Raw genomic sequence first — 51,715 nt, forward strand, 5'->3', positions numbered from 1 at the left:
ACCCCATCCCGACAGCGAAGTCCGCGTCCGCTCCGCCTTGCCAGCCGACCACCAGATGCCCACCGACCTACTACCTGGAGTGGTGAACAGCCCCGTCATGACGACATCGAGCCGGATGCTGAGCCCGAGCGAGGAGATCGCTGCCACGGACGTGGTTGCTGCGCGCGGGCTGTGTGCCCGCGAGGAGGCCAACCCGGACCACTGGCTGCCGAACATCGTGGACCGGCCACCAAACCCGGATCGGCTTCGGCGGGCACGGGCGCGCGCCGATCGGCAGTGCCGCGTGGGAGCCGAGAACGGAAAGGCGCAGTGCCCCGCGCGTACGGCGTGCCTGCTCCTGGCGGTCGGTCGCGGCGAGAAGCACGGCATCTGGGGCGGACTGATCCCGGCCGACCTGACCGCTCTGGCCAAGGACCCTGAGCAGCTCGAGGCGTTGCTGAATGATTATCGGGCCGATGACGTCGAGGCGGATGGGTCGGTCGGGCCTCAGGACACCGGCGGGTCCGAGAGGGCCAGCGCATGATCACCGGGACTGGCCAGGCCGTCTACCGGACGGCTTGCAACCAGGATGGTCGCCGCGAATGGCAGCTCATCATCGCCGCGCGTGCGGCGCTCGACGCGCACGCGGTCTTCGAGGCCACCCACGACACCGAACCGCACTCGCTCATCCAGGATCTGGTGTGGACGCGCTGGTATCACGAGGTCCACCTGCCCGCCCACCACACGTGGCAGGCAGCCCTCGACTGCCTTCAGATCCTCCTTGGCGACCAGTTCCCTGGCCGTGATGGCTCGGGCTGGTTCACCCTGTACCTGCAGACCCTGATCGCCGCTGGGCCGCCGACTGCGAGCCGGCAGTTGACCCGGGGGGACCTCTACCAGCCGACACGAAACCTGCCTGCGCTGTACCGGTCTGCGCCCACCGTAACTGCGGCACGTATGCACGTCCGCGCGTCGCGTAGGAGCCCCGGCGCTGGCCGCTGGCCGGGCGCGCTGCACGGCGGTTCTGGCGGCGAGGTCAGCCGCCCCCTGAGCCGGTGTTCCGGCTGTTGTCCGCTGCGCCCAAAGGGGCGGATCGCGGGCCGACAACCGGTCGTTCCTTCGAGCAACCGAGAGGAGGTACCCATGGATGTGAATTTCAACAGCATGCTGACCCAGCCAGGTCTCGCATCGGGCGGCTTCGACCTGGACGTTTCCCTGCTGGAGATCTCTGACACCGCCGGCTTGGTGAACATCACCGACGACAACTGCGGCAGCACCTGCGGCGCGTGTACCACGGGCGTCGCCTAGCGGCGCCCACGCTCTGGGTCGGCCGATGTCGCTGCGGCGAGCTGCAGCGACATCGGCCCGGCCTTCGGTCAGGTTGTCCTACTTCTAGGGAAGGCAAAAGGGTGTCAGCAAACGTCGCTGCGTTCCGATCGGGCAAGACCGCACTGCTACGTGCTGTTGCCCGTCCCGAACTGGATCTGCCGGCCTGGCCTGCCCTGGCCAGCGATACCCCCGATATCGCCGGTGCGGCCGTGCAGCTCAGCTGGTTGGGCCAGGTGTGGCAGCGCACTGAGATCGTCGAGGAGTTGAGCCTCGCCAGCCCGGGCCTAGCACGGAAGGTCCAGGCCCTGACCACGGCTACGAACCCCTCACCACGCGACGTCCGCCGCGCGGGCTTGTCGGTGTGCCGATATCTGCTGCGTGCGCAGCATCGAGCCACACCGTTCGGGCTGTTCGCCGGAGTGGCTGCCGCCAGGTTCGGCTCACACGCTCGAGTTGAGTGGGGGACTGGTCACCAGCCTGTCGTGGCCGCATCCGCAGAGTGGCTCACGGCCGTGATCGCGAAGATCGAGACCTGCCCTGAGGCGCTCGCACACGTTCTTGTGATGACCAACAGCTGCCTGATGGTGCGCGGAGACCGGCTGATCGTGCCCTACCAGTCCCATCACCCCCGGTCGATGGACAAGCGGTCCGCCGCGGCGGAGGTGTCGATGGCCTACACCGCTCCGCTCCGAGCGGCTGTCACGGCGGCGACGGCGCCGATTCGCCTGGGTGATCTGGAAGACCGGATCCGCGCAGACTTTCCCGATGCATCCGAGTCGAGGGTCAGCGGGCTGCTCGCAGAGCTGGTTTCGCGCCGGGTCCTGATCAGTGCGCTTCATGCGCCCGCGACCCAGACCGACTCGCTGGCACATCTGATCGAGCATCTGCCCCCGGACAGCCCCGACAGTCCGCTGCCCGGGTTGGTCGGCAAGTTGCGGTCGATTCACACAGCGATGGCGGAGTGCAGCACGCGCACCGGTGACGAAGCCCGTCAGGCTCGACACGAGCTGGTAGCGAAGATGCACTCTGTGAGCGAGGTCGAGCAACACCCGCTCGCGGTCGACTTGCGACTCGATGCTGACGTCGTCCTCCCCGAAGAGGTCGCGCGGGAGGCCGAGCGCGCCGCGCTTGCGTTGGCCCGTGTGAGTGCGGCGCCCTACGGCGCAGCGGCGTGGAAGTCGTATCACCAGCGGTTCTACGAGCGCTTCGGAATCGGGTCGATGGTCCCGGTCCTCGACGTCGTTGCTGACAGCGGAATCGGCTACCCCGACGGCTATCCCGGGTCGACGGCTCCGCAGCGTCGCGCGCCGTTGTCGAGCCGCGACGAGACCCTGCTGCGGCTCGCGCAGAAAGCCGTCCTCGACGGTCGCCAGGAAGTAGTCCTGGACGAGGAGCTGATCGAGTCGCTGCAGACCGGACCTGACCCGGTCCGGCTTCCACCGCACCTCGAGGTTGGCGTGCGTGTGAACGCCGCCAGTATCGAGGCGCTGCAGCAGGGCAGCTTTGGGCTCGAGATTGTGAGCGTGTCGCGCGGCGCCGGGGTAGGAAGTGGCCGGTTCCAGCGAGTACTGAACCCGACCGACCGCGCCGACATGGCTGCCGAGCTGGCCAATTTGCCGGGAGCGGACGACAACACGGTGACCGCGCAACTGTCGTTCCCGCCGTTACAGCCCAACACCGCACACGTGGCCCGAGCTCCCCAGATGCTTCCTCTGACGATCAGCCTGGAGGAGCACCGTGGCGCTGATGACCGGACGCTGACCCTCGACGATCTGGCGGTGGGCTGCGACGGCCGGCGGATGTATCTGGCCGCACCTCGGCGTGGCCACCGGGTCGAGGCCGTCGCCATGCACGCGCTGAACCTGCGTACCCACACCCCGCCGGTAGCGAGACTCCTCATCGAACTGAGCCGTGCCCAGTGCACGGCGGTGACGATGTTCGACTGGGGAGCAGCCAGGACACTGCCGTTCCTCCCGCGTGTGCGATACGGACGATCGGTCCTTTCACCTGCGCGCTGGCGACTGGAACCGACAGATCTCCCCGGAACGTCGGCGCCGCAGACCGAGTGGGACGACGCACTCGGCCAGTGGCGAGCCAGCCGGCGGACGCCGCAGCACGTGTACCTGACCGAAGGGGATCGCCTGCTGGCTCTGGACCTGGATCAGCCCGGGCATCGAGTGTTGCTCAGGGAGCACCTCAACAACGCGGCGGCCGTGCTGACCGAGGCGTCCGCACAGGCGGGCTGGTGCGAGGGCCGGGCGCACGAAGTCGTGATCCCAATGAGGGCGGTCGAGCCGCCACCGTGGCCGCGGCTTCCGCGACCGACCGCGGCCAGAGTCATTGGTCGCGACCAGGGCCAAGTGCCGGCCACCTCCCGCGTGCTGCTGGCAAGCCTGTACGGCGACATCCGCCGCCAAGACACCCTCCTGGCCCGCCACCTGCCCGACCTCCTCGACGAGCTTGGACAACCACCTTGGTGGTTCGTGCGGTTCCGTGACCCGGACCAGCACCTTCGCGTAAGAATCGCGCTACCCGATCCGGAAGCCTTCGGCGAGGTCGCCGCCACGATCAGCAGATGGTCAAAACAACTGCACCACGCAGGTCTGCTGCGTGAGGTCCGCTACTCCACCTCGTACCCGGAGACCGGCCGGTGGGGCGCAGAACGAGCATGGAACGCGGCCGAGGACGTGTTCGGTGCTGACTCGCGCGCGCTGCTCACACAACTGCGACAGCCCGCGACACCGCATCGACGTGCGCTGGTCGCCGCGCACAGCGTCGCCATTGCGTGCACCTTTGCCGGCAGCGTCACCGCCGGCATGCAATGGCTCATCGACAACATCCCGGCAACGGCACCCGAGCCGCTTCCCCGTGAGCAGTTCAGCCAGGCCGTCCAGGCTGCCAACCCCAACGACAATAGGGCAGCGTTGCGTGCTCTGCCCGGTGGCGCCGCGATCGTGCAGGCGTGGGCCGGCCGCGACGCCGCCCTCGTTCACTACCGCGACCTGCTGCCAGGCGCAGACGAAGGAATCGATCCCGACGACGTCCTGGGATCACTGCTGCACGTCCACTTCGTGCGCGCTGTCGCCGTCGACTTCGCCGAAGAAGCGATCTGCCTCTACCTGGCCCGCGCAGCCGCGCTCGCCTGGACGGCCCGCACCAACGGCAGGCCCGAGTGATGCCGCATCCCGCCGCCCGCCTAGCCGAAGTGATCGCCGACCAGCTGGCACATCCCGACACCGTCCCAGGCAACGCCTCCCGCGCGCCAGGGTGGCGGCAGTCACTGGCCCACGGCATCCCCGGGATCGCCTTGCTGCACGTCGAGCTCGCCGCCACCGGGCGTCGACCCTGGCAGCGTGCCCACGACTGGATCACCGCCTCGGCACGCGGTGGCCTGACCAGCGGCGCCGACAGCCACCCCTTCTACGGGGCTCCGGCCTTCGCGCACGCCGCTGCCAGCGCTGCCGATCAGCTACCGGACTCCTACCAGCGTGCCCATGACAAGGTCGCCGCCAGCGTCGCTGGCGACGTCAGAACCCGGCTGTCGGCTGCTCACCGGCGCATCGACCGCGGACGGCTGGTGACACTGGCCGAGTTCGACGCCCTACGCGGGCTGACCGGCTACGGCACTCACCTGCTGCGGCGCCACCCAGACAGCGAGGAACTCCGCGCGGTACTGGAGTACCTGGTCCGCCTCACCGCACCGATCACCGACGGCTCCGAAGTGCTCCCCGGCTGGTGGACACCCACCGGGCCTTCCGGACGCCCAGACGACCGCTTCCGTGGCGGCCACGCCAACAATGGCATCGCCCACGGCATCACCGGCGTGCTGAGCCTGCTGTCGTCGGCAACCTTGCGAGCCCAGGTAGTCGATGGACAAGTCGACGCCATGAAGACGATCTGCGCATGGCTGGACCGCTGGCGCGCCGGAACCGCTAGCGACCCTGCCTGGCCGTATCTGCTGACCCGGTCCGAGCTTCGCCGCGGCCGTCGGCGCACTTCTCCGCCGCTGCGCCCTTCGTGGTGCTACGGCACCGCCGGAACTGGCAGGGCCCAGCAGCTCGCAGGCCTGGCCCTGGGCGACACGCGCCGCCAGCACGCGGCCGAGACGGCAGTCATCGAGGCTTTGACCGATCCAGCCCAGCTCGCGGCAGTGACCGACCGCTCCCTGTGCCACGGGTACGCGGGCCTTGCGTACGTGGCCACCCGAATGGCCGACGACGCGGGCCCAGCCACCGCTCACCGACTGCGTCAGCTGTTGCCGACCCTGCTCGACGCCGTCGCACCGCCCGATAGTGACCACCAGACCATCACCGCGACCCTCATCGCGGACCCGCAGGCCGGACCCGGACTGCTGGACGGCGCGGCCGGCATTGCCCTGTGCGTCCTGGCCGCCAGCCGCGGCGCCAACCCCAGATCCGGCTGGGACACCTGCCTACTCGTCTGATGACCACCTCGTCCGAGATCACCAAGGAGGACCGATGCCACCCAGCCAGATGCCATCCAGCCAGCTGCCACTCAGCCACTGGAAGCAGGCCACCATCAGCTTCCCCGACAGAGCAACCGCGGATCGCATCATCGCCGACGTCATCGCCCCGGCCCTGATCGCCGCGACCACCGAGGGACATCTCCACGGTTGGTGGTACCTGAACAAGCAGCCCTGGCGCCTTCGCTACCTTGCCGCCACCAACCCCACCACAGACCTCATTGGCGACCTCATTTGCGATCCCACCGGTCTCGACGAACTCCTCGACGGCCTGGCGGCCACCGGACGGATCACAGGCTGGTCCCGCAGCATCTACGAGCCCGAAACCTACGCCTTCGGTGGCGAAGCGGCCATGGCTGCGGCCCACACCCTCTTCCATCACGACAGCCGTCACCTACTCACCTACGACCACGCGCTGGGAGCCAAGGAGACCATGGTGCTGCTCAGCAGCGCCATGATGCGGGCGGCCGGACTGGACACCTACGAACAAGGCGACGTCTGGCACAAGGTCACAGAGCTACGTCCACCGCCAACCGCCGTCTCGACGTGCCGTGCCGCAGACCTGAGCGCAGCGATGCGCCGGCTGATGAGGATCGACGCCCGCGGACTGTGCCGACCCGGCAATCCGCTCGCCGGACACCACGCCTGGGTGACCGCGTTCGAGAAGGCCGGAACAACCCTGGGTGAGCTGGCCAGCAGCGGCCACCTGACCAGAGGCCTCCGGGCCGTCACAGCACATCATCTGATCTTCCACGCCAACCGCGCGGGACTGTCCCTAGCGGATCAAAGCACCATGTCAGCACTAGCGAGAGAAGCAATCATGGGAACCAACCACAGCGACGTGTCCTCGGTCCGAGCAGACAGCGGGACCACTAGCGTCGGCCGGGTGAACAGCGACACGACCAGAGACACGACGAGTGACACGACGAGTGACACGGCCAGTGAGAGCACTGCCGACAGCCTGCGCCAAGCCCTGGTCGACAAGGTGGTAGCCGAGGGCCGTGTTCGCACGCCTGCCATCAAACAAGCCATGCAGACCGTGCCCCGGCACCTGTTCGTACCCGGAGCGTCCCTCGAACAGGCCTACGCCAACTCGACGGTCGACATCAAGCACGCCGACGACGGAGCATCGATCAGCTGCGCCTCACAACCGGGCATCGTCGGCCTGATGCTCGAACAGCTCCAGGTCGAGCCCGGTCACAACGTCCTCGAGCTCGGCGCAGGCACCGGCTACAACGCCGGACTGCTCGCCCACCTGACCGGACCCAGCGGTCACGTCACCACGATCGACGTCGACGACGACCTTGTCACCAACGCCCGCGCACACCTGTCCGCCGCCGGAACCGACAACGTCACCGTCGTGCAGAGCGACGGCGCGCTCGGCTATCCCGATGCCGGCCCGTACGACCGGATCATCGCCACGGTCGGTGCCCACGGTGTCCCGCATGCGTGGCTTGACCAGCTCGCCCCTGGTGGCCGGCTGCTGGTGCCGCAACGCCTTCGTGGCGGCGTGTCCCGCTCGATCAGCTACGAGCACCACAACGGCGCGTGGGTCTCGGTCGGTAGTGAGATGAACACCTTCATGCCACTGCGCGACGGCGTCGCCGACGACCACCGTCACCTGATCCCGCTTGCGGCCAACGGCTCTGTGCACCTGCGCACCCACAGCGAGCAGACAATCGATCCCGATGCCCTCGACGGCGTCGTCGACCAGCCCCGCACCGTGACCTGGGCCGAGGTCTATTACCAGGCCATGGAGTCGCCGGAGTGGATGGAGCTGTGGCTGACGTGCACCCTGCCCGACGGCCTCAACCGGATGCCGTTCAGCAGCGACGCCGTCGGCACGGCCCTGGTCGACCAGCCCTACTCCAGTTCCACCGCAGTGGTCGACAAGGGCGCTCTCACCTACCTCACCCGGCGCCTGTCAGATCGGCGCACTGCCGACGGTGGAAAGCTGTGGGAGTTCGGAGTGGTCGCGCACGGTCCTGGCAGCGACGACCTGGCGCGGCGCGTCACCGAGTCAATGCAGACCTGGGACCGCGACTACCGCGGCCGCGAAGCCCGATTCGAGCTCACCGCGCTCGATACCGCGCCACCCACCCCGGCTGCTGGCCGCTTCAGCTTCGCCACTCCACTGAACCGACTGGTCATCGACTGGCAATAGGCCACCGCACAGGCGAAGCACCACCGGCTCCAATCGCCCGGCCAACACCCGGTGCCGGGAACCGGTGGTGCCGCAAACCCTTGCAGCAGTTTGGCTCCACCGCGAGGAGACACATGGACACCCTCACCTCGGACCCCCTCGGCCCGACAGTTCAACGCTTCCCACTCATTCCACGGTCACGGCCGGCCTGCTTACCTCTCCGACGCCGTGTTGCCGATCTCTCCGACCTCGCGGCATCAGCGCAGCGCGGCGATGTATCCCCGGGAACGGCCTCGAGCGTCTTCAACCAGGCGGCCCTCTTGGCATCCGACCTGGACGTGCCACAGCTTGCGCGGGAATGGTGTCACCGGCACGCGAACCTCTACCTGAGCCCCGGTGAGCCTCTATCCGGCATGGACGCGATCCGAGGCCTTGAACCCTTGGTCAACCTGGCCCGATTGCACATCCGAGCGAACCGCGGCGACCAGGGATACGACATCCTGATCGGCCTCTACGACGCCGTTTCATCCGGCACCCGAGCCACCGTCGACGGCGTCATGGTGCCGGATGACCTGACCGCCACCTCGGTCGACCGTGACGAGGTACGCCAATGGCTCTGGCGGGTCATCCTCGCCGACGGTGCCCGCGCGCTGATCGCCGCCGGCCACTGGTCCAAAGCCCTGGCCCACGTGCAGCGTCACCAAGGAGTCGGCGAACGCATGCTTGACGGCCGACAAGTCACCGTCATCGCCCACGCGATCGCGGGCCGTCACCACTTGGCCCGCCAGATGCTCGACACGACCCAACCTGGCGAGCCGTGGGAGAACGCCGTGACCGCCAGCCTCCACCTACACGTGGCCGACAGCGTCCCAGCCGACCTGGCAACCGCTGCGCTCACCGCCCACCATGCGCTAGGACCCGGCCAGACCGGACTCGCCGTCTTCCGTACGCGGTTGGGTCTCACTCTGATCGACGGCCTCGGCGCCGACAACCCCGACTACGGACAGCTCGTCAAGCATCTGCTCCGCGACGCCGCCAACGACGGCTACGCGGCCCGAGATGTCCTCGCTCACCCCGGATGTCTCGGCCGAGCCACCGCGCAGCAGGTCGACTGCCTCACCGAACTCGTTGCCTCCTGCGGCCTTCGCAGCCGAAGCCTGACCCAAGAACTCCGCGCCACGCTCGACCGTGCACTCGACACCGCCGAGGCAGTGATCACCCAACAGGTCCACACACAACCACAGCAACTGGCATAGCCCAGGCAGGCGAGCCCGCTCACCCGTCGGCCCGGCATGCCGCCTCCACCGTCCCGGCCACCACGCACGAGAGGAACCGATGAACCTGCCGCACCCGCCGATGGCCGACATCGCCAGCGTCGACCGGCCCAAGGTTGGCGCTACGGCTCGCGCCGACACCAGCGCCGACGTACTCCGCGAGCAGATGCTCGAGCAGATCACCGCAGCCGGTTACGTACGGTCCGCCGCAGTCGAGTCGGTCATGCGTTCGGTGCGATGGCATCGGTTCGTACTCGAGGCGAGCGTTGCGAACGCCTAAACCGCCAGTTCCCGGTCATCACCAAGCATGGCGGCGATGGAGCCGCAATGAGCTCAGCGTCGGCGCCCACGATCGTCGCGATGATGCTGGACCAGCGAGGCGATAGGCATGCCGAGGCACTGGAGGACCAGGTTGCCCAGTAATGACGCGCTCGCCGTTCCCACCGACATGCTCACTGCTTTGCGCATCGCGCGGATCGCCGGTCCCGATGCACTGATGACCGCGCACCAGGAGTATGGGCTGCGGTCCCTTGGCGGTGGCCGCAACAACGACGTCCTCGCCTGGGCCAAGGGCGACACATCGATCTGCATCAAGCTGTACAAGAACCACGACCGGCAGCGCGTCGAACGTGAGTGGCTCGGCCTGACGCATGCCGCCGGCTTGCGATGCGCACCGAAACCGCTGTGGCTCGACGAGCACCCGCAACAGCCGGCCCTCGGGATGACGCTTCTGCCAGGTTCTCCGATTCTCGACGCCGTTGACCCAGCCCCGGCCATGAAGTCCCTGGCCGAGACCACCTGCGCTCTGCAAGCCCTACCGCTTACCGCACCGCTGGCCGATCTGGAGCGGGTCGACTCCATCACTCACTACGTCACCCGGCTCACCGAGGTCTGGCCCCGCCAGCTCACCGACGCTGCCGAGGATCCCCAGACGCCGAACATGCTCGCGCTACTGCGCTGCTGGGAGGTCAGCGGCGACGCCGAGCTGCTCGCGGAACCGGCAGAGCCGGTCTTCTCCCGCGGTGACGCGAACTTGCTCAACTGGCTCCACGACGGGTCGAACACCTACGTCACGGACTTCGAGTTCAGCGGATACTCCGACGTAGCTGTCGATGCCGCCGACCACGTCGAGCACATCAGCGCCCGGGCCGTTTCCGACGAAACCTGGAACAGCGCCGAGGCCGTCCTAGGCGTCACCCCAGGCAACCGCGCGCGGTTCGATGCTGCCAGGCGCACCATCGCATTACGCTGGCTCGCCGTCTTATGGAAGCAGCGCACCGCGCGGGTCGAGGAGTTCACCGCCCAGTTCGAGCGGGTTCGAGCCCTCCAGGCGTGAGCCACTAACACCAGGCGGAGGTTGTCGAGACCACATTCCGCCTGTCCTGCCCAGCGTCCGCTTGAGGTTGGACCGTACTGGCCGCCGCCGACATGTCAGCGTGGGTAACCCCACCCTCGGTTCACATGGGCACCGCGTGGCGGGACGGCTTCATGGTGAGATGGGACTGGCGTACGTCGATGCCGGCCGGACGAGAGGACGCAGGGTGAACGAAGACACCTCGGGACGTCGGTGCCCGGCCTGCAATGGTGACGGCTGGGTCAGCGGCGAGATCAAGGCCCCGCCGGGCATCGCCGGCAGCGCCCCGCAGCCGTTCGGCTGCGAGGAATGCGACGGGTCGGGCAGGTTCGCGGACCGGCCGCCGGTATAGCCGACACTCCTGCGTGAGGTCCGTTTTCGTAGGACCTGGTCTCGGCCCCTGCAGGCTCCTGTGGCGGGAGGCCCCGCCTGCGCCAAGCACGGACCACCAGGCAGGTCAGCGCGTAGCGCGGGCACGCGCCATCGGCCCTCACCACACGACCTTCACCTGTCCCTTCGACCAACTGCCACCAAACATTGCTCGCTCGAACCCGCAGCGTGCGAGCGCCTCATCGAGCTGGGCGTCAGTGAGTCGCACTTCGGGATGTTCGCGGTACTGAGCCGATGCGGCCGTGACGACGCCGGCTCGCCGGCGCCTCGGCCCCCGGATCAAGAGCACCTCGACGACTTCGACCGGGCCGACCCCGTCAAGGGCGCCACCGTCAGGGGCTGCGATCACGACCGGGATCTCCATCGAAGCACTGTAGGTCTCGAGATCCTCCGCGATCCGGGTCTGCGCTATGTACCGCACCGCGAAACCCTAACGCTGCCACGCGGTGTCGATGCTCACCGGCGCCATCCCCTACCAACCTGCACCGGTGTCAGATCCCACACCGGCAGACGGCGTCCACTCCCACCGTCCTAGCCGCGGAGCTGACGCTCGGCCTGCTGCTGGAACTCCAGGCCCGCTTCCAGCTGTCGATCGATGACTGCGATGCCTTCCTTGAGGACCTCGGCCTGATCGTCAACGGAGGCCTCCGAGACATACTGAGCGATCAGGTCGTGACTTTCGAGCACGAGGGACCAGTAGCCCCGCATCGTGACCCATCCGGCCGGGGCGTCGTCGCGGGCCGCCTGGATGAACGCCTCGGAGTCGTCCGCAGCGAAGAGGAAGTCGGCAAGACGTACGCCGAGGTCGTCGAAGGCAGCTCGAAGCGTCTTGAGTGTGGCCTCTTGCGTGGCCTGTTGCGCGATGCGGGCCTGGTCGGCGTCGAACGCCGCGCGGCCGGTCTCGGTCTCGAACCACGAGTTCAGAGCAAGGGCAGCCCGCAGCTCCACGCCGGCGGTGCGCATCGCCGCGATGTCGCCGAGCCACTGGCCGTAATCCTCATCCCCGACCCACTTCACTTTGAGCAGCGCCAGGCGCTGCTCGTGGGTGAGGCCGACAACGGGATCCGGCTTGGGGTCCGGCTTCGGCTCAGGCGCCTGCGCCGGTGCCTGCGCCTGCGCCGGTGCCGGTGCGGGTGCGGGTGCGGGTGCGGGTGCGGGTGAGGGTGAGGTAGGAACCGGTTTCGGGGCTGGCGTCGGGGCCGGTGTCGAGGCCGGTGCCGGGGCCGACGCCCAGTGGGACCGCACCGCCACGAGAACCCGCGCTTCCTCGGCGCTCAGGGCGGTGGCTCCGTTGTCGATCTCCTCGCGGGCCTGCGCGATCTGCGCGATCAGGTCTTCGGACATGGCTTCGGAACGCATCACGTCGCGGTCCAGTGCGCCTGCACCGTCGACCACGGCGAGGGTGTAGAGCTCGGCGTCGGTCGCCAGGTCGGTGGTCAGCACGGCCTCAGGGTCGGCGATCTCGCGGTGAGCTCTCCCGATCAGCTCCACGCGAACCGGGTGCCCGGGGGTGGACACCGCGGCGGCGTACTCGGCGGCGGCCGTCTTCTCGACGGCCTGCGCCGCGGCCTCGGTGGCGTCCATCTCGTGGACCGTCGACCGCAGCTCGGTGACGGCCTCGGCCCCGAGCGCCTCGATCGTCCTCGCAGGGCCGCCGACGGATCGCCGGTACGGCTGCCACTCACCCTGTGCGACAAGCTCCAGCTGCTCGCCGAGACCCTGGTCGGAGTACCTCTCGCCGAGCTGCTTGCCCGTCAGCGGCTTCGCGCGGTCCGGCAGCTCGTACGATCGGAGCCGGACGGTGCCATCCTTGCGACGGGCCAGCTTCAGCCTGATCCCGGCCGAAGACCGCACCTGTTCGGCGAGGAGCTCCTTGCGCTCGCTGACCGAAAGCCGTGCCACCTTCGCGGGGTCCTGTGCCAGGTTGTCCAGCCCGGTCTCGACGGCCCACCGCGTGTAGTCCTGGTCGGAGACCTCCCCGCGCTCGCGGGAGTGGTGGTCGTGCTGGGTGTGACGCACGGCCTTGGCTTCGGGGCTCCGCGGTGCCGGGAGCACCTGAGGCCCCAGACCGCGCGCCGCGCCATCGGTGTCGAGGAACAGGTCACTGCGCTCGCGGATCCGGTCGATGTCGGTGAGCGGACCGGCTGTGCGCATGCCCGGCTCGTAGACACGACCCTCCAGCTTCATTGCCGTGTGGATGGTGCAGTTCTCCATCACGTGAACGTGGAACTTCCCGCCCTCACCCTGCTCGATGGCACGCTGGCTTCCTGTGGCGTCGCCATGAGCGACGAACTTCGCCTGCACGCCCGGGCGCTGGTTGGTCCAGTGGGCCACCACCCACTCGAACGCCTTCTGCGTGGCCTCAGGATCGTCGGGTTGCACCTCGTGCAGGCCGAACGAAACGACGATGTGGTTGACCTCGGATCGCTTCACCTGAGCGACCTCGGGCTCGATGCGCACGTGGGTGGCAGCCTCGCCAGCCTTGGCGGCACGCCAGTTCTTGCCGACCTTGATGTGGGTGGGCCCGCCACCGCCGGCCGCTTGCTCGGTACCGCCGGCCCGCGGGTGCCCGGGCTCGACGTAGGTCGCGGGCACGGTCCGCATCGCGTTGTGCTGGCCGTGTTCGACCCGTAACGCCTTGAACTCGGCCTTGGCGGTCTCCGGGCGGCAGCGCTGGCCGTACACGTAGAGAACGCGAGGCAGGCCGCTGCCGGGCTTCTCGCGCCCGAGATAGTCGTCCAGGTTCCTGGCGCTGTCGGACTTGATGATCTTCACGGTCGGCATGCACGCACCACCGCCTCGACGTGCGCGTCCTGCTCGGCGAGCTCGACCAGGTGGTCCAGCCCCGATGCCACACGCCGTTCGACGTGCTGGACCGCCTCGACCGGGATCACGCCCAGACGGCCGAACCTCACCTGCTGATGGCCCAGCTTCACCAGCTCGTTGTTCTGGGTGCCGATGGCCCGCAACTGCTTGGCCATCTCGTTGTACGCGCGCGTCCTGGCGTCGAGCGCAGCCAGCACCGCAGCCACGTCGTCGGGCGAGATCTGACGGCCCGAATCATCTCCGGTAGACCCGCCGGTAGACCCGTCGGCTTCGCCAAGGCGGTCGATGAGCCTCCGGACAGCCGCCGACCTCGTCGGCAGGGCAGGCTCCTCGGCCCGGACTTCGTCCAGCCGATCCGCCTGCTCGGGCGTCAAACGCGCCGCCACGACGGCGCTCTTCGCCGCCCGCACCTGCTCCTTCGCTGCGCTCATCCTCAGAAACACCCGCCTCGGTTCGCCAACATCGATTCACGAGAATCCGCTTCGCGGCCCTCGTTTCATCGGTTGAGAAATAACCGATCGGGTTAGGTCCAAAATACAGCCGTACCCCAAGAAAGAAGCAGGGGTACGGCGAGACAGCAAGCAATCCTCCCCGTAAACATCGCTCGCTCCGCTCGCCCGTCGATGGGGAGGTGCTTGCCAGGGGGCTCCGCCCCCATGGACCCCGGACAAGGCATGAGAGCGTGGACCCCGCGCCGGAGCTCGGCCGGGCGCAGGCGACCCGCGGCCCGGAGCGGATCGCAGGTGTTAATCCACCCGGCGAGAGCGGAGCGAAGACCAGCCAACGCCGTTGTCGGCGCTATCCCGGTCTGGCTGTGGAGCAGGGTGCCGAGCCCGCCGCGTGCCCCGGGCTCGTGTCCAGCGGGGGCGCCGGTGAGCCCCAAGCGCGCCCTCGAAGGGAATCGGGAGAGACGCGGAAGCGCCTTGCGATGGACGCGAGAGAGGCCACACCCGCGTCCCCTTCGTGTCCGAGACACACGTGAGACCAATTTGAACACCTGGAAGGGCTCGTGTGTGTCCATCGCGGGTCGCTTGGGTGCGCCACGAGCGTCTCATTCGCGTCCCACACGTGTGCCCTGCGCTACGTCGTGGCCACGTATCGCTGAGGTGGAGGCCAGATTGGGGCGGATCGAAGTGACGCCCACCCCGGGCCGGCTGCGAGCAGCCGCGTTCTGGTGAGCTGATCGGCGGAGGTGATCGCCGCTTGCACCGGGGCGGCGCCTCAGTTGTCCAGCCCGTCATCGCGAGTCTTAGGTGATTTGCCTGAGCGGTGCTGATCGCTGGCGCCAGGAAAGAAGTGGCGCTGCGCCGCCCCGGTGTCGTGACAGGTCTGGCAGACCCACAGCGCCTTCCTGGCGCTGGTCTTCACGCCGACAAAGATCGTGTTGCCCACCTCGATGCGCCCCTGGCAGCACGCGCACGTCCCGTCGTACCGCGCTGGAATGCCCGCTGAGTACGGGTCCGGTGCCGACGGAGGATCCTCGACGCCGAGGAACCGCCGGGTGGCTGCATCGGCTTCCTCCGGTGAGTAGGCGTTTGGGGGGCGGGTTCCAGGTCCGATCCACTCGATGCTCGACCAACGGGTCAGTGGCCACTCCACCGTCGGTGCGTAGGCGAGGACGGGTCCGAGATGGCTGGCGCAGACGGGGATCGACATGTCTGCGACGCGCGTGATCTCGAACAGCGCGGGAAGGCCGCAGCGCTGGCTTCCGCCGGAGCCATCGCGGAACGCATCGCACGGCCAGTCCTGGTAGTCGGGTTCTGCAAGCGGAGGCGTAACGGTGCCGTCCGACATGATCTCGACCGGCAGGAACAGGTCAAGAAGCCATGCAGGGACTGCTGGTTGCGGGTCCCACGGCTCCAGATCGCCGATCGCCCACACGATTGTGTAGCTCTCGCAGTCAGGGTCTTTGTCCAGGTCCTCGGCAAGGCAGTAGGCCAGTGCCTGGCCGGCATCGACGACTGAAGCCAGCGCGAGACACGTTCGCTGTAGACAGCGAGCGTCCGGCTGCGTCGGCCCAAAATGGACATGCCACTCAATGACCTCGGGCTCCTCCTCAACGCGGACCAGGACCGCATTCCAAGTCCGTCTCCTGGCCGTTAGGTCTTGTGTGCCAGCGGTCGGCGCGAGTGTGGGGGAGTCAGCGCTGGTTGGAGTGCCTGAACCCGCGATGTCGCCGGGCGGGTGCGGGAGGTCAGCCACCGGGTCAGCCACGAGGTCAGCCGCTGGCTTCGGGTGAGTCTCGCCACCGTGTGATCTTGGCGGGCGGCTGCGTCGGATAGGACACCGCTGACCGGCGCAACTCCAGCAGCCGGTGGTTCGCGGTGTGCCGATAGGCGATGATCCATCGCCCAACCAGTGCCATGCTGCCGTCGTTGGTCTCGACGACGTGCCCGCGGACTGAGAATGTGCCGTGGGGTCCTTGCGAGAACGTCGCGTCGACGAGGTCGCCATGCCGGACCTCTGTGGCTTGGACAATTGGGCCGTCGGTTGCCTCGATGGGTTCCTCGGCGAGGACGGTCAACCTGAGAAGGTCCTTGTCCGGCTTCATCTTCGACTCAATGAGCCAGGAGCCCACCATGAAGGAGCCCAGGGTGGCCGACCGCACGACCGATCCGCGGACGCTGAAGACCCCGTACAGGTCGTCGCGTAGCAGCGCCGAGACGCGATCCTTTTCCGCCAGCGACACGAGGGTCTCGGTCATCGCCTTCACGTCACGTCGGGCCGGCGGCTGTAGTTCGCTGTCCATGGTTCACCTCGGGTCGATAGCCGAGCAATAGGGATGTTTCGGGCACCCTACTCGAACCGATCTGGCACGGCGCAGCGCGCCAGAAGATCCCGCCAGGCTATGGACGGTGGAGCCGGTCGGATTCTGGTGGATCAGCCCCGTGTTGGTGATGCTGCCGCCCGGCTGTCCGTGTCGCAGCACCTGCAGCAGCTGCTCCTTCGTGAACTCACGCCCGTCGCCGAGCGCGAGCTCGGTAGGCGTGCTGGTCGGCGCAACCGATGCGGTACGTCAGATGCCCGTGGGCAGCCAGACCGGCCGAGCCGGGAGTGATTCGCGCCCCTGGTCATGCGTACTGAGCTCGTCGTTCAAGGCGTTGAGCAGTTGCTCGTCAGTTGCTCTGGCCTCGGTTGTCGAGCGAAACGTGGTTCACCACGGCGTTCGGCGCGGACCGCGCGCGCGTGCCGTGCCATGACGGCCAACTCGCGGGCGGGAAGGTACTCGCGATACGCGGCGCAGTCTGCGTCACGATCGGCCTTGCACCTGCTGCAGCTGGGCACGCAGATGGTGCCGGTCTAGTTGCGCCCCCAGAGCGGCAGATTCGAGGGCAGCGGAGTTTTTCCGACACGGTCGATCAAGATCGGCTCCGGCTTGTCCCGCGCACCTTCCAGCGTCCAGGTGACCATGACCTGCTCATGGGAGCGAACCTCTTCGATCGCGTCGACCGCGGCGTCTGTGACGTCGTACAGCGATCGCGAGTTAACTCGAATCGTGCGCGCCGGCTTTCCCGGGTAGCACACGACGACGTCGTACGCCTGACCGAGGCGCACAAGCCGTACGTCGACTACAGGGCGTGGATCGATGTCCTGGTTGTCAGTCATATGTCGCTTCCCCGAGGATCTGCTTCACAGACAACGGCCGAGGTCGAGCCTTGGTCGTGCCACCCGTGGGCCTTCCTCTGCTCGTGAACATCCAGTTCAGACCTAGGCATACCGCCTGCCGGCGCGATTCGCCAGACACCCGGCCGTGCTGTCAACGGCGGGTTGGGACTGACCCCTAGCGACGGATTGGAATTGACCCCGTGGTCGGTCTACTTGTCTCGGTCCTTGGCGAGTAGTTCGGCGGGCGCGGGTGCGGTAGGAGTCGCCGGTGAGGGTGAGGACCTCGGCGGTCAGTCCTTACCCGTCGTTGACACATTGGACTACTGCTCATCGCAATCGCCCTGACCGTCACTGGGGTGGGTGCGATAGCAGAGCAGCTGATGTCACCTACCCGATCGTCGGACCGACGATAGGTGTAGCCCGGGCATATGGCGTGAAGCAGAAGGCGAACCGTCTGTAAGCGCTCACGTGGCTGGCCTGGGGCGGGCGGCAGGGTTAGCGCTGGGTCAGGATGGCCGCGGACAGCACTAGGCCGGGTCGCCGTGTCGGCGACCGCGTGAAGGTGGGCGTGAACCTCGGCAGCTGGTGGTCTGGACGGTGGTGTCACAGCCCCGGTGGCTGGTATTCGTCAGTCGCGGATCTTGGTGTCGCTCGTACCCTGCACCGGCGCCAGATGGTGACGATGGGTCCCTGGCCACGGATGCGTCCGGCAGTCCTGCGCGCAACCGCGAACGACTACGGCGTCCGGAGCGGTGACGGTCTCGCTTGCTCAATCGGCGGCGAACTTGTTCATCGCGGTCTGCTTCGCTACCAGGAACCGGGTCTCGGCTGCGCTCGGCGCGAGCTCGCCGGCGCGGCGGTAGGCGTCCTGTGCCTCCTCGATGCGTCCCAGTCGCTCCAGCAGAGACGCGCGCGTGGCGTGCAGCAGGTAGTAGCCGGCGAGCTCAGGCATGATCGCCTCTACCAGCGACAGTGCTGCCGCGGGGCCGTCGACCTCGGCGACCACGATCGCCCGGTTCAACCTCACCACTGGTGTGGGCATCACCGAGACCAGTCGGTCGTAGAGCCGCAGGATCGCCGGCCAGTCGGTGTCCTGGAACGTCGCGGCCGCGCAGTGGGCGCCCTGGATGGCGGCCTGCAACGCGAACGGACCTGGACGCGGGTGACGCAGGGCCGCGACGGCGAGGTCGTGTCCCTCGCGGATCAGTGGGCGGTTCCACCGGGAGCGGTCCTGGTCGCGCAGGAGCGTGACCTCCGGCCCCCGTGCAGGTAGACGGGCCTCGTTGAGCAGCATCAGCGCCAGTAGCCCCAGCACCTCTGGCTCGTCGGGCATCAAGGTGGCCAGTGTGCGCGCGAGCCTGATCGCCTCGGTACGCAGCGCGGTACGCCCCTCGCGGTCGTCTGAGCCGGTGTTGTAGACCAGGTACAGCACCGAGAGAACCGGACGCAGCCGCGCCGGCAGCTCGCCGTCGCCCGGTACCCGGTAGGGGATGTGCGCTGCCTTGATCTTGTACCTGGCCCGCACCAGCCGCTTGGCCATCGTTGCCTCGCTCACCAGGAAGGCGCGAGCCACCTCCCCAGGGTTAAGACCGGCAACAAGGCGCAGCGTGAGGGCCACCTGATGCTCCACACAGAGCGCCGGGTGGCAGCAGGTGAAGATCAGTCGCAGCTGGTCGTCGCGCAATGAGACGTCGTCCTCCTCGGCAAGGGTCACGTCCGCCACTGTCACAGCCTCGTCATGCTCGCGGGCCGCCTGCGCGACCAGCTCCCTGCCCCGCGCGTCGCGTCGCACGACATCCACCGCCGCATTACGGGCGGTCCTGACGATCCAGCCGGCCGGGTTGTCGGGCATGCCGTCCCGCGGCCACCGCTCGACCGCGGCGGCGAACGCCTCCTGGACCGCGTCTTCGGCGAGTGAGATGTCGCCGAAGACGCGCACCAGCGTGGCCACGGCCGGGCCGTGCGCCTCGCGGAACGCGCGCTCGATGTCCTCCATCTGGCCCAATCGATCAGTGACCGACCTGGTCCTTCAGACGACCGGTGCCCCGGAACGGCCGCACCTCGATCGCGTGGTTGGTGGCCTCCACGACCTTCTCCGCCCAAGCTAGCGCGCCGTCGAGATCCTCGGCGCTGATGACGTAGAACCCACCGATGTGCTCCTTGGCCTCCACGAACGGTCCGTCGGTGATCACCTTGTCCAGGCCGGTGCCACCGCTGACAACTGTGGCCGCGTCGGGCCCGTGCAGCGCCCCGCCGAACGCGAAGGCCCCGGCGGCATCCATCTCCTCCTCCAGCGCCATCACCCGGGCCATGAACGACTGCATCTCCTCCGGTGTCTGCGGTGCACCCTCAACCGCGCCATCCGTCGACGCGTACACCGACAGCAGGTACTGACTCATCTGGACTCCAACTCTCACGCGGGCAGTCTCCCGCTCTCACCCACTGACGAACGGGAACGGCCATCCAGGACACCTCCGTTGAAGATTGCCAGATCCCCAGCTTGCTCGGCGTGAGAGCTCCGCGCCCGAGCACGAACACTCCCGCGGCGGGCCACGTGGCCAACACCGCCATCCGATAGCCAGTCCCTTCTAGACCGCCCGAGATCGGTGTTGAGGTCAGGTGCTCCAACATTCGCGATCACACAACCACACCGAGCGCCGCACCCGCTTCTGGCATTCACGACCCGAACGCCGCCAGCATTCATGCCCCTAGACAATCCCTGCAGACCTCGCCCCCGGGGCGGCCGGGTAGGGTCACGGGTTGTCCGGTTCGGTGTCTTTCTCCGAAGGGTTCTCGGGTGGCCAGCATCGTCGTACAGATCCGGATCCGACTGGACGCAGCCAAGGACGACGCCGCGAAGGCCTCGGACAGCCTGGCGACCGCCACCGGCGACCTCGACAGGGCGCACGCCTTGCTGTCGAGCGCGACCCTGGGCAGTTACAACCCGCAGCTGAAGGCAGCAGCCGCGGGCGTGCAGCGTCTCAGCATCACGCTGGGCAAGACCTCCCAGGTGATCGACGACGCCGGCCGCCGCGCCTCCGAGTGGGGACACCAACTGTGAGCGGCCCATGAGCGGCGACGTCGACGAAGCCCTCCGCGTCCTCGCCGAGGCTAAAGCCGCCATCGAGTCGGCCGAGACGGCGCTGGCCGCGGCCCACGCCGATGCTCGCCGCTCGCACGACACGATCGCCGATGTCGGCGGTGTACGACCAGGCCGCACCCTCGGCCTGGCCATCGAGGACCTCGACAAGTCACTCACCACCATCCGGCACTCAGGCCCGATCACCGCTGCTGTGAAGCGCGAGATCGACGCCGCCATGGACCGGCTCCGAGGCGGTGCCCCGGGCGGTGCCCCGGGCACTGTTCCGGCCGGTGCCGTCGGCGGTGATCCGACGGGCGGTGATCCGGCCGCCGGCTCAGCGGAGGTCACCGCCGACGAGATGGCGGTCGATGGCAGCAGCCGGACCGTTGTCGAACTGTCGTCGTCGGACCCCACGCACGTGCGCCAACTGAACAAGCCACAGCCCAACGCCACGGTCATCGTCGACGGCCGGTTCCGGTACGAGACCGACGAGCATGGCCGTGTTGTCAAGGCGACCACCACGCTGAGCATCATCGACCTGGAACATCCTCGATCCGAGCACGCTCAGCGCACTCTCGAGGGCAAGCTGGAAGGTGACCACGCGGGTCATCTGTTCGCGAGGATCTTCAAAGGCCCGGGACAGAAGGTCAACCTGGTGCCGATGGAGGCTCTCGGCGTCAACCTCGGCCAGTTCCGTCAGTTGGAGCGTCGATGGGAGGACGCGATCGAGGCAGGTGACCATGTCGAGGTAGAGATCGAGCTTGCGTACGTTGGCGATGACCGGCGGCCCCAGGCGTTGTACGTGCGGTACCAGTCCGGAACGTCGCGGCGTCGCGACGTCAAGATCACGAATACACCACGAAGCGAGGACGAATGACCCCCGAGACCCAGGACCTCATTCAGGCGGTCGGGCAAGGCATGCTTCGCGCCGTGCAGTCAGTAGCGGACTGGCGACGTATCGAGCTTTCCCTCACCGGCGCGGGTGGAATGGTGGAGGCCGACCTCCGGGTCGTGAGCCCTGACGGCGAGGTCGACCAATCCCGTGGTCTCGACCACGATGCGCTTGACGCGTGCGGGGATCTCCGTGACGCAATGCACCAAGCCGGTACGGGCACTTGGTACAACGCTCGGTTCACGGTGGATCGCAGCGGCAGTCTGGAGTCAGAGTTCGACTATGACAATGCGCCGTTCGACGGAAACATTGAACCCGAGTTGTTGGTGAACGACCACGCAGAGTTTCCGCGTGACCCTGCGAACATCCCTGACTGGCACCCGTCGAAGGCGTCAGGCTGAGGTAACAGCACGCCTGGTGGCCTGGCCGCCTCGGACAGGTTGGGGTACTCGTTTCTCGGGGCGAGGATGAAAGCGACCTTCTGGTCGACTTAGATGACCGCACCGCTGCTGACCGAGCAGGCACAGGCCGCGCTCGAGACCATCGGCGCAGGAATCCTGCGCGCTGTCCCCGATGACAGGTGGCGCACTGTTCGCCTCCACCTCACCTGTGCTGGTCGGATGCTCGAAGCCCGACTCGTTGTCGCTGCCGAAGACGCTGCCGAAGACGGTGCCGAGGACCGCCAGCGCGAGGTCGACAACACCACCCTTCGGGCCTGCCATGCGCTGCGGAAGGCGATGTGCCGCGAGAGCGCCGGCTGCTGGTCCTCAGACCTGGGCGCGGCGGGTTCAGAGGCAACTCGTGCGGCGAGGTTGCGCCACGGCGCATCGTCCGGCACGAAGGCTCCCACGCGGCCGGCCACGGATGGCTGGCCATCGAGGAGTACGAGTGCCCGCTGTGCGAGGCCTGGGCTCCGCGGGTCGTGGGCGACTGGATCAACCCCGACGACCCCGGCACCGACACGGCCGCCTTCCGGTGCCGGCCACCGGATCGGTGGACTCCTGTGGTGGCGCCGCTGCCGAACCCGCTTCCAGGCGCCCGCCGACGCCGAGTTGATCCAATGCCCCGCATGCGGACGATGGGCACCACCCGAACAGTGGTGATCCTGACTTCGCCATTCGGCTTGACGATGGTCAAGGACAGCGGTGTGCGGCCGTGGTGGCCGGTGAGCCGGTCGCCCACTCGTCGTCGGCGACGACGTCTTGGGCCGGCCGCGACCCGGCTGCCAGGTCTTCCGCTTCTTCGTCGGCAGTTCAGTCGTCCTCGCTGGTGTTGCCGCTGCAGCTGCCGGTGTCGGTGTCGGTCGACTGCGACGGTGGGTTCGGGTACCGGAGGATGCCGCGGTAGTTGGCGGCGACGTGCGGCTTGCTTCGCAGCATCGGGTCCTTGCCCATGTAGGTCGGGCTGAGCCAGCCGGCGAGCTCGTGCTTGGCGATCAGTGGCTCAGGGTCGTCCATCAGCGCTCCGGGGCGGATCCGCTTGTCCTTGTCGGTGCAGAACCACATGTCGTCCGCCTCGACAACACTGAGCAGGTCGCTGATGAACTGCTGCCGCGAGATGGTGGTGCCGGACGGGTTGACCAGGCCGAACCAGACCTTGAAGAGGTCGTAGAGGAACGGGAACGGCAGCAGGTCCCAGGCGAACTGCAGCCGGAACTCATGCCAGAAGGCCCGGACCGGGTCGTTCCAGGCCTTGTACTCAGCTAGGACGGCCTTGGTCGCCACCGGCTCCGAGAGCACGTAGTACTCCATCAGGAGGATCCTCTTGAGCACGTACTCGAGCACGTCGCGGCGCTTGAGGTAGTCGTCTTTGATGTAGCGCCGCTCGATACCGGTGAACGACTTGTCGAACGGCACGAACAGGTGTCGCCGGTAGGCCGACTCGCTCTTGTCCTTCATCCTCGGCATGCCATTGAGGCACTGCACCATGAAGCCGAAGAACTGCATCGAGACGGGCGTCTTGTACTTCCGGCTGATCGGCACCACGTCGTTGGTCTGAATCGCCTTCAGGTTCGCGGCCTTGTCGACGAAGATGCCGACGTCGTTCTCGTCGACGATGATGGCTGTAGCCCTGACGAGCGGCTCGAGTGCGAAGTCCTTGCCCATCTCCGACAGCGGGATCGAGGTATGGGACCGAGAGCCCACGAGGTTGCGCATCAGGGCGCACAGCGTGCCCTTGCCGTTGTTACCGACATCGGAGTAGAACCACGCCGACTTTCCCCACCGCACGTGGGGGCGGACCATTGCGCCGAGGATCTCCCAGATCAGCTCGACCATGCCCTCGTGAGCGGTGTTGTAGTCCGCGTCGCCGTCGGTGAGGTAGAGGTCGGCGATCCATGACTCGACATCCCATTCGGTGCCGTCAGTCGGGTGGATGAGAACTACGTTCTCGGCGTCGGGGTTGAATCGGACGGGTGTCTTGGCCGTGAAGATCAGCTCCGGGTCAAAGGGATGGGTGGACTTGGCGGTGAAGCGGTAGGTCCGGCCGTCGAGGTCGATGTCACGGTCGTCGCCGCCGTAGAAGAAGATCCCGTCGGCCACCGCGATCAGATCGGGGTGGGCGCAGCGGTGCCGCCGGGGCGCATCCTCCTTCAGGATCGCCGTCATCTCCCTGAAGTCGGCCAGCGACAGTTGCGTGTTGTAGAGGCGGGCAACGGCGCGGATCTCGTCCTCGCTCGAGTCGTACAGGCCCGCGTTCTCACCCCTGGGGACGTACATCGCCAGCAGGTCGTACTCACGCTCGACGTTGATGTTCTCCGGCGTGATCCGGATGACGTGGTGCAGCTTCAGAAGGACCTGAGCGACCTGCCAATGAGACAGGTGCCGCGCCATCGGCATGCGACCGTCACCCTTCGGGATCTTCTCGTTCTCGTCCCTGATCACGATGTTGAGCAAGGCCAGCAACTCGGCCTCGAGCAGCTTGGGGCTGGGCGGCGCGGCCATGTCGATCGCCCGCAGGTAGTCCCGCGTAACGACCTCGTAGATCTGGTTCTGCGGCGCAGCCGGGCCGGGACTCTCCTCGAAGTACGCCCGAGTCGAGTCAAGGACCCTCGCCAGGGTCGTGACCGCGGGGGATCCGTCGCTGCGTCTGGACGTGAGATCGACGACATTGCTGTCGGCAGTGCCACCTTGTGAGTCAGTGGTTACACTGCTCATCGAGAATCCTCCGATTTCTCCGCGACCCCGGACAGCCGCCAGCTGTTGCGGGGTCGAAATCTGTGTGGGTCGAAAGCTGTGTGGACGTTGTGTCGGGCAGCCGGCCCGAGCGCAGCTCGGGTCAGAAGGCCCGTCAGAAGGCCAGGAGCTCAGCGCAGCGTCGGCGGTCCTCGGCGTTCATGGGATTGGTGTTGGCGAGACGGAGCGCGGGCGCGCGTCAGCGAGTGCCGGCCAGTCGATCAGCCGCTCAGGCCACCGGCGTCGAGTGGACTGGGGAGGGGGTGACGGGTGGCGCACTGCCAGATGCTGGCCGATCGCAGCCCGTCACAGCCGAGACCCCCTACCCACGAACGTGTTACACGCGTTCTCGCAGGTCAAAGGATGAATTGAACGTACCCGTAACACGCGTTACACGCTTCGCGGGAAACCATCAATCTGAGGGTCAACTGCCTACCTTCCTTCCCTAGATAGTTTCGAAGCAAGTCTGTTACCCCTGTTACCGAGGGCCCCAAAACAGGCTCTGACCTGCGAGAACGCGTGTAACAAGAGAATCGGTGACCTGTTACACCCGGTCTTCGCGGCACTTCGGTCTGACCGGAAGCGAGCGTTCGCGACTCTGCGTCCTGCGCTTCGCTCATAGAAGAGTCCGGCCAGCTCGGACCGCATCGAGATGTGGCCGCCGGTGAACATTCGTACGATGTGACTGCCCTCGCGGTGCGCGAACAAGCGGTCGTCTGGCGTGCGGCCGAGCTGGTACTCCCGCAGCGCGAGTGCGACGAGCTGGGTCGCGACGGACTTCTTCGTAGGCTCCGCGTCGGCTCGCCCGTCAGCAGCCGCCGCGAGATCGACGTCGTCGGAGTCGTCGTCGGCGACGTCGGTCGCCGCGCTGGGTAGACTGGTCACGAGGATCTCGCTTCCTCAACGCCCCGGGTAGGTACCAACTGCCGCAGGGGTATTTACGTTCTGGGCTGGCGTGGTCGACGGGACGACCTGCGGACAGTCAGTCGAAGAGCGCCAGGAACTTCTCCCGCGGGATCACCACGCGGCGGCCCAGCTTGATCGCGGGGATGTTGCCCTCCGCGATGCCGGTCGAGACCGTGCGCGGGGCGACGCCCAGCGCCGCACCGGCCTCCGTAAGCGAGATGGTCGCCTTCGTGCTTTTGCGCAGGTCGTCGAGCGTCAGTGTCGACTCCAGTGTCGCCATCGCCATCGCAGGGCCCTCCAGTCAAATCCGTTTCAAAGCGATCAGTTTGATCGTATCATCATGAAGTCAAAACCGGCATCCAAACGTCAATTTGATGCGCTACAGTGTCGAAGAAGGCGCTTCCCACACACCCGCGCCGACACGCATCCGACACCACGAGAGACCATCGACATGACCACCAGCACGCCCAAGGGCATGAAGCCACTCGAGATGGGTCCGACCGGCATCGCCGTCGCCGACGCGATCCGCTTGTACCGCCAGCAACAGGACCTCAGCTATGCGGAACTCGAGCGCCGGACAGCCGAGCTCGACCACCGCATCCCGGTGATCAGCCTGCGTCGCATCGAGGCCCTGGCCCGCAAGGTCGACGTCGACGACCTGATGGCGCTTGCCGTGGCGCTCGACGTCGCGCCGACTCAGCTGCTCACGCACGTCCCCGCCGGCGCGCCGTCCCCGGACTACCAGGTTGCAACCGGTGTCCCGGCCGACCTCACTCAGAGCGAGCTACGGGCCTGGCTGCACCACCAGACGGGGCTGTCCCGGCCGGACCGCGAGGTGTTCTGGCGACGTGAGGTGGAACGTCTCAGGGATGCACTGCGTCGCGACGAGGAGCAGGCGCGGGAGCTGCGCTCGCAGGGCCATCCCGACCAGGACCGTCTTCGCGCAGCCGACTGGGCCCATTCGCAGACCGGGCGGGCGCTTATCGAGGCGGAGCGCCGGCTCGACTCCCTCCAGCTGACGAGCCATGACGAGGAGAGCCGCCGCGAGCTGGCCGAGGATCTGCGCAACGATCAGGACCCGCGTTGAGCGGCCGGCGGCGGGGCAAGGGCTCGATCACCTCGTACAAGACCAAGGGTGGCACCCGCTGGCGCTGGCAGATCCGGGTGCCGATCGATCCCGATCAGCCCGAGCTCGGGACGAAGCCCCACGGGCAGGGCGGATACCTGACGTCGGGCGACGCTGACGACGCCTTGCAGGAGGCGCTTAGGAAGCGACGTGAACAGCTGCGGTTCGGCTCGACGGTGCCCACCCTCGGTGCGTACGCCGAGGAGTGGCTCAAGGGCCTCAAGATCGCCGATAGCACCCGCAAGGGGTACGCCAAGAATGTGCGCAACCACATCACGCCCTACCTGGGCGACATTCGGCTGGACAAGCTGACCGCGACGAGGATCGCCCGGCACTACCGCGAGCTGGAGGACCACGGCCGCAAGGACACCTACGGCATGGGCAAGCCGCTCTCGCCCAACACCGTCAGCAAGGTTCACGTGAACCTGTGCTCGATCCTCGACGCCGCGATCGAGGACGGCCACGTCAACGTGAACCAGGCCAAGAAGAAGCTCACCACGAAGCCGCCGACTTCCTCAGAGATCCGCGAGCACAAGCCCGAGATCGTCACCTGGAGTCGCGAGCAGCTCGACACCTTCCTTGCCTGGGATCGCGATGTGCTCAAGGACGAGCTCTACGCCCTGTGGCAGGTGATCGCGTGGACGGGCATGCGTCGCAGCGAGGCGCTGGCCCTGCGCTGGTCGGACGTGAACGCCGCAAATCGCCAGATCCAGATCCGCCGCGCAACCAACACTGTCGACTGGTCGAAGACGAAGAAGACCAAGACCCGCAAGGCTCGTGCCGTCGACATCGACGAGATGACTGCGAAGGTGCTCGCCGCGCACAAGAAGGTCCGGGCGGAGATCTCCTTCGAGCTGGCCAAGGCCGACGCGTTCGTCTTCGGTGACGACAGCGGCCTTCAGCGCTCGCCCGACGCCATGACCTCTCGGTGGGATCGCCGGCTCAAGTGGGTCGGCGAAGCCCACCCCGAGATCCACCGCGTCACGCTCAAGGGTCTGCGCCACACGCACGCCACTCTGCTCCTCGAGGCTGGTGAACACCCCAAGGTCGTCCAGGAGAGACTTGGGCACAGCACGATCACCATCACGATGGACATCTACAGCCACGTCACTCCGACGATGCAGCGCAGCGCCATCGACCGGCTCGCCGGCGGCTCGCCGCGCGCCTGATTCCATGCAACCTCTCATGCAACACCGGCGATGCACGTTTGGTCATCGCCAAGACGCACGAGGACCTCGAGCTCCCTGCGCACGCCTGAGATCACGATTGAGAAGGCTGATTTCCCGGCGTGATGCTCGCGTGGGGGTGGCAGTTCAACTCCCCCCTCGCGCACGCGAAGGCTACAGAAACTCCCGGTCAAGGCTCCCTTGACCGGGAGTTCTTGCTTCTAGCTCGCCGCCGACCGGCGTACGGCGCCCGGCGAACGGCCGATGATGCGCTTGAACGCGCGGCTGAACGCCGCCTCCGACTCGTAGCCCAGGTGGGAGGCGAGCTCGGAGGCCGTGACACCCCGCTCGTCGCGCAGCCGATCGAGGGCCACCTGCATCCGCCACCGGGTCACGTACTGCATCACCGGCTCGCCCACCAGCTCGGTGAAGCGGGCGGCGAACGCCGAGCGCGACATGTCCACCTCGCGCGCCAGCCTGGCCACCGACCACGGCTGCCCCGGGTCGCGGTGCACCAGGGACATGGCACGACCGATCGGCGGGTCCTGCAGGGCGGCCAGCCATCCGGACGCGCCGGCCGGCTCGCCCGCGATCCAGGACCGGATCGCCTGGATCACCAGGATGTCCGAGAGGCGCATGATCACCGCCTCGCCACCAGGCCGCAGCTGCTGCCCCTCGGCGGCGATCAACCGCAGCGTGCTGTACATCCAGTCCGCCTCGGGCGAGGACATCGGCGTGCTCCCGATGACGAGCTTCGGCGGCAGCAGTGACAGCAGGCTCCTGGCCGCCGGGTGGCCGAGCCGCACGGTTCCGCACACCACCCGCGTGGGCGCGCCGTCGCCGCCGTACCGGAGGATCGCGTAGCGGTCGCTGGCGTACTCGTACCGCAGCCGGTCGACCCGCGGCGTCGCGACTCCGGCCTCGCTGTACAGCAGGTGGCCGGCACCGTGCGGGACCAGGGCGAAGTCGCCCGGCCCGAGCTGCTGCGACTCGTCGTCGTCGGTGGCGAGCCAGCAGCTACCGCTGCTCACCACGTGGAACCACATCGACTCCGGCTCGGGCGGCAGCCGCAGCCCCCACGGGGCGGTCAGCTCGGAGCGGCAGTAGAACGTGCCGGACATCCGCAGGAAGTGGAGGGCCTCGCCGAGGGGGTCGGCCGTCGCCCAGGGATCGGAGCCTCGCATCACCCCAGCCTGCCGACCGATCGACACTGCGTCCAGGTGCACTGGACGAACGAGCATGATCCAGCGACGCTCAGGCATGGAACACCCAGCAGAGTTCCTCGATGGTGGATGGAAGGACAAACCTGGGAGAGGGGACTTCGCCGATGACTGTCGCCAGAGATCTGTGGGTCGGGCTCACGCTGGGCGCCGCACTGGTCGTGATGGCGCTCGTGGCCGGGCTGAACTTCACGTTTGCGGTCGCGGTCATGCCGAACCTTGCCGGCGTAGACGACCGCACCTTCGTGCTGATCACCCAGCGGTTCAACGAGAACCCGGTGTTCCCGCTCAGCTTCACGCTGGCGCTGCTGCTCACCGCCCTCGCCTGCCTCCTGCAGGGAGTGTTCGGCTCGCGGGCCGCGCTCCGCTGGACGCTCGCCGCGCTGGTGCTCTACGTCGTCGTACTCGCGATCACCGGCGGCCTGCACATCCCGCTCAACACCGAGATCAGCGACGCCGGCGACCCCGACCGGATCAAGGACCTCGCCGAGGTCCGCGACCGGTTCGAGACGCCGTGGGTGGTCGGCAACGCCGTCCGCACGCTGTTCTGTACGGCGGCGGTCGCGGCCCTCGGCCGGGCACTGTTCCTCCAAGGTCGCCGCTGAGCCTTGACTCTCCCGTTGCCGGAGAGCGCACGGTGGCCTGAGCACGCCCAGCAGGCCGACGACAGGAGGAGCGATGAGCATCCATGGCCAGGGCAAGGTGATCATGTTCGTGGCGGTATCCATGGACGGGTACGTCGCCAATGAGCAGGACGAGGTCGGTCCGCTCTTCGACTGGTACGGCGCCGGCGGCGGCGTCTCCTACAGCCTGGACGGCGACCCCGCCTACGCCTTCGATACCACCGCAGAGACGGCCGACTTCCTGAGCACGCTGGTGGCGCCGATCGGGGCGCTGGTGATCGGGCGACGGGTCTTCGACCTGATGAACGGCTGGGGCGGCAACGCGCCGGCGGGCGACCACGTCTACGTGGTCACCCACCAGCCACCCACCGACTGGGAGTTCGCCGACACCGCGCCGTTCTCCTTCGTCACCGACATCGCCGACGCGGTCAAGCAGGCCCTTGAGACCGCCGGTGACCGGAACGTCTCCCTCGCCGCCGGCGACCTCGGCGGCAACGTGCTGCGCGAAGGCCTGGTGGACCGGGTGATCCTGAACCTGGTTCCGACCGTCTTCGGCACCGGCCGACCGTTCTTCGGCACCGGCGGCGTCGCCGAGCCGGTGCTGTTCGACGACCCGGTCGTGGCCCAGGGCCGGCGGGTCACCCACCTCTGCTACGACATCCGCCGCTAGATCTCCTGAATCGCGAGGCGACGGTCGGCACCACCGGCGGCTTGCTCGATATGGCCGCGGTTCGAGGTGATCACCGCGTCGCCTCGGCGGAGGGCGCCTTCGGCGACAGCCAGGTCCACCGTGTCGTCGAGGCCGGATGCTGCGGCGAGCTTGCCGATCGCGCGTGCCTGGGTCTCGGTCAACGGCTCGACTGTGCACCCCTTCAGCAGTCGTGAGAGCTGTGGCTGGGGACCTCCACGCCACGCCTCGCCGACAACCCCGGCGGGGACAGTGGGCACCAGACCGCGCTCGAGGGCCGCCCGGTGCAGCGACCACAGCAGTCGATCGCTCTTCTCGGCGGCGATCAGGGCTCCGGTGTCGTAGGTCAGGCCGCTCATGAGGCCGCGGCTCCGGTGGACCCGGCTTCACGGTTGCTCGCAGCCAGCAGCCGGTCCAGGAGGGCCTCCCCGTCGGCCCGCTCGTGATCCGAGAGCCGCCCGGCCTGTGCTTCCCACTCGGAAACGCCCTGGAGCCCCTCGCGGAGCAGCAGCTGGCGTTCGGCGGCGACCGAGAGCCAGGTGGAGAAGGAGATGCCGTCCTCGTTCGCGGCGGCCTCGACCCTCTCGGCCACGCCTGCCTCCAGCGACACCGACTTCTTCACGACACCCACGAGCTCAATGGTAGCACCGTTGGTGCTACCGAGGCTGGACAGCCGCTGGCGTCTGCTCGCGCCGAGTCGGGCTTTCCAGTCGTACTCAGGGTCCGCGAAAAGCGCAGACCGCAACGCATCGAAGCCGTGGCGACCCGAAGTGAGCGCCCCGGCCGGTGCCAGCCGGCGCGCTCGACTTCGGATCGAACCGCGACTGCGTTGCAGGCGGTCTGCTACCTCCCCCAGGTCCAAGCCCTCCCGCATCGCGTCGACAAGGCGATCGTGGTCGTCGGCTGTCCAGCCTTCGCCCGCGCGGGCCGGCTCGGTGCTCGCATCCTCCGTCATGTGTGGAGACGCTAGATACGAGCACCGACAGCCTTCGTTAGCGCGGGAGGGTTTTCCACAGGCCGCAGTTATGAGCGGCGGCGTACGGCGTCGGGGCGATGCCGGCGGTGGACAGGCCGAGCACGGTGCCGGTTGCGCCGTACGGCGACCAGTGCGGGCGGCCGGTCCCGTTCGGGTTGCCGCTCCGGGCGAAGGCCGACCAGTAGTCGATCATCGTCGCCGACAGCTGCCACTGCTCGGTGTTCAGCTCGGGATACGGGTTCCAGATCATGTCCAGGTCGAACAGGTAGGGCAACTCCAGGCCGTGGAATGCGCCGAGCGGCGGCGTGCCGTCCACCCCGCTGTCCTCGGCGAACTCGTAGGCGAACACCGGCTGCCGGCCGGCGGCCGACTCGGCGGTGCGCAGCACCGGGCAGGCGCCGATATTGCCGCCCCAGTCGCTGAGGACAGTGGCCAGCGCGAGCGCCGGGCTGTCGAAGCCGCTGACCGGGTACGCCGCGAGTACGGCGTCCGCGTCCTCGCCGAACGTCTCCCGCAGAAGCGTGGCGTACCGCTCCGCGGTCACCGGCCGCGGCTGATGCTCACCCGAGACGAAGCCGCGCATTTCGTCGCGGGTGCCACCGACCAGCAGCGGGACCCGGGCCGGGGTGCCGTTGCGCAGTGCATCTCCCGGCTGCTGGGGCAGCGCGTAGGTCCCGGCAACCGGGTTCCACGGCCGATCGCTCGCCCGGGCGTTGATCTCGCGGCCCGTCCGGGCGAGCACACCGAGCAGCTTGTCAGTTGGCTGGGAGCGGAGACAGGCCGCGACGTCGGCGGCGTCCGCACAGCCGAGGAGCTCGGTCGCCTGGGCGCCGAAGGCGTTGGCCGCCGACCGGGTGAGGACCTTGTTGTCGCAGGCACCGCTCTGCGAGATCGCGCGATGGAACAGCCCTCGCGAGAGCGGCGAGGCCAGGTGGGCGCACACCGAGCGGGCGCCACCGGACTGGCCGGCCAAGGTGACGTTGCCGGGATCGCCGCCGAACTGCGCGGCATTGCGGCGAATCCAGCGCAGCGCGGCCGCCTGGTCCATCAGCCCGTAGTTCCCGCCGGTGGCGTCGAGCTCCGGCGAGGAGAGGAAGCCGAGTGCGCCGAGCCGGTAGTTGATAGTCACCACGACCAGGTCGCCGGCGGTGGCGAGCCGGGTGGCGTCGTTCTCGCTGGCGCCCCCGGAGACCAGGCCACCGCCGTGGACCCACACCAGGACCGGCCGCGGGCGGTCGGTCCTTGCCCGGGGCACGGTCACGTCGAGATAGAGACAGTCCTCGCTGCCGGCCCGCCCCTGCTGCGGACAGTACGGGCTGGGCGTGGTCGCGTCGCGGACGCCGGACCATCTCGCCGGGCGGGCCGGTGGCCGCCACCGCCGCTCGCCCACCGGCGGCGCGGCGTACGGGATCGCGGAGTACCTGACGTGGTCGGAGGCGACGCTGCCGCGCAGCCAGCCGGAGTCGACCCGGACCAGGCCGGGATCTCGTGGGGGCGGGGCGGCCGAGGCGGGTGCGGCGGCGAAGGTGGACGCTGCGGCAGCGGCGATGGCGAGCACGGACAGAGCACGAGTTCGAATCGTCATGCCCGTCAGCCTGGACCGCACGCGGTTGCCGCCACGTCCGCTGTACGACGTCGCCGGCCTACGCAATCTGGCGTACGCAGCCCGTGCCGGCTCGCTGGCTTTGACGACCCGGCTACGGTTCCGGCTCATGTGGACAACTTCCCGGCGGGCACTCCTGGGCGCGGCTGCGGCCAGCATTCCCGTCGTCTACCTGGCCTCGACAGCCACGGCCGGCGACCTGTACTCCTCGAACACCGATCTGTATCGAGATCTCAGCGAAGGAGTGGACTTCGAGCGCCGGCTACACCGCCATGAGGTCACCTCTCGCACGGGCGCAAAGCGAACGACGATCCTCGCCCCGCACGGCGGCGGCATCGAGCTGGGAACCTCCGAGCTGTGCCTGGCAATCGCCGGCTACCACCCGGCCACGCTGGCCGCGGCCGGCCAGCTGCACGACTACTGGATGTTCGAGGGCGTCCGGCCGACGAACAACGACGAGCTGCATGTGACGTCCGCCCACTGCGACGACCACATGGCGCGGTCGCTGTGCTCCGGGTCGCTCAACGCCTTGGGGCTGCACGGCTGCACGGCCTCCGCGGCAGGATTCCCCAGCGGCGCGGCCGGTGTGCTGGTGGGCGGTCGGAACGCGACGTTCCGCCAGAAGCTGGTCAGCCGGCTGTCCACCGCCGGGTTCACGGCGCGGGACGGCGTCAACCACCCCACGCTCAGTGGCACCGATCCGGCCAACATCTGCAACCGCACGCTGACCGCTTCCGGTGCCCAGCTGGAGATCACTACGCCGCTGCGCAGCGCGATGTTCACCAACAACACGGCGTCTGGCCGCAAGACGTCGACCACCAGCACGTTCTGGACCTTCGTCAACGCCGTCCGCGCGGCCATCGCGGATGTCGAGGCGAGTCAGCAGGTGCTCTGAGGCCGCATCGACGGCCCGGACTTCGAAGCACTGTAGGCGGGACACGACATGCGCGTGTCCCCGATCTAGGCTCGCCTTACAGGTCGTGGTGGCCGGGGTGCGGCTCGGACGGGATCACGCCGAGCCGGCCCGCCTGGTAGTCCTCGAAGGCCTGGACGAGCTCGGCCCGGGTGTTCATCACGAACGGTCCGTACGCCGCGACCGGCTCCCGGATCGGGAGGCCGCCGAGCACCATCACCTCCAGGTCCGGGGCGCGCGACTCCTGCCGCTGGGCGGCACGCACGCGAACGGAGTCCCCGGGACCGAGCACCGCGAGCTGACCCATCCGGATCGGCCGGCGCTCGGCGCCGACGTAGCCGGACCCGGCCAGAACGTAGGCCAGCGCGTTGAAGTCGGGCCGCCACGGGATGTCCACCTCGGCGTCCGGCGCGACCGTGGCGTGCAGCAGTGCGATCGGGGTGTGAGTGCTGCCGGGGCCTTCGTGGCCGCCAACCTCGCCGGCGATGATCCGGACCAGCGCGCCGCCGTCCGGCGAGCTGAGCAGCGCCACTTGTCCGCCGCGGATGTCCTGATAGCGCGGGTCGGCCATCTTGAGCTTGGCCGGCAGGTTGACCCAGAGCTGGGTGCCATGGAACAGGCCGCCCTTGACGACCACGTCCTCCGGAGGCGCCTCGATGTGGAGCAGCCCGGAGCCCGCGGTCATCCACTGGGTGTCGCCGTCGGAGATGAAGCCGCCACCGCCGTGGGAGTCCCGGTGCTCGAGAAGACCGTCGATCATGTAGGTCACCGTCTCGAAGCCCCGGTGCGGGTGCCACGGCGTGCCCTTCGGCTCGCCCGGCGCGTACTCGACCTCGCCCATCTGGTCCATGTGGACGAACGGGTCCAGGTCGGCAAGGTCGACGCCGGCGAACGCGCGTCGTACTGGGAAGCCCTCGCCCTCGAGGCCCGACGGCGCGGTGGTCACCTGCTTGACGGTGCGCGGCCGCGCGGTGGCGTCCGGCGCGATCAGGCGCGGCAGGGCCAGGATGTTGTCGACAGTCACGGCGGGCATCGTTGCCTCCAAGACGTTGAGACTTCAACTATGCCAACAACGCCCAACCTCGGCTATTCCCCGCGGGCGGCGATGCCGTCGTACATCACCCGCCGGATGGCCTCGCTGAGCCGCTTGGCCTGAGCCGGGTCGGGGTTGCGGGCGCCGGCGAGCATGGAGCCGAGGATCATCCCGTTGATGGCGTGCGCGGTGCCGTCGACGTCGAGGTCGCTGCGGAGATAGCCCAGCTCGACGCCGTGGTCGAGGTACGACGCGGTAACGGCTGCGAGCGACTCCATCAGGCCGAGGACGCGTTCGCCCATGGCCGGGTCGATGCCCGGCGCCTCCAGCAGCAGCATCTTCGGGATCCGCGGGTCCTCCAGCATGATCCGGGCCAGCGCGTCGCCGATCCGGCGGGTCTGCTCGCGGTACTCGTCGAGCGTGTCGACCGCGTCGGGCGCGTTCTCGGCGGTCAGCGCCTGCATGATCCGGTCGATGACCTCGCTGATGACGTGCTCGACGATGTCCCGCTTGTTCTCGAAGTAGCGGTAGAAGGTGCCGTGGCCGAGCCCGAGCCGCGCGGCGATGTCGGCGATCCCGGTCGCGTGGTAGCCGCGCTCGGCGAAGCAGTCGAACGCGGCCTCGATGATCTCGCGCCGGGTCTCGGCCTTCTTACGCTCCGCGCGGGTCGGTACGGCGGCTGTCATACGCCACAGACTATTGCCCTGAATCCAGAAATGACATAGCGTTCCGAAAGTGACATCACATTCCGCATCGTCAGAAGAGGAGTGCATGACGACCCGAGGACTGGTCCTGGGCTGTGGCGGCACGCTGGGCTTCGCCTGGTCCGTGGTCGCACTTCAGGCCGCCGAGCGCACGCTCGGCTGGGACGCCCGTGATGCCGACGTCATCGTCGGTACGTCGGCCGGAGCCGAGCTGGCGGCGATGCTGGGCTCCGGCGCCTCGGTGGACAGCATTCTGGCGGCGCTCGAAGGCGCGGACGGCGCCGATCCGGTCATCGCCGCGCACCTGAAGCACCACCCCGGCCTCACCCCGCCGCGGCCCGCGCTCGCACTGCCCGGCCTCGGCCTGGCCAAGGCCACCCTTCGCCGTGACGAGGACCTCGCAACCGCGGCCGCGGGCCTGCTGCCGCGGGGTCGCGGTGACGCCACCTGGCTGCGTGACCTCGGCGCGGAGCTCGCCGGCGACGACGGCTGGGTGCGGCACCCGGCGACCTGGCTGGTGGCCGTGGACACCAGGAGCGGCGAGCGGGTGGCGTTCGGCTCTCCTGGCGCTCCCCGGGCCGAGCTCGGCGACGGGATCGCGGCGTCCTGGGCGATCCCCGGCTGGTTCCCGCCGGTCCGGATCGCCGGCCGCGACTACCTCGACGGCGGCGCGGTCCGCACCTGCTCGGCCGACCTTGTGCTCCCGCTCGACCTCGACGAGGTCGTGGTGGTGGCGCCGATGGCGACCAAGGGCGGCGTACCTGCGAAAGGCCTCGACCGAGTGGAGCGACTGCTCCGCCACCGGATGACCCGCGGCCTCGACAAGGAGATCGTGTTGCTCGAGCGCGCTGGCACGAAGGTGATCCGGCTCGAGCCGGGCCGAGACGAGCTGGACGCAATGTGCCCCAACTTCATGGACGTACGCCGCCGGCCGGCTGTGCTGGCGGCCGCCCGTCGGACGCGCGAAGGAGCAACCGCATGACCCGCTACCCCGACATCGACCTCGACGGCGCGGTGGTCGCGATCACCGGCGCCGCCCAGGGGATCGGCCTCGCGACCGCCAAGCTGTTCGCCGAGCGCGGCGCCACCGTCGCGATCGGCGACCTCGACGCCGACCTGGCCGCCAAGGCCGCAGTGGACGTCGGCGGCTCCGCGCACCCGCTCGACGTCAGCGACCCGGCGTCGTACGCCGCCTTCCTGGAGCACGTGCGCAGCACCCACGGCGAGCTGGACGTGCTGGTCAACAACGCCGGGATCATGCCGAACGGCGGCTTCCTCGAGCTCGACGAGAAGCTCAACCGGGCGATGATCGAGGTCAACCTCTTCGGCGTCGTGCACGGCATGCGGCTGGCACTCCCGGCCATGATCGAGCGCGGCCGCGGCCACGTCGTCAACGTCGCCTCGCTGGCCGGAAAGTTCCCGGTCAAGGGCCTGGCGATGTACAACGCCAGCAAGTTCGCCGTGGTCGGGCTGACCGCGGCCACCCGGCTGGAGTACGCCGACAGCGGGGTCAGCATCACCGCGGTCCTCCCGTCGGCGGTCGACACCGCGCTCGCGTCCGGCCTCGACATGCGGCCGATCCCCAAGGTGGCGCCGGAGGCGATCGCCCAGGCCGTGGTCGGGTCGGTGCGCACCCGCAAGGCCGAGATCGCGGTGCCGTCGTACGTCGGCGGGCTCGCCTCGGTCGCGACGATCACCCCGGAGCCGGCCCTCAGGCTCCTCCGGCGCGCGATGCGCGACGACCGCGCGCTGCGTCCCGACAGCCCCGAGCGCCACGCCTACCGACAGCGCCTCAACCAGGACACCTCGAAGGACACGGAGAACACCCATGAGTGAGTACGACGCAGTCATCGTCGGCGCCGGCTTCGGCGGCATGGGCGCCGCGATCCAGCTGAAGCGGCTCGGCTTCGACAACCTGCTGATCCTGGACCGCGAGTCCGACCTAGGCGGCACCTGGCACGTCAACCGCTACCCCGGCCTGGCCGTCGACATCCCGTCGTCGACGTACTCCTACTCCTTCGAGCCCAACCCGTACTGGAGCCGGCTCTTCGCGCCCGGCGAGGAGATCAAGAGGTACGCCGAGCATGTCGCCGACAAGTACGACCTGCGCCGGCACATGCAGTTCGACACCGTCGTGGACGGCGCCCGCTGGGATGAGGAGGCCCAGCAGTGGGTGGTCTCGGTCAAGGGCGGCAAGCCCGTGACCGCGACGTACCTGCTGACCGCCACCGGCTTCCTGTCCCAGCCGAAGATGCCCGACATCGAGGGCATCGACGGCTTCCAGGGCAAGGTCATCCACACCACGGCGTGGGACGACGACTACGACCTCACCGGCAAGCGCGCCGCGGTGATCGGCACCGGCGCCACCGCGGTCCAGCTGATCCCGACCATCGCCGACCGGCTGGCCGAGCTCACCGTCTACCAGCGCACCGCGATCTGGGTGAGCGCCAAGCCGGACTACCCGGTGCCGACGAGGGTGCGGAAGGCATTTGCGAAGGTTCCGCTCACGCAGCGTGCCGTCCGGCTGGCCGGCTCCTCGATCCTCGAGGTGCTGATGGTGGCTGGCGTACTCCACTACAAGGAGCTGCCGATCGCCAACCGGATCGGCGAGCGCGCCTGCCGGGCCCACCTGGCCCGCCAGATCCGCGACCCCGAGCTGCGCCGCAAGCTGACCCCGGACTACACCTTCGGCTGCAAACGGCCGACGTTCTCCAACGACTACTACCCCACCTTCACCAAGGAGCACGTCCACCTCGAGACCACGCCGATCGCCCGGATCGAGAAGGACGGGATCGTCACCAGCGACGGCCACAAGACCGAGATCGACGCGCTGCTGCTGGCGACCGGCTTCAACCTCTGGGACGTCAACTTCCCGGCGATCGAGATCCTCGGCCGCGACGGGCGCGACCTCGGCAAGTGGTGGCGGGAGAACCGCTTCCAGGCCTACGAGGGGATCACCGTGCCGAGCTTCCCGAACTTCCTGTCGCTGAACAGCCCCTACTCCTACAGCGGCCTGAGCTACTTCACGACGATCGAGTCGCAGATGAAGCACATGGACCGGCTGTTCCAGGCGATGAAGCGGCGTGGCGTGACCACCTTCGAGGTCAGCGAGGAGGCCAACGCGGAGTTCCTCGACCGGATGACCGACAAGATCGGTAACAGCATCTTCACGCTCGGCCAGTGCGCGACCGCCAACAGCTACTACTTCAACCCGCACGGCGAGGCGACGCTGCTGCGGCCGACCACCACCGTCAACGCTTTCCGCGACGCAGCGACCTTTCCGCTTGACGACTATGTCTACGCCTGAGGGGCTGGGCGGCCGGATTGCCGCGCGTATCCAGCGGGGGCACGTCCGACAACCGCACGGAAGTCACGCGCGAAGTGCGCCTGGTCGGCATAGCCGAGCTCGTGCGCCAGCCCTGCGAGGTCGGCGGCCCCGGAGTCGAGACGTTGCGCTGCCTCGTGCAGGCGACAGCGCTGCACGACCCACTTGGGTGTGACGCCGACGTACTCGCGAAACAGCTTCTGCAGCGTGCGCTTGCCGACTCCGAACCGCTCCACAAGATGGTCGACTCGCAGGATTTTGCGGTCGTGCGTGGTCGCATCCACGATGCTGTTGACCAGCCGGACCGACGGCGCCACCGGCATCCGGATCCGGTGGCGGCAGAATGCCTCCGCATGTGCCGCGCGCTCGCCGCGGTCGTCGGTCGCGGCGATCTGGCCTGCAAGTTCTGCGGCGGCCGGACCGAAGAGCTCCACCGCGTCGATCACCCTGTCGGTGAGGTCAGCGGCCGGACCGCGCAGCAACGGCCGGAACCCGGCCGGCCGGAACGACACCCCGAAGATGTCGCCGCGGCCATCCATCGTCCGGTCGAACCTGCCGCGCAGGACGCCGTGCACCCGGGCCCGGCCCTCCTCGACCACGAACTGGATGGCGGGCCGGGGCAGCACCTCGACTGTGAACGGCTCACGCTCCCGGAGGTCCCAGCGCACTCCCCAGTGATGCTCGACGATGTCAACGAGATCAGGGCCCGGCGGGAGCAGGTCTTCGGCGTACACCCCTTCGCCGGCGCGTGGGTTGAGTACGCCGCGCACAGTGTTCTCGGTCGGCTCCACCATCCCATTGTCGCGCGTTCGCGTTTGTTCAAGAACGCTCGGCAGCGCCGTCCTAGCGTCGTTCCCAGACCAGCGGACCAACCAGACCTGAGGAGCCGAGCATGGCCACCACCGCAACCGGGACCGTCGAGAACAAGTCGTGGGACCAGACGCCGTACGCCGACGTGGACGGCGCGACGACCATCGCCGTCGCGACCGGGCAGGACCGCTACCACGGCGACATCGAGGGCGACGCCGAATGGCGCGGACTGACGATCGCCGAGCCCGACGGGTCCGGGACGTTCCATAGCGTGCAGCGCATGACCTGCACGATCGCCGGAAGCTCGGGCAGCTTCGTGCTCAGGATGAGCGGCGTCTTCGACCCGGAAGGCTCGCGCGCGGACTGGGAGGTCGTGCCCGGGTCGGGCACCGGCGAGCTGGCGGGGATCACCGGCACCGGCGGATTTGACGCCGAAGGTGAGTCGGCGACGTACACCCTCGCCTACTCCCTGGGTGACGGCTCGCAGTAGAGGGTTGGCGGCCTGTCAGCCGATCGCGTCAGCGCCTGCCGCGACGCAGCCCGTTTCCTGGCAGCCCTCTGCGTCGACGCGTGGCGGGTTGAGCCGGGCGCGGGCTCGGCCCGGCCAGCGGTACGACGTGCACGGCGGCGAAGGCGCGCAGCTCCTCGGGCGTCCGGAGGACCGGCGGCGCATCCGGCATCAGCACCAGCGAGTGGATCAGCCGGGCGAGGATCGCCGTCTTCGTGTCGTCGGTGTCGGCGTGCGGGATTCCGTACGCCTGCTGGGTCTCGCGGTGGACCTCCTGCATCACCTGCAGCGCCATCGTCAGTCCCGGTCCGCCGTCGACGGTGATCGCCGGCAGTACGGCGTCGCGGTCGACCGCGAGCGCGCGGCGAAGCAGCTTGTTCTCGCGGACCGAGGTCACGGCGTACACGAAGCCTTCGACGATCCGCTCCTCGTAGCCGTCGACGCTGCTGGCGTGGTCGCGGATCGCTCCGGCGATCGCGCCTACCTCGCGCAGGATGACCGCCGCGACGATGTCGTCCTTGCTGCCCAGCCGGCGATAGAGGGTGGTCCGGTTGACGCCGGCGGCGCGGGCGATGTCGTCGGTGGTGGTTCGCGCGACCCCGAACTCGAGCAGTTGGCCGAGCGCTGCGTCGAGCAGCTCGTCGTCGTCGGTCACAGGTCCGTTTCCATGGGTAGGTCGCCGGCGAACCTAGCGGTGCGCCGGCGACCATCCCCTAGACCACACCCCCCGGCGCGTGCAACGACCTTACAGAATCCGTTGCATTGCCGCCAGACTTAGTTGAGCACTGCTCAGTACGTGACACGGTGGGTCGCGCGAGTTCCACATGACGGGCGAGACTGACGGTATGGCCGAACTTGTAAACCTCCCGCCGCACGAGCGCCGCGGGACCGGGCAGCCGGTCGTGCTGGTGCACGGGATCGGGAGCCGGTGGCAGGTCTTCGACCCGATCCTCGACCTGGTCGCCCGCCGTCACGACGTACTCGCCGTCGACCTGCCGGGCTTCGGCGTCCGTCCGTCCGACCCGTCGGTGACGCCGGGTCCGGTCGGGTACGCCGAGTGGGTGGCGAAGTTCTGTGCCGAGCAGGGCATCGACCGGCCGCACGTGGTCGGCAACTCGATGGGCGGCGGGATCGCTCTGGAGATGGGCCGCCGCGGCACAGCCGGCCGGGTGACGGCCTTCTCGCCGGTCGGCTTCTGGGGCCGGCCCGGCGCGCGCTGGGCCCAGGCGATGGTGACCACCCTGCGCACCACCGCGAAGTACGGCGGACCGCTGACCGGGCCGGCGCTGGCGTTCGGTCCGACCCGGGCGGCGCTCGCGGCGACCTGCTACGGCCGGCCGAGCCAGCTGTCCAAGGAGGCGCTGCAGCTCGACGTGGACGGGCTGGCCCGGGCGACCTCGTTCGAGGACGCGCGGCGCAGCTTCGCCGGCTACGACCTGACGAGCGGCGCCGACCTCGGCCACCTCACCGACATCCCGGTCACAGTCGCGTGGGGCACCCGCGACGTACTCCTCACCTACCGCACCCAGAGCCGCCGCGCCCGGGCAGCGTTGCCCACCGCACGCCACCTCGACCTGCCCGGCTGCGGGCACATTCCCTTCAACGACGACCCGGCGCTGTGTGCCCGGGTCATCATCGAGGAGCAAGCATGAACAAGTTGGAGAGCCTCAACCCGGCCACCGACGAGGTGGTGGCGACGTACGACGTCGCCACCGACGAGCAGGTCTTCGCCGCGGTCGACCGCGCCCAGGAGACCGCGGAGTGGTGGCGCGGGATCGGATACGACGGCCGCAAGCAGCGGCTGCTGGCCTGGAGGCGCTACCTCGCCGCGCACAGCGACGAGCTGATCGACCTGATGCACCGCGAGAACGGCAAGCCGAAGCCGGACGCCACCCTGGAGCTGCTGCTCGCCCTCGAGCACACCGCCTGGAGCGCCAAGCACGCCGGCAAGGTGCTCAAGCCCGAGAAGCGCCGGCCCGGGATGCTGTTCGCCAACTTCTCCGCGCGCACCGAGCACGTGCCGTACGGCGTGGTCGGCGTGATCGGTCCCTGGAACTACCCGGTCTACACGCCCAACGGCTCGATCGCGACCGCGCTCGCGGCCGGCAACACCGTGGTCTACAAGCCCAGCGAGCACACGCCCGCGATCGGCCAGTGGTACGCCGACGCCTATGCGCTGGCCAATCCGAGCGACCCGGACGGCGTGCTCACCGTCGTCCAGGGGTACGGCGCGACCGGAGCCGCGCTGTGCCGCTCCGGCGTCCAGAAGCTGGCCTTCACCGGCTCCGCGGCGACCGGCAAGAAGGTGATGGCTGCCTGTGCCGAGAACCTGGTGCCGGTGGTGATGGAGCTCGGCGGCAAGGACGCCGCGATCGTGGCCGCCGACGCCGACCTGGCCAAGGCGGCCGAGCTGGTCGCATGGGGCGCCGCGTCCAACGGCGGCCAGACCTGCGCCGGCGTGGAGCGGGTGTACGTCGAGGAGGAGGTCCGCGACGAGTTCCTCGGCCTGCTGACCAAGGAGTTCGCGAACGTCAAGCCGGGCAGCGGCCCGGGGGCGTCGTACGGACCGATGACGATGCCCAGCCAGCTCGAGGTGGTCCGCAAGCACGTCGAGGACGCGATCGGCAGCGGCGGCCAGCCGGTGCTCGGCGGGCTGTCGTCGGTCGGCGACCGGTACGTCGAGCCGGTCGTGCTCGTCGACGTACCGGAGGACTCGCTGGCGATCCAGGAGGAGACCTTCGGGCCGACGGTCACGGTGACCACGGTGCGCGACCTGGACGAGGCGGTCCGGCTGTCCAACGCGGTGAACTTCGGGCTCGGCGCCTCGGTGTTCTCCAAGCGCCGCGGTCCCGAGATCGCGGAGCGGCTCGACACCGGCATGGTCTCGGTCAACTCGGTGCTCGGCTTCGCGGGCATGGGGGCGCTGCCGTTCGGCGGTCGCGCCGACAGCGGCTTCGGCCGGATCCACGGGCCCGAGGGCCTGCGCGAGTTCACCCGGCCACGCAGCGTCGCGGTGCAGCGATTCGCGCTGCCGGGCCTGAACCTGACCAGCTTCAACCGCTCCAAGACCATCGACAGGCTGCTGCCGCGGATGCTGCGGCTGCTCCACAAGAGGTGACCGCGGAGTGACCAGGATCGGCATCATTGGGGCCGGCTTCGGCGGCCTCGCGGCCGCGATCGAGCTCAAGCGCGTCGGCCACGACGACATCGTGATCTTCGAGAAGGCCGACGAGGTCGGCGGCGTCTGGCGGGAGAACACCTACCCGGGCGCCGCCTGCGACGTCCCGTCGCCGTTCTACTCGTTCTCCTTTGAGCCGAACCCGCACTGGCCGAAGCGGTTCTCCCCGCAGCCGGTGATCCTGGGGTACCTCAAGGACGTCGCCGACAAGTACGACGTGCGCCGGCACATCCGGTTCGGCGTCGAGGTCGCGGCTGCCGAGTACGACGAAGCGGGTGGCCGCTGGTCGGTGACGCTCGGCGACGGCACGGTCGAGGAGGTCGACGTGCTCGTGCCCGCGGTCGGCCAGTTGTCCCGGCCGCGGTGGCCGGCGGTGCCCGGGCGGGAGCGGTTCGCCGGCCCGTCCTTCCACTCCGCCGAGTGGGACCACACCGTCGATCTCGCCGGCAAGCGGGTCGCGGTGATCGGGACCGGCGCCAGCGCGGCCCAGTTCATCCCGGCGATCCAGCCGGAAGTCGGGCAGCTGACCGTCTTCCAGCGCAGCGCGCCGTACATCCTGCCGCGCCCGGACACGACGTACGCCGGGCTCCACAAGCGGATCTTCGACAGGGTCCCGGCCACCCAGCTGACCGAGCGGGTCGGCTGGTACGCCTTCGTGGAGTCGCTCAGCGTCGCCTGGGTCTACGCCAAGCCGCTGGCAGCCGCGATCACCCGGGCAAGCCGGCTGCACATGAAGCGGCAGACCGGGTCGGCCGAGCTGTTCGAGAAGGTGTGGCCGGACTACCCGGCCGGCTGCAAGCGGATCCTGTTCTCCAGCGACTACCTGCCGGCGCTGGCCCAGAAGAACGTCGACGTGGTCACCGGCGGCGTCACCGAGATCACCGAGACGGGCGTGGTGGCGGCCGACGGCGCCACCCACGACGTGGACGTGATCATCTATGGCACCGGCTTCACCGCGACCGACTTCCTGGCGCCGATGCAGATCCGCGGGCTGGCTGGCAAGGACCTGAACGAGCAGTGGAGCGAGGGCGCCCGCGCCTACTACGGCATGACCATCCCGCACTTCCCCAACCTGTTCCTGATGTACGGCCCGAACACCAACACCGGCGGCGGCTCGATCGTCTTCTTCCACGAGGTCCAGGCGGCGTACCTGCGCCGGTTCGTGGACCACCTGGTCGTCTCCGGCGCCCCGCTGGTGGTGCGCGACGAGGTCGAGCAGGAGTACGACGACCGGGTCCAGTCCGCGCTGGCCGACAGCGTCTGGTCCGCGTGTACGTCGTGGTACCGCGGCCCCAACGGTCGGGTCAGCACGAACTGGCCCTGGCTCGGCATCCAGTACAAGCAGCAGGCCAAGTTCGACCCGGCCGACTACGACCTAGTCCCCACCACCGCCAGCGGAGCTCCGGGTCGACACCAGCCTTCGCGAGCTCAGGCTGATGTCCACCCGGCCCGTGTTCACGCCCTGGAGCGCTGACCCGGCTCGTATTGACCCGTGAGAGCGCCGACCCGGCCCGTGTTCACAGAGACGCGTGAACACGGGCCGGGTCAGCGGATTGGTGCGTGAACCTGAGCCGGGTCAGCCCTACTGGCCCTGGCTCGGCATCCAGTACAAGCAGCAGGCCAAGTTCGACCCCGCCGACTACGACGTGGTGCCCACCGCCACCGCTGCCGCTGGTTGAGGAGGTTGCGCTGGCAGCCGTCCCGAAACCAAGGCCAGGCGGGCTCGCAAGTCAGTGGTGGCCATGTCGCCGACGCACATGATCAGAGGCGCTCCTCGCGCAACTCATCCAAGGCCGATTCGGTCGACTCCTCGACGGTCACCCGCTCGATCTCGCTGAATGGACGGCGTGTGCGGGCCGGCGTGATCTGGAGCTCGGCACTTCGTCCTGGCGGGACGCCGCTCTCACGCAGTTCGCGGCGCGCGATTCGCTTGCCCACGACCACTCCCTTCTACGGCCAACGCAGCGTAGGCCCGCGACGCGCAACCCGCCCAAAGGGTTTCGGTCGCGGGCTTCGCCGCCGCCTACCGACCGCAAACCACGTCGCGGCGCGGTAGGCGGCCGCTGGCGAGGTAGGAGTTGACGGTGGCGTCGGCGCAGGCGTTGCCGTACTCGGCGTACACGCCGTGATGGTTGCCCGGCACGGAGACGACCCGGCTGCGGCTGCTCAGTGCGTCGCGCAGCTCCGCCGCGTTGGGGTAGATCGTGCGCGGGTCGCCGGTCGAGGCCACGATCAGCGCCGAGACGTTGGTGTCGACCCTGGTCAGCGGCTCGCGCGGCGCGGTCGGCCAGAAGTCGCACGGGTTGACGTTATGGACCAGCGGCGCGGCGAACGGCAGTCGCGCGCGCTCGCCCTCGATCCGGCGCCACATCTGCTCGACGTCGCCACCGGGCTGAGCCGAGTCGCCGCAGATGATGGCGGCTTGGACGCTGGCCAGCGCCGACTCGGAGTCGGTCAGCATGAACTCCAGCATCGCCGAAAGCTCATCGGTCGGTTCGGCGGCGCCCTGGCCGACGGCGTCGACGAAGACCCGGGTCGCCCGGGCCAGCACGTCCCGCGGACCATTGAGGTCGCTGCCGAGGAGCGCGAAGTAGAGCGTCGGCAGGAAGTCGGCGCCGACCCGGTACTCGCCGATCCGCAGCGGCCGCTCGGCTGCTGCCGCGATGGTTGCGTGTACGGCGGTCAGCACGTCGGCCTGCGTGTCGCCGAGGTGGTACGTCGCATCCCGCTCCGCCGCCCAGCCTGCCCACGCGGCGAGGGCCTCCTCGTTGGCGGGGCCGGACTGCTCGAGCAGCCGCGCGGAGTAGCTGTCCGGGTCGATCGGCCCGTCGAGCACGAACCGGTCCACGCGCCGCGGGAACAGCTCGGCGTACACCGCGCCGAGGTAGCTGCCGTAGGAGTAGCCGAGGTAGGAGAGCTTCCGCTCGCCGAGTACGGCGCGGATCAGGTCCATGTCGCGGGCGGTGTTGCGGGTGGTCACGAACGGCAGTACGTCGGCCTCGGTCCGGCCGCAGCGCTCGGCGAGGTCGCGGGAGATCCCGACCGCGTGCTCGAACCCTGCGCGGTCCACGCCGGCGGACATGATCATGCTGCCGACCGGCCAGCCGCAGTCGAGCGGCGTGCTGCGGCCCACGAACCGCGGGTCCATGCCGATCAGGTCGTAGCGCTCGGCCACCCGGCCCATCGCCTGGCTGATCGAGAGCGGCATGTCCACGGCGGTACCGGCGGGCCCGCCGCTGTTGAGGAACAGTGCGCCGACCCGGTGCCGCCGGTCGGATCCTTCGAGCCGCGAGATGGCCACCGTCATGGTCCGCCCGTCGGGGTTCGCGTAGTCCACGGGCACGGTGATGTCGGCGCATCGGGCGCCGGCGGCGTCCAGCTCCTTGCCGACCTCATCGTCGGGGCCGAGCTGACACTTGGTCCAGTTGACGTGCTGGTGCACGAAGCGGTCCAGGCCGCTGCGGGGCTGGGTGGCGCCGGCAGCGGGTGCGGCCACGGCGGCGAGGGCTAGGGCGGTGGTCAGGGCCAGGATTCGAGTGGGAGGTCTCATGTCTCCAGCCCACCAGCGCGCGCCGGTCGCGTCAGTGGGCCCAGCAGGAGTCTGCTGGTAGGGCTGACCCCACCATTTGCCGGCAGCCGGGTCAGGCGGCCGGGGCGAGCGTCTGCCCACAGCGCGGGCAGTGCCGCCGCGCGCACCGGTCCAACCACTGACCGCAGCCGCAGACGCGGGCCCGGCCGGGCGTGGTCGGGTCGGCCGTACGCCGGGCCACCCTGGTCCGCTGCATCGTGATCTCGTTCATCGCTGCCACCACCTTCGGGTGTCGGGCCGCCGTTGCGGTGGCCGTCTGAAGGTAGGAGCGGCGGACGGCCCGGATCCCAACAACTTTCTTGCAGCGAGCTACATGCCGGCGCGGGTGGCGGCGTAGAAGGCCTGCAGGCGCCGAATCAGCACCGAGATGCCGGCGGCCGGGTCCTCAGCGTCGGTGGCGTCGAGGGTCCAGTCGGCGACGATGTCGAAGAGGCCGCCGATCAGGCCGATCGCGATGTCGTGGTGCCGGGAGGTGATGGTCTCGCCGAACCGAGCCCAGTGGCTCTCGATGAAGGCGACGGCGGCCCGGCGGTTGCCACGGCGCTGGCGCTCGGCGGCCGGGGTGATCGCGCTGCCCTCGCCGAACGAGACCTTCGCGATCCTGATGTCATCGACGAAGGCGTGCGCGAACTCCTCGATCAGCCGGCGCGAGCCGGTGGTCTCGTCGTCCTCGTCGGTGACGGTGTCGGCGAGCCGGGCGAAGGTGCTGTCGGTGATCCGCTGCAGCAGACCCGCGTAGAGGTCCTCGCGACTCTGGAACGTCTCGTAGAACGCCTTCGTGCCGACGTACGCCTGCTGGCAGAGCTGCTCGATCGTGGTGCCGGCGAAACCCTGTCTGGCGAAGAGCTCGAGAGCCGCCTCGAGCAGCGCCTCTCGGCGCTGCTCTCGGCGTTGCTCGGCGTCCAGGCCGCGGATCCGGCGCGGTCGCTGAACGGGGGTGCGAGGGGTGGTGGTCATAGGCGACCGAGGCTACTCGGCGCGCTCAGCCCAGCCACGGGATCGGCACGCACCAGAAGTTCCGGGCGTTGGCCGGGTCGAGCTCGTTCTTGATGATGTTGGCGACGTTCGGTGACCAGGCCACGCCGAGGTGACCGGAGAAATCCCACCCGCAGCTGTCCTGCAGCACGATGTTCTTGGTGTTGGCCCGGGCCGGCAGCCGGCCGCTGGTGTACGGCGTCACGATCTCGTCGTACCTGGTCATGATGCTGGTGTACGTCGGTCCGTCGACGGCCAGTCCACCGGTGCCGTTGAGCTTCTGGAAGAACGGCGAGTTGACCGAGAACTCCGCGCACGCCGGGCAGCCGCCGGCCGTCAGGACCGGGCCGAGGCCGAGCAGGTCTGACAGCGTGGTCAGCCCGTTCAGCGTGGTGCCGGCGAGGTTGGAGCCGAAGCCGACCCACCGCTTGACCTTGTCCGCGCCGCCGTTGAACTTGATGTAGTACGCCGACACCGTGGTGCCCTCGGAGTGGCCCACCATGCTGACCTTCGTGGCGCCGGTCGCGGCCAGCACCTTGTCGACGAAGACGGCGGTCTCGCCCGCGCTGTTCGGCATCGAGTCGAGGCCGCCGACGAACTCGCTGTAGTAGGTGGTGCCGTAGGTGAACGAGTAGACGCAGTAGCCGGCCGACTTCAGGGTCGGGCCGAGCAGCGCGAAGTTGAGGTCCCCGCTGGCGCCGAGCCCGTGCATCAGCACGACCGGCTCGGGGTGCGCGGCGCTCGGCTTGCAGCTCCAGTCGTTGTATCCCGAGCTGGGCGCCGCCTGTGCGGCGGGAGCCGGGACCACGGCCAGCCCTACGACAGTGAGGGTGGCGAAGACGAGCCGGATGACTCCGGTCCGGATGGCGTTAGCGGACATGCTGGCCCTCCCAAGCCTGCTGGGCCGCTCACGTCGTGTGGCGGCGGTCACCAATGGCAACACGATGACCAGTTAGTAACAAGGCATCTTGTTGGAACTGTGGAGGAGTTCCCACCGAGACCGAGCCCCGGCTGTGACAGCTCACACCGGCCGCCGGGAATGCGGGACCGGTCCGCGGGCCTTGAGGAGAGCGTGCTGACTACCCGTGAGATCCACCTAGCTTCCCGTCCGACGGGCCTGCCCGCCGCCGAGAACTTCACCCTCGTCGAGACCACGCTTCCGGCGCCGGCCGACGGCCAGCTCGTGGTGCACAACCTCTTCATGTCCGTCGACCCCTACATGCGGCCGCGGATGGACGACGTGAAGTCCTACATCCCGCCGTTCCAGATCGGCGCGGCGCTCGACGGCGGTGCGGTCGGCGAGGTCGTCGAGTCGGCGGCCGACGGCTTCGCGCCCGGCGACCTGGTCCTGCACGGCCTCGGCTGGCGCGAGCACGCGCTGCTCGACGCCGGCAAGGCCCGCCGGCTGGACCCGATCGAGGGTGTCTCGCCGTCGGTCTTCCTCGGCGCGCTCGGCATGACCGGGCTGACGGCGTACGTCGGGCTGATGGACATCGCGAGCTTCAAGCCGGGCGACGCGGTCTTCGTCTCCGGCGCGGCAGGGGCGGTCGGGAGCATCGCCGGCCAGCTGGCCCGGCTGCGTGGCGCCTCGCGCGTGGTCGGCAGCGCCGGCTCGCCGGAGAAGGTCGCCTACCTGACCGACGTACTCAAGTTCGACGCCGCCTTCAACTACCGGGACGGCCGGGTCTCGCAGCTGCTTGGTGAGGCCGCTCCGGACGGGATCGACGTCTACTTCGACAACGTCGGCGGCGACCACCTCGAGGCCGCGATCTCGTCGTTGAAGGTCAACGGCCGGATCGCGATGTGTGGCTCGATCGCGGGCTACAACGCGACCTCTCCGGTCCCGGGTCCCGCCAACACCGCCCTGTTCGTCGGCAAGCGGCTGACGATGAGGGGCTACATCGTCCTCGACCACGACGACCGCTTCGGCGACTTCGTCGCCGAGGTCGGACCGCGCTGGCCGCCGGTGACATCGTCGCCGACGAGACCGTGGTCGACGGCCTCGACAACGCGGTGGAGGCGTTCCGCGGCATGCTGCAGGGGCAGAACACCGGGAAGATGGTGGTCAGCCTCTGACCCGCTACCAGGGACTCGGCTGGTAGTCCTTCACGAAGCAGCCGTAGATGTCCTCGCCGGCCTCGCCCATCACGATCGGGTCGTAGACGCGGGCCGCGCCGTCGACCAGGTCGAGCGGCGCGTGCCAGCCCTCGGCGGCGATCCGGAGCTTCTCGTGGTGCGGCCGCTCGTCGGTGATCCAGCCGGTGTCGACGGCGGTCATCAGGATCTGGTCGGTCTCGAACATCTCGCCGGCGCTGGTCCGGGTCAGCATGTTGAGGGCCGCCTTGGCCATGTTGGTGTGCGGGTGCCCGGCGCCCTTGTAGCGGCGCGAGAACTGCCCCTCCATCGCCGAGACGTTGACGATGTACGCCCGTCGCGCGCCGTTCTGTACGGCGGCCCGCAGCGCCGGCCGGAGCCGGCTGTTGATGAGGAACGGCGCGATCGAGTTGCAGAACTGCACCTCGAGGAGCTCCAGCGGGTCCACCTCGTCGAGCACCTGGGTCCAGGAGTTGTTCTGCTGGATGTCGGGGATCAGGCCACCGGCATCGATCGCCGTTCCGGCCAGGTGCTGCTCGAGCGAGGCGCCGCCGGCCTTGAGCGCCAGCGCGGTCATCGACGCGGCGTTGTGGGCGGCCAGCGCGGCCTCGGCGGTCTCGCCCTCGTGGTGCGCCACAGCGGTGTCGGAGAGTGCGCCCGCGATCGCAGCCGGGTGCGCCTCGGAGATCCGGTCGAAGGTGACCATCTCCGGCAGCGCCTTGACGCCGTACGACTCCGGGCTCCCGAGCGGTGCGTTCTCGCCGTCGATGAGGTGTGAGTACGCCCCCGGCAGTCGGCGTACGGTCTGGCACGCGTTGTTGATGATGATGTCGAGCGGACCGTCGGCAGCGACGTCGTCGGTCAGCGCCACCACCTGGGTCGGGTCGCGCAGGTCGATGCCGACGATCTTGAGCCGGTGCAGCCAGTCGGCGCTGTCCTCCATGGCGGAGAAGCGGCGGACGGCGTCCTTCGGGAAGCGGGTGGTGATCGTGGTGTGCGCGCCGTCGCGGAGCAGCCGGAGGGCGATGTACATGCCGATCTTCGCGCGGCCGCCGGTCAGCAGCGCCCGGCGCCCGGTGAGGTCGGTGCGCTGGTCGCGCTTGGTGTGGGAGAACGCCGCGCACTTCGGGCAGAGCCAGTGGTAGAACGCGTCGACGAGGGTGAAGTCCTCCTTGCAGATGTAGCAGCCCCGGGCGGTGATCAGCTCACCCGCGAAGGCGCCCTGCGCGGTGGAGACCAGCGGGATGCCGGCGGTCTCGTCGTCGATCCGGAGCGCCGAGCCCGTCGCCGTGCTCTCGATGATCCGCTGGTCGTGCAGCTGCCGCTCCATGCGGATCTCGGCTCGGCGGGCCTTCTTGATCATCTTGTACATGTACGACGCGGCCCGCTTCACGGTTCGGATGTCGTCGTGTTCCGGCGGCAGCGTCGGCAGCTGGCCGAGCACCTTGAGCGTGATCGCCAGCTCGTCCGGGTCGATCCGGTCGAGTGGCTGCTCGGGTGCAGGTTCGTGCGTGCTCACCGAGTGATTCTAGGTTTGCCGGGCGGTCCGGGTGGCATCGGCGATGGCTGGGCAGTTTCGCAAGGTCCCCAGTGAAACCGTCCCTCCCCACGGGAAACTTCGCACGGGGTGGGACGGATTCACTGGGTACCTTGGGCGAGTTCGGGCGGTCAACGCAACAAGAGGTCTTGGATGGCCTCTGAGGGGCGAGCGTAGTCGAGGCGTTTGCGGGGCCTGTCGTTGAGTTCG

At 68.7% G+C, this 51,715-nt stretch carries 50 protein-coding genes and 1 pseudogene; 27 read left to right on the top strand and 24 right to left on the bottom strand.

Annotated features, from left to right (window positions below):
* Positions 1–97: 97 nt before the first annotated feature.
* The 9 genes from DDV73_RS10135 (at position 98) to DDV73_RS27865 (ending at position 10,914) form a co-directional block, all read left to right on the top strand.
* The gene (locus DDV73_RS10135) at positions 98–523 is read left to right on the top strand and encodes a WhiB family transcriptional regulator (protein ID WP_154402697.1); all 426 of its coding nucleotides are present in this window, start codon (positions 98–100) and stop codon (positions 521–523) included.
* Positions 520–1,287 (top strand): FxLD family lanthipeptide, encoded by a 768-nt coding sequence (locus DDV73_RS28685; protein ID WP_206050791.1) that lies wholly within the window; start codon positions 520–522, stop codon positions 1,285–1,287. The genes DDV73_RS10135 and DDV73_RS28685 overlap by 4 nt, the downstream gene beginning before the upstream one ends.
* 101 nt (positions 1,288–1,388) lie before the next feature.
* Positions 1,389–4,484 (top strand): lantibiotic dehydratase, encoded by a 3,096-nt coding sequence (locus DDV73_RS10145; protein WP_206050792.1) that lies wholly within the window; start codon positions 1,389–1,391, stop codon positions 4,482–4,484.
* The gene (locus tag DDV73_RS10150; RefSeq protein ID WP_109507103.1) at positions 4,484–5,752 is read left to right on the top strand and encodes a lanthionine synthetase C family protein; all 1,269 of its coding nucleotides are present in this window, start codon (positions 4,484–4,486) and stop codon (positions 5,750–5,752) included. The genes DDV73_RS10145 and DDV73_RS10150 overlap by 1 nt, the downstream gene beginning before the upstream one ends.
* Positions 5,753–5,786: 34 nt before the next feature.
* Positions 5,787–7,955 carry a methyltransferase, FxLD system gene (gene fxlM, locus DDV73_RS10155; RefSeq protein ID WP_206050793.1) on the top strand — a complete coding sequence of 723 codons (2,169 nt, stop codon included), beginning with the start codon at positions 5,787–5,789 and terminating at the stop codon, positions 7,953–7,955.
* A 437-nt stretch (positions 7,956–8,392) separates the two neighbouring features.
* On the top strand, positions 8,393–9,190 hold the full coding sequence (locus tag DDV73_RS10160) for a hypothetical protein (RefSeq protein ID WP_206050794.1): 798 nt from the start codon (positions 8,393–8,395) through the stop codon (positions 9,188–9,190).
* Positions 9,191–9,269: 79 nt separating this feature from the next.
* Positions 9,270–9,488 (top strand): hypothetical protein, encoded by a 219-nt coding sequence (locus DDV73_RS10165; RefSeq protein WP_109507105.1) that lies wholly within the window; start codon positions 9,270–9,272, stop codon positions 9,486–9,488.
* A gap of 180 nt (positions 9,489–9,668) precedes the next feature.
* Positions 9,669–10,544, top strand: a complete 876-nt coding sequence (locus DDV73_RS10170; protein WP_240617211.1) for an aminoglycoside phosphotransferase family protein — start codon at positions 9,669–9,671, stop codon at positions 10,542–10,544.
* 205 nt (positions 10,545–10,749) lie between these two features.
* Positions 10,750–10,914 (top strand): hypothetical protein, encoded by a 165-nt coding sequence (locus tag DDV73_RS27865; protein ID WP_154402698.1) that lies wholly within the window; start codon positions 10,750–10,752, stop codon positions 10,912–10,914.
* Between the two features lie 138 nt (positions 10,915–11,052).
* Here the strand turns inward: DDV73_RS27865 and DDV73_RS10175 are convergent, their stop codons facing one another.
* The 8 genes from DDV73_RS10175 to DDV73_RS10210 form a co-directional block, all read right to left on the bottom strand.
* Positions 11,053–11,316 carry a hypothetical protein gene (locus DDV73_RS10175; protein WP_154402699.1) on the bottom strand — a complete coding sequence of 88 codons (264 nt, stop codon included), beginning with the start codon at positions 11,314–11,316 and terminating at the stop codon, positions 11,053–11,055.
* A 167-nt stretch (positions 11,317–11,483) separates the two neighbouring features.
* Positions 11,484–13,736 carry a hypothetical protein gene (locus DDV73_RS28690; protein ID WP_109507108.1) on the bottom strand — a complete coding sequence of 751 codons (2,253 nt, stop codon included), beginning with the start codon at positions 13,734–13,736 and terminating at the stop codon, positions 11,484–11,486.
* Complete coding sequence (locus DDV73_RS10185; protein ID WP_154402700.1) at positions 13,724–14,209, bottom strand: hypothetical protein; 486 nt, start codon at positions 14,207–14,209, stop codon at positions 13,724–13,726. The genes DDV73_RS28690 and DDV73_RS10185 overlap by 13 nt, the downstream gene beginning before the upstream one ends.
* A 790-nt stretch (positions 14,210–14,999) precedes the next feature.
* Complete coding sequence (locus DDV73_RS10190; protein ID WP_154402701.1) at positions 15,000–15,980, bottom strand: hypothetical protein; 981 nt, start codon at positions 15,978–15,980, stop codon at positions 15,000–15,002.
* 16 nt (positions 15,981–15,996) lie between these two features.
* Positions 15,997–16,482 (bottom strand): hypothetical protein, encoded by a 486-nt coding sequence (locus tag DDV73_RS10195; protein ID WP_154402702.1) that lies wholly within the window; start codon positions 16,480–16,482, stop codon positions 15,997–15,999.
* 596 nt (positions 16,483–17,078) lie between these two features.
* A complete protein-coding gene (locus tag DDV73_RS10200; RefSeq protein WP_154402703.1) occupies positions 17,079–17,384 on the bottom strand; it encodes a hypothetical protein in 306 nt (101 codons plus the stop codon).
* Between the two features lie 769 nt (positions 17,385–18,153).
* The gene (locus tag DDV73_RS10205; protein WP_109507113.1) at positions 18,154–19,380 is read right to left on the bottom strand and encodes an RNA polymerase sigma factor; all 1,227 of its coding nucleotides are present in this window, start codon (positions 19,378–19,380) and stop codon (positions 18,154–18,156) included.
* A gap of 13 nt (positions 19,381–19,393) precedes the next feature.
* Positions 19,394–19,783, bottom strand: a complete 390-nt coding sequence (locus tag DDV73_RS10210) for a YciI family protein (protein WP_109507114.1) — start codon at positions 19,781–19,783, stop codon at positions 19,394–19,396.
* A 398-nt stretch (positions 19,784–20,181) separates the two neighbouring features.
* On the opposite strand from DDV73_RS10210, the gene DDV73_RS10215 reads away from it, so the two are divergent.
* Genes DDV73_RS10215 through DDV73_RS10225 form a run of 3 tightly spaced genes read left to right on the top strand, consistent with a single transcriptional unit; the run spans position 20,182 to position 21,759 of the window.
* A complete protein-coding gene (locus DDV73_RS10215; protein ID WP_109507115.1) occupies positions 20,182–20,445 on the top strand; it encodes a hypothetical protein in 264 nt (87 codons plus the stop codon).
* A gap of 7 nt (positions 20,446–20,452) precedes the next feature.
* On the top strand, positions 20,453–21,343 hold the full coding sequence (locus tag DDV73_RS10220) for a DNA/RNA non-specific endonuclease (RefSeq protein ID WP_109507116.1): 891 nt from the start codon (positions 20,453–20,455) through the stop codon (positions 21,341–21,343).
* Positions 21,340–21,759 (top strand): antitoxin YezG family protein, encoded by a 420-nt coding sequence (locus tag DDV73_RS10225; RefSeq protein WP_109507117.1) that lies wholly within the window; start codon positions 21,340–21,342, stop codon positions 21,757–21,759. Before DDV73_RS10220 ends, DDV73_RS10225 begins: the two co-directional genes overlap by 4 nt.
* A gap of 852 nt (positions 21,760–22,611) precedes the next feature.
* On the opposite strand, the gene DDV73_RS10230 is transcribed toward DDV73_RS10225, so the two are convergent.
* Positions 22,612–24,513, bottom strand: a complete 1,902-nt coding sequence (locus DDV73_RS10230) for a DNA primase family protein (protein WP_109507118.1) — start codon at positions 24,511–24,513, stop codon at positions 22,612–22,614.
* Between the two features lie 699 nt (positions 24,514–25,212).
* Between DDV73_RS10230 and DDV73_RS10235 the strand changes: the two genes are divergently transcribed.
* Positions 25,213–25,407 carry a hypothetical protein gene (locus DDV73_RS10235; protein WP_109507119.1) on the top strand — a complete coding sequence of 65 codons (195 nt, stop codon included), beginning with the start codon at positions 25,213–25,215 and terminating at the stop codon, positions 25,405–25,407.
* A 106-nt stretch (positions 25,408–25,513) separates the two neighbouring features.
* On the opposite strand, the gene DDV73_RS10240 is transcribed toward DDV73_RS10235, so the two are convergent.
* A complete protein-coding gene (locus DDV73_RS10240) occupies positions 25,514–25,723 on the bottom strand; it encodes a helix-turn-helix domain-containing protein (RefSeq protein ID WP_206050796.1) in 210 nt (69 codons plus the stop codon).
* A gap of 165 nt (positions 25,724–25,888) precedes the next feature.
* Between DDV73_RS10240 and DDV73_RS10245 the strand changes: the two genes are divergently transcribed.
* On the top strand, positions 25,889–26,524 hold the full coding sequence (locus DDV73_RS10245) for a helix-turn-helix domain-containing protein (RefSeq protein ID WP_109507120.1): 636 nt from the start codon (positions 25,889–25,891) through the stop codon (positions 26,522–26,524).
* Complete coding sequence (locus DDV73_RS10250) at positions 26,521–27,732, top strand: tyrosine-type recombinase/integrase (RefSeq protein WP_109507121.1); 1,212 nt, start codon at positions 26,521–26,523, stop codon at positions 27,730–27,732. Before DDV73_RS10245 ends, DDV73_RS10250 begins: the two co-directional genes overlap by 4 nt.
* Before the next feature lie 218 nt (positions 27,733–27,950).
* Here DDV73_RS10250 and DDV73_RS10255 read toward each other — a convergent pair whose 3' ends face one another.
* Entirely contained in the window at positions 27,951–28,913 is a 963-nt protein-coding gene (locus DDV73_RS10255) for an AraC family transcriptional regulator (RefSeq protein WP_109507178.1), read from the bottom strand.
* Between the two features lie 143 nt (positions 28,914–29,056).
* Between DDV73_RS10255 and DDV73_RS10260 the strand changes: the two genes are divergently transcribed.
* Both DDV73_RS10260 and DDV73_RS10265 read left to right on the top strand, forming a co-directional pair.
* Positions 29,057–29,554, top strand: a complete 498-nt coding sequence (locus DDV73_RS10260) for an anthrone oxygenase family protein (protein ID WP_109507122.1) — start codon at positions 29,057–29,059, stop codon at positions 29,552–29,554.
* Positions 29,555–29,627: 73 nt separating this feature from the next.
* Positions 29,628–30,242 (top strand): dihydrofolate reductase family protein, encoded by a 615-nt coding sequence (locus DDV73_RS10265; RefSeq protein WP_109507123.1) that lies wholly within the window; start codon positions 29,628–29,630, stop codon positions 30,240–30,242.
* Here DDV73_RS10265 and DDV73_RS10270 read toward each other — a convergent pair.
* From DDV73_RS10270 to DDV73_RS10280, 3 genes are read right to left on the bottom strand one after another with little or no spacing between them, the layout of a single operon-like run.
* Positions 30,239–30,619, bottom strand: a complete 381-nt coding sequence (locus DDV73_RS10270) for a twitching motility protein PilT (RefSeq protein WP_109507124.1) — start codon at positions 30,617–30,619, stop codon at positions 30,239–30,241. The genes DDV73_RS10265 and DDV73_RS10270 overlap by 4 nt on opposite strands.
* Positions 30,616–31,215 carry a hypothetical protein gene (locus DDV73_RS28695; protein ID WP_206050797.1) on the bottom strand — a complete coding sequence of 200 codons (600 nt, stop codon included), beginning with the start codon at positions 31,213–31,215 and terminating at the stop codon, positions 30,616–30,618. Before DDV73_RS28695 ends, DDV73_RS10270 begins: the two co-directional genes overlap by 4 nt.
* Positions 31,216–31,252: 37 nt before the next feature.
* The gene (locus DDV73_RS10280; protein WP_109507125.1) at positions 31,253–32,821 is read right to left on the bottom strand and encodes a carboxylesterase/lipase family protein; all 1,569 of its coding nucleotides are present in this window, start codon (positions 32,819–32,821) and stop codon (positions 31,253–31,255) included.
* 127 nt (positions 32,822–32,948) lie between these two features.
* On the opposite strand from DDV73_RS10280, the gene DDV73_RS10285 reads away from it, so the two are divergent.
* Positions 32,949–33,734: a poly-gamma-glutamate hydrolase family protein gene (locus tag DDV73_RS10285; protein WP_109507179.1), complete on the top strand. Its 786-nt coding sequence runs from the start codon at positions 32,949–32,951 to the stop codon at positions 33,732–33,734.
* A gap of 76 nt (positions 33,735–33,810) precedes the next feature.
* Here DDV73_RS10285 and DDV73_RS10290 read toward each other — a convergent pair whose 3' ends face one another.
* Together DDV73_RS10290 and DDV73_RS10295 are read right to left on the bottom strand one after the other, a co-directional pair.
* Positions 33,811–34,785, bottom strand: coding sequence for a pirin family protein (locus tag DDV73_RS10290; RefSeq protein WP_109507126.1), 975 nt, complete (start codon positions 34,783–34,785; stop codon positions 33,811–33,813).
* A 53-nt stretch (positions 34,786–34,838) separates the two neighbouring features.
* Positions 34,839–35,471 carry a TetR/AcrR family transcriptional regulator gene (locus tag DDV73_RS10295; RefSeq protein ID WP_109507127.1) on the bottom strand — a complete coding sequence of 211 codons (633 nt, stop codon included), beginning with the start codon at positions 35,469–35,471 and terminating at the stop codon, positions 34,839–34,841.
* Between the two features lie 85 nt (positions 35,472–35,556).
* On the opposite strand from DDV73_RS10295, the gene DDV73_RS10300 reads away from it, so the two are divergent.
* From DDV73_RS10300 to DDV73_RS10310, 3 genes are read left to right on the top strand one after another with little or no spacing between them, the layout of a single operon-like run.
* Positions 35,557–36,471, top strand: coding sequence for a patatin-like phospholipase family protein (locus tag DDV73_RS10300; RefSeq protein ID WP_109507128.1), 915 nt, complete (start codon positions 35,557–35,559; stop codon positions 36,469–36,471).
* A complete protein-coding gene (locus tag DDV73_RS10305) occupies positions 36,468–37,325 on the top strand; it encodes an SDR family oxidoreductase (protein WP_109507129.1) in 858 nt (285 codons plus the stop codon). The genes DDV73_RS10300 and DDV73_RS10305 overlap by 4 nt, the downstream gene beginning before the upstream one ends.
* Positions 37,318–38,796 (top strand): flavin-containing monooxygenase, encoded by a 1,479-nt coding sequence (locus tag DDV73_RS10310; RefSeq protein WP_109507130.1) that lies wholly within the window; start codon positions 37,318–37,320, stop codon positions 38,794–38,796. Before DDV73_RS10305 ends, DDV73_RS10310 begins: the two co-directional genes overlap by 8 nt.
* Here the strand turns inward: DDV73_RS10310 and DDV73_RS10315 are convergent.
* Positions 38,787–39,605 carry a helix-turn-helix domain-containing protein gene (locus DDV73_RS10315; RefSeq protein ID WP_206050798.1) on the bottom strand — a complete coding sequence of 273 codons (819 nt, stop codon included), beginning with the start codon at positions 39,603–39,605 and terminating at the stop codon, positions 38,787–38,789. The genes DDV73_RS10310 and DDV73_RS10315 overlap by 10 nt on opposite strands.
* 101 nt (positions 39,606–39,706) lie before the next feature.
* Here DDV73_RS10315 and DDV73_RS10320 point away from each other — a divergent pair, with 101 nt between their 5' ends.
* Entirely contained in the window at positions 39,707–40,114 is a 408-nt protein-coding gene (locus DDV73_RS10320; RefSeq protein ID WP_109507132.1) for a DUF3224 domain-containing protein, read from the top strand.
* Between the two features lie 28 nt (positions 40,115–40,142).
* On the opposite strand, the gene DDV73_RS10325 is transcribed toward DDV73_RS10320, so the two are convergent.
* The gene (locus DDV73_RS10325; protein ID WP_109507133.1) at positions 40,143–40,787 is read right to left on the bottom strand and encodes a TetR/AcrR family transcriptional regulator; all 645 of its coding nucleotides are present in this window, start codon (positions 40,785–40,787) and stop codon (positions 40,143–40,145) included.
* A gap of 190 nt (positions 40,788–40,977) precedes the next feature.
* Here DDV73_RS10325 and DDV73_RS10330 point away from each other — a divergent pair, with 190 nt between their 5' ends.
* The 4 genes from DDV73_RS10330 to DDV73_RS29465 all read left to right on the top strand — a co-directional run bounded on the left by DDV73_RS10330 (position 40,978) and on the right by DDV73_RS29465 (position 44,989).
* The gene (locus DDV73_RS10330; protein ID WP_109507134.1) at positions 40,978–41,784 is read left to right on the top strand and encodes an alpha/beta fold hydrolase; all 807 of its coding nucleotides are present in this window, start codon (positions 40,978–40,980) and stop codon (positions 41,782–41,784) included.
* Positions 41,781–43,250, top strand: coding sequence for an aldehyde dehydrogenase family protein (locus DDV73_RS10335; RefSeq protein ID WP_109507135.1), 1,470 nt, complete (start codon positions 41,781–41,783; stop codon positions 43,248–43,250). The genes DDV73_RS10330 and DDV73_RS10335 overlap by 4 nt, the downstream gene beginning before the upstream one ends.
* A 7-nt stretch (positions 43,251–43,257) precedes the next feature.
* Positions 43,258–44,784 carry a flavin-containing monooxygenase gene (locus DDV73_RS10340; RefSeq protein WP_109507136.1) on the top strand — a complete coding sequence of 509 codons (1,527 nt, stop codon included), beginning with the start codon at positions 43,258–43,260 and terminating at the stop codon, positions 44,782–44,784.
* A gap of 82 nt (positions 44,785–44,866) precedes the next feature.
* Positions 44,867–44,989 carry a hypothetical protein gene (locus DDV73_RS29465; RefSeq protein WP_276310110.1) on the top strand — a complete coding sequence of 41 codons (123 nt, stop codon included), beginning with the start codon at positions 44,867–44,869 and terminating at the stop codon, positions 44,987–44,989.
* A gap of 82 nt (positions 44,990–45,071) precedes the next feature.
* Here DDV73_RS29465 and DDV73_RS27870 read toward each other — a convergent pair whose 3' ends face one another.
* The 5 genes from DDV73_RS27870 to DDV73_RS10355 form a co-directional block, all read right to left on the bottom strand.
* Positions 45,072–45,248, bottom strand: a complete 177-nt coding sequence (locus tag DDV73_RS27870; RefSeq protein ID WP_154402704.1) for a hypothetical protein — start codon at positions 45,246–45,248, stop codon at positions 45,072–45,074.
* 85 nt (positions 45,249–45,333) lie between these two features.
* Positions 45,334–46,860 (bottom strand): alpha/beta fold hydrolase, encoded by a 1,527-nt coding sequence (locus tag DDV73_RS10345; protein ID WP_109507137.1) that lies wholly within the window; start codon positions 46,858–46,860, stop codon positions 45,334–45,336.
* Positions 46,861–46,951: 91 nt separating this feature from the next.
* The gene (locus DDV73_RS27875) at positions 46,952–47,110 is read right to left on the bottom strand and encodes a hypothetical protein (RefSeq protein WP_154402705.1); all 159 of its coding nucleotides are present in this window, start codon (positions 47,108–47,110) and stop codon (positions 46,952–46,954) included.
* A 98-nt stretch (positions 47,111–47,208) separates the two neighbouring features.
* Positions 47,209–47,856, bottom strand: a complete 648-nt coding sequence (locus DDV73_RS10350) for a TetR/AcrR family transcriptional regulator (RefSeq protein WP_109507138.1) — start codon at positions 47,854–47,856, stop codon at positions 47,209–47,211.
* 25 nt (positions 47,857–47,881) lie between these two features.
* A complete protein-coding gene (locus DDV73_RS10355; RefSeq protein ID WP_109507139.1) occupies positions 47,882–48,754 on the bottom strand; it encodes an esterase/lipase family protein in 873 nt (290 codons plus the stop codon).
* A 159-nt stretch (positions 48,755–48,913) separates the two neighbouring features.
* On the opposite strand from DDV73_RS10355, the pseudogene DDV73_RS10360 reads away from it, so the two are divergent.
* A pseudogene (locus DDV73_RS10360) lies at positions 48,914–49,950 on the top strand (NADP-dependent oxidoreductase).
* A gap of 4 nt (positions 49,951–49,954) precedes the next feature.
* Here DDV73_RS10360 and DDV73_RS10365 read toward each other — a convergent pair.
* Complete coding sequence (locus DDV73_RS10365; protein WP_109507140.1) at positions 49,955–51,487, bottom strand: SDR family NAD(P)-dependent oxidoreductase; 1,533 nt, start codon at positions 51,485–51,487, stop codon at positions 49,955–49,957.
* Positions 51,488–51,715 lie beyond the last annotated feature (228 nt).

The organism is Nocardioides speluncae (assembly GCF_003121585.1).
GTDB classification, from domain to species: domain Bacteria; phylum Actinomycetota; class Actinomycetes; order Propionibacteriales; family Nocardioidaceae; genus Nocardioides; species Nocardioides speluncae.

Coding starts and splice junctions, on each gene's coding strand:
- DDV73_RS10135 (WP_154402697.1), top strand. CDS start 98: ATGACGACATCGAGCCGGATGCTGAGCCCGAGCGAGGAGATCGCTGCC.
- DDV73_RS28685 (WP_206050791.1), top strand. CDS start 520: ATGATCACCGGGACTGGCCAGGCCGTCTACCGGACGGCTTGCAACCAG.
- DDV73_RS10150 (WP_109507103.1), top strand. CDS start 4,484: ATGCCGCATCCCGCCGCCCGCCTAGCCGAAGTGATCGCCGACCAGCTG.
- fxlM (WP_206050793.1), top strand. CDS start 5,787: ATGCCACCCAGCCAGATGCCATCCAGCCAGCTGCCACTCAGCCACTGG.
- DDV73_RS10165 (WP_109507105.1), top strand. CDS start 9,270: ATGAACCTGCCGCACCCGCCGATGGCCGACATCGCCAGCGTCGACCGG.
- DDV73_RS10175 (WP_154402699.1), bottom strand. CDS start 11,316: ATGGAGATCCCGGTCGTGATCGCAGCCCCTGACGGTGGCGCCCTTGAC.
- DDV73_RS28690 (WP_109507108.1), bottom strand. CDS start 13,736: ATGCCGACCGTGAAGATCATCAAGTCCGACAGCGCCAGGAACCTGGAC.
- DDV73_RS10185 (WP_154402700.1), bottom strand. CDS start 14,209: ATGAGCGCAGCGAAGGAGCAGGTGCGGGCGGCGAAGAGCGCCGTCGTG.
- DDV73_RS10195 (WP_154402702.1), bottom strand. CDS start 16,482: ATGACCGAGACCCTCGTGTCGCTGGCGGAAAAGGATCGCGTCTCGGCG.
- DDV73_RS10200 (WP_154402703.1), bottom strand. CDS start 17,384: ATGACTGACAACCAGGACATCGATCCACGCCCTGTAGTCGACGTACGG.
- DDV73_RS10205 (WP_109507113.1), bottom strand. CDS start 19,380: ATGGAGGACATCGAGCGCGCGTTCCGCGAGGCGCACGGCCCGGCCGTG.
- DDV73_RS10210 (WP_109507114.1), bottom strand. CDS start 19,783: ATGAGTCAGTACCTGCTGTCGGTGTACGCGTCGACGGATGGCGCGGTT.
- DDV73_RS10220 (WP_109507116.1), top strand. CDS start 20,453: ATGAGCGGCGACGTCGACGAAGCCCTCCGCGTCCTCGCCGAGGCTAAA.
- DDV73_RS10225 (WP_109507117.1), top strand. CDS start 21,340: ATGACCCCCGAGACCCAGGACCTCATTCAGGCGGTCGGGCAAGGCATG.
- DDV73_RS10230 (WP_109507118.1), bottom strand. CDS start 24,513: ATGAGCAGTGTAACCACTGACTCACAAGGTGGCACTGCCGACAGCAAT.
- DDV73_RS10240 (WP_206050796.1), bottom strand. CDS start 25,723: ATGGCGATGGCGACACTGGAGTCGACACTGACGCTCGACGACCTGCGC.
- DDV73_RS10245 (WP_109507120.1), top strand. CDS start 25,889: ATGACCACCAGCACGCCCAAGGGCATGAAGCCACTCGAGATGGGTCCG.
- DDV73_RS10255 (WP_109507178.1), bottom strand. CDS start 28,913: ATGCGAGGCTCCGATCCCTGGGCGACGGCCGACCCCCTCGGCGAGGCC.
- DDV73_RS10260 (WP_109507122.1), top strand. CDS start 29,057: ATGACTGTCGCCAGAGATCTGTGGGTCGGGCTCACGCTGGGCGCCGCA.
- DDV73_RS10265 (WP_109507123.1), top strand. CDS start 29,628: ATGAGCATCCATGGCCAGGGCAAGGTGATCATGTTCGTGGCGGTATCC.
- DDV73_RS10270 (WP_109507124.1), bottom strand. CDS start 30,619: ATGAGCGGCCTGACCTACGACACCGGAGCCCTGATCGCCGCCGAGAAG.
- DDV73_RS28695 (WP_206050797.1), bottom strand. CDS start 31,215: ATGACGGAGGATGCGAGCACCGAGCCGGCCCGCGCGGGCGAAGGCTGG.
- DDV73_RS10280 (WP_109507125.1), bottom strand. CDS start 32,821: ATGACGATTCGAACTCGTGCTCTGTCCGTGCTCGCCATCGCCGCTGCC.
- DDV73_RS10285 (WP_109507179.1), top strand. CDS start 32,949: ATGTGGACAACTTCCCGGCGGGCACTCCTGGGCGCGGCTGCGGCCAGC.
- DDV73_RS10290 (WP_109507126.1), bottom strand. CDS start 34,785: ATGCCCGCCGTGACTGTCGACAACATCCTGGCCCTGCCGCGCCTGATC.
- DDV73_RS10295 (WP_109507127.1), bottom strand. CDS start 35,471: ATGACAGCCGCCGTACCGACCCGCGCGGAGCGTAAGAAGGCCGAGACC.
- DDV73_RS10300 (WP_109507128.1), top strand. CDS start 35,557: ATGACGACCCGAGGACTGGTCCTGGGCTGTGGCGGCACGCTGGGCTTC.
- DDV73_RS10305 (WP_109507129.1), top strand. CDS start 36,468: ATGACCCGCTACCCCGACATCGACCTCGACGGCGCGGTGGTCGCGATC.
- DDV73_RS10310 (WP_109507130.1), top strand. CDS start 37,318: ATGAGTGAGTACGACGCAGTCATCGTCGGCGCCGGCTTCGGCGGCATG.
- DDV73_RS10320 (WP_109507132.1), top strand. CDS start 39,707: ATGGCCACCACCGCAACCGGGACCGTCGAGAACAAGTCGTGGGACCAG.
- DDV73_RS10330 (WP_109507134.1), top strand. CDS start 40,978: ATGGCCGAACTTGTAAACCTCCCGCCGCACGAGCGCCGCGGGACCGGG.
- DDV73_RS10335 (WP_109507135.1), top strand. CDS start 41,781: ATGAACAAGTTGGAGAGCCTCAACCCGGCCACCGACGAGGTGGTGGCG.
- DDV73_RS10345 (WP_109507137.1), bottom strand. CDS start 46,860: ATGAGACCTCCCACTCGAATCCTGGCCCTGACCACCGCCCTAGCCCTC.
- DDV73_RS27875 (WP_154402705.1), bottom strand. CDS start 47,110: ATGAACGAGATCACGATGCAGCGGACCAGGGTGGCCCGGCGTACGGCC.
- DDV73_RS10350 (WP_109507138.1), bottom strand. CDS start 47,856: ATGACCACCACCCCTCGCACCCCCGTTCAGCGACCGCGCCGGATCCGC.
- DDV73_RS10355 (WP_109507139.1), bottom strand. CDS start 48,754: ATGTCCGCTAACGCCATCCGGACCGGAGTCATCCGGCTCGTCTTCGCC.